The sequence below is a fragment of the Tersicoccus phoenicis genome (assembly GCF_001968835.1).
In the GTDB taxonomy this organism is placed as follows: Bacteria; Actinomycetota; Actinomycetes; order Actinomycetales; family Micrococcaceae; genus Tersicoccus; species Tersicoccus phoenicis.
This window is the reverse complement of sequence record NZ_MRDE01000046.1, coordinates 56,713-97,961: the sequence shown is the minus strand read 5'-3', so window position 1 is coordinate 97,961 and position 41,249 is coordinate 56,713. Positions and strand designations below refer to the sequence as shown.

At 70.8% G+C, this 41,249-nt stretch carries 41 protein-coding genes and 1 pseudogene (1 of these 42 running past the window's edge); 16 read left to right on the top strand and 26 right to left on the bottom strand.

Annotated features, from left to right (window positions below; genetic code table 11):
* Window positions 1-252: 252 nt before the first annotated feature.
* A complete protein-coding gene (locus BKD30_RS07545) occupies window positions 253-1,158 on the top strand; it encodes a DNA-formamidopyrimidine glycosylase family protein (RefSeq protein ID WP_076703646.1) in 906 nt (301 codons plus the stop codon).
* Between the two features lie 22 nt (window positions 1,159-1,180).
* On the opposite strand, the gene BKD30_RS07540 is transcribed toward BKD30_RS07545, so the two are convergent.
* The 8 genes and pseudogenes from BKD30_RS07540 to BKD30_RS07505 all read right to left on the bottom strand — a co-directional run bounded on the left by BKD30_RS07540 (window position 1,181) and on the right by BKD30_RS07505 (window position 7,113).
* Window positions 1,181-1,987 (bottom strand): glycerophosphodiester phosphodiesterase family protein, encoded by an 807-nt coding sequence (locus BKD30_RS07540; RefSeq protein ID WP_076703691.1) that lies wholly within the window; start codon window positions 1,985-1,987, stop codon window positions 1,181-1,183.
* 28 nt (window positions 1,988-2,015) lie between these two features.
* Window positions 2,016-2,954: an HAD family hydrolase gene (locus tag BKD30_RS07535; RefSeq protein WP_076703644.1), complete on the bottom strand. Its 939-nt coding sequence runs from the start codon at window positions 2,952-2,954 to the stop codon at window positions 2,016-2,018.
* 6 nt (window positions 2,955-2,960) lie between these two features.
* Window positions 2,961-3,497 carry a YbhB/YbcL family Raf kinase inhibitor-like protein gene (locus tag BKD30_RS07530; RefSeq protein ID WP_076703642.1) on the bottom strand — a complete coding sequence of 179 codons (537 nt, stop codon included), beginning with the start codon at window positions 3,495-3,497 and terminating at the stop codon, window positions 2,961-2,963.
* 87 nt (window positions 3,498-3,584) lie between these two features.
* Window positions 3,585-4,502, bottom strand: a complete 918-nt coding sequence (locus BKD30_RS07525) for a carbohydrate kinase family protein (RefSeq protein WP_076703640.1) — start codon at window positions 4,500-4,502, stop codon at window positions 3,585-3,587.
* 190 nt (window positions 4,503-4,692) lie between these two features.
* Window positions 4,693-4,927, bottom strand: a pseudogene (manB, locus tag BKD30_RS16685) (phosphomannomutase/phosphoglucomutase); the annotation flags it as partial.
* A gap of 14 nt (window positions 4,928-4,941) precedes the next feature.
* Window positions 4,942-5,670: a glutamine amidotransferase gene (locus BKD30_RS07515; RefSeq protein WP_076703638.1), complete on the bottom strand. Its 729-nt coding sequence runs from the start codon at window positions 5,668-5,670 to the stop codon at window positions 4,942-4,944.
* A 94-nt stretch (window positions 5,671-5,764) separates the two neighbouring features.
* Window positions 5,765-6,268 (bottom strand): SRPBCC family protein, encoded by a 504-nt coding sequence (locus tag BKD30_RS07510; protein WP_076703637.1) that lies wholly within the window; start codon window positions 6,266-6,268, stop codon window positions 5,765-5,767.
* Between the two features lie 101 nt (window positions 6,269-6,369).
* Window positions 6,370-7,113 (bottom strand): TetR/AcrR family transcriptional regulator, encoded by a 744-nt coding sequence (locus BKD30_RS07505; protein WP_083956121.1) that lies wholly within the window; start codon window positions 7,111-7,113, stop codon window positions 6,370-6,372.
* Window positions 7,114-7,369: 256 nt separating this feature from the next.
* Between BKD30_RS07505 and BKD30_RS07500 the strand changes: the two genes are divergently transcribed.
* From BKD30_RS07500 to BKD30_RS17140, 7 genes are all read left to right on the top strand, one after another.
* Window positions 7,370-8,194: a DUF2382 domain-containing protein gene (locus tag BKD30_RS07500; RefSeq protein ID WP_076703633.1), complete on the top strand. Its 825-nt coding sequence runs from the start codon at window positions 7,370-7,372 to the stop codon at window positions 8,192-8,194.
* Between the two features lie 334 nt (window positions 8,195-8,528).
* Window positions 8,529-9,038 carry a GAF domain-containing protein gene (locus BKD30_RS07495; protein WP_159440556.1) on the top strand — a complete coding sequence of 170 codons (510 nt, stop codon included), beginning with the start codon at window positions 8,529-8,531 and terminating at the stop codon, window positions 9,036-9,038.
* Window positions 9,035-9,190, top strand: a complete 156-nt coding sequence (locus BKD30_RS15590) for an ANTAR domain-containing protein (protein WP_159440555.1) — start codon at window positions 9,035-9,037, stop codon at window positions 9,188-9,190. Before BKD30_RS07495 ends, BKD30_RS15590 begins: the two co-directional genes overlap by 4 nt.
* A 4-nt stretch (window positions 9,191-9,194) precedes the next feature.
* Window positions 9,195-9,497 carry a hypothetical protein gene (locus tag BKD30_RS07490; protein WP_235861554.1) on the top strand — a complete coding sequence of 101 codons (303 nt, stop codon included), beginning with the start codon at window positions 9,195-9,197 and terminating at the stop codon, window positions 9,495-9,497.
* A 97-nt stretch (window positions 9,498-9,594) separates the two neighbouring features.
* On the top strand, window positions 9,595-10,155 hold the full coding sequence (locus tag BKD30_RS07485; RefSeq protein ID WP_076703631.1) for a hypothetical protein: 561 nt from the start codon (window positions 9,595-9,597) through the stop codon (window positions 10,153-10,155).
* Window positions 10,156-10,342: 187 nt separating this feature from the next.
* A complete protein-coding gene (locus tag BKD30_RS07480) occupies window positions 10,343-11,788 on the top strand; it encodes an OFA family MFS transporter (RefSeq protein WP_083956120.1) in 1,446 nt (481 codons plus the stop codon).
* 1 nt (window position 11,789) lies between these two features.
* Window positions 11,790-11,888, top strand: coding sequence for an MFS transporter small subunit (locus BKD30_RS17140; RefSeq protein ID WP_456243293.1), 99 nt, complete (start codon window positions 11,790-11,792; stop codon window positions 11,886-11,888).
* A gap of 209 nt (window positions 11,889-12,097) precedes the next feature.
* On the opposite strand, the gene fdhD is transcribed toward BKD30_RS17140, so the two are convergent.
* Complete coding sequence (gene fdhD / locus BKD30_RS07475; protein WP_076703630.1) at window positions 12,098-12,949, bottom strand: formate dehydrogenase accessory sulfurtransferase FdhD; 852 nt, start codon at window positions 12,947-12,949, stop codon at window positions 12,098-12,100.
* A 347-nt stretch (window positions 12,950-13,296) separates the two neighbouring features.
* Between fdhD and BKD30_RS07470 the strand changes: the two genes are divergently transcribed.
* Window positions 13,297-13,947, top strand: a complete 651-nt coding sequence (locus BKD30_RS07470; protein WP_143588105.1) for a copper resistance CopC family protein — start codon at window positions 13,297-13,299, stop codon at window positions 13,945-13,947.
* A gap of 36 nt (window positions 13,948-13,983) precedes the next feature.
* Here the strand turns inward: BKD30_RS07470 and BKD30_RS07465 are convergent, their stop codons facing one another.
* Genes BKD30_RS07465 through BKD30_RS07455 form a run of 3 tightly spaced genes read right to left on the bottom strand, consistent with a single transcriptional unit; the run spans window position 13,984 to window position 16,245 of the window.
* The gene (locus tag BKD30_RS07465; RefSeq protein WP_076703628.1) at window positions 13,984-14,196 is read right to left on the bottom strand and encodes a hypothetical protein; all 213 of its coding nucleotides are present in this window, start codon (window positions 14,194-14,196) and stop codon (window positions 13,984-13,986) included.
* Between the two features lie 52 nt (window positions 14,197-14,248).
* Window positions 14,249-14,959, bottom strand: a complete 711-nt coding sequence (locus BKD30_RS07460; RefSeq protein ID WP_159440554.1) for a metal-dependent transcriptional regulator — start codon at window positions 14,957-14,959, stop codon at window positions 14,249-14,251.
* A gap of 14 nt (window positions 14,960-14,973) precedes the next feature.
* Window positions 14,974-16,245, bottom strand: a complete 1,272-nt coding sequence (locus BKD30_RS07455; RefSeq protein ID WP_076703625.1) for a sodium:proton exchanger — start codon at window positions 16,243-16,245, stop codon at window positions 14,974-14,976.
* A gap of 410 nt (window positions 16,246-16,655) precedes the next feature.
* Here BKD30_RS07455 and BKD30_RS07450 point away from each other — a divergent pair, with 410 nt between their 5' ends.
* Window positions 16,656-20,141, top strand: coding sequence for a DEAD/DEAH box helicase (locus BKD30_RS07450; protein ID WP_076703623.1), 3,486 nt, complete (start codon window positions 16,656-16,658; stop codon window positions 20,139-20,141).
* 3 nt (window positions 20,142-20,144) lie between these two features.
* Here BKD30_RS07450 and BKD30_RS07445 read toward each other — a convergent pair whose 3' ends face one another.
* The 4 genes from BKD30_RS07445 to BKD30_RS07430 all read right to left on the bottom strand — a co-directional run bounded on the left by BKD30_RS07445 (window position 20,145) and on the right by BKD30_RS07430 (window position 23,898).
* Complete coding sequence (locus BKD30_RS07445) at window positions 20,145-21,140, bottom strand: glycine betaine ABC transporter substrate-binding protein (RefSeq protein ID WP_076703621.1); 996 nt, start codon at window positions 21,138-21,140, stop codon at window positions 20,145-20,147.
* 1 nt (window position 21,141) lies between these two features.
* Window positions 21,142-21,852 carry an ABC transporter permease gene (locus tag BKD30_RS07440; protein WP_076703683.1) on the bottom strand — a complete coding sequence of 237 codons (711 nt, stop codon included), beginning with the start codon at window positions 21,850-21,852 and terminating at the stop codon, window positions 21,142-21,144.
* A 113-nt stretch (window positions 21,853-21,965) separates the two neighbouring features.
* Window positions 21,966-23,264 carry an ABC transporter ATP-binding protein gene (locus tag BKD30_RS07435; protein ID WP_083956113.1) on the bottom strand — a complete coding sequence of 433 codons (1,299 nt, stop codon included), beginning with the start codon at window positions 23,262-23,264 and terminating at the stop codon, window positions 21,966-21,968.
* On the bottom strand, window positions 23,257-23,898 hold the full coding sequence (locus tag BKD30_RS07430; protein ID WP_076703619.1) for an ABC transporter permease: 642 nt from the start codon (window positions 23,896-23,898) through the stop codon (window positions 23,257-23,259). Before BKD30_RS07430 ends, BKD30_RS07435 begins: the two co-directional genes overlap by 8 nt.
* 249 nt (window positions 23,899-24,147) lie before the next feature.
* Here BKD30_RS07430 and BKD30_RS07425 point away from each other — a divergent pair, with 249 nt between their 5' ends.
* From BKD30_RS07425 to BKD30_RS07405, 5 genes are all read left to right on the top strand, one after another.
* Complete coding sequence (locus BKD30_RS07425) at window positions 24,148-24,369, top strand: hypothetical protein (RefSeq protein WP_143588104.1); 222 nt, start codon at window positions 24,148-24,150, stop codon at window positions 24,367-24,369.
* Entirely contained in the window at window positions 24,366-24,767 is a 402-nt protein-coding gene (locus BKD30_RS07420) for a type II toxin-antitoxin system VapC family toxin (protein ID WP_143588103.1), read from the top strand. The genes BKD30_RS07425 and BKD30_RS07420 overlap by 4 nt, the downstream gene beginning before the upstream one ends.
* Window positions 24,768-24,846: 79 nt before the next feature.
* Window positions 24,847-26,250 (top strand): 23S rRNA (adenine(2503)-C(2))-methyltransferase RlmN, encoded by a 1,404-nt coding sequence (gene rlmN, locus BKD30_RS07415; protein WP_083956112.1) that lies wholly within the window; start codon window positions 24,847-24,849, stop codon window positions 26,248-26,250.
* Between the two features lie 26 nt (window positions 26,251-26,276).
* The gene (locus BKD30_RS07410; RefSeq protein WP_159440553.1) at window positions 26,277-27,557 is read left to right on the top strand and encodes a glycosyltransferase 87 family protein; all 1,281 of its coding nucleotides are present in this window, start codon (window positions 26,277-26,279) and stop codon (window positions 27,555-27,557) included.
* Window positions 27,558-27,647: 90 nt separating this feature from the next.
* On the top strand, window positions 27,648-28,859 hold the full coding sequence (locus BKD30_RS07405; RefSeq protein WP_076703613.1) for a zinc-dependent alcohol dehydrogenase: 1,212 nt from the start codon (window positions 27,648-27,650) through the stop codon (window positions 28,857-28,859).
* Between the two features lie 16 nt (window positions 28,860-28,875).
* On the opposite strand, the gene BKD30_RS07400 is transcribed toward BKD30_RS07405, so the two are convergent.
* The 3 genes from BKD30_RS07400 to BKD30_RS07390 form a co-directional block, all read right to left on the bottom strand.
* On the bottom strand, window positions 28,876-29,739 hold the full coding sequence (locus tag BKD30_RS07400; protein WP_076703611.1) for an SDR family oxidoreductase: 864 nt from the start codon (window positions 29,737-29,739) through the stop codon (window positions 28,876-28,878).
* A 194-nt stretch (window positions 29,740-29,933) separates the two neighbouring features.
* A complete protein-coding gene (locus BKD30_RS07395) occupies window positions 29,934-31,328 on the bottom strand; it encodes an MFS transporter (RefSeq protein ID WP_083956110.1) in 1,395 nt (464 codons plus the stop codon).
* 55 nt (window positions 31,329-31,383) lie between these two features.
* Window positions 31,384-32,616, bottom strand: coding sequence for a M20 metallopeptidase family protein (locus tag BKD30_RS07390; RefSeq protein ID WP_408033367.1), 1,233 nt, complete (start codon window positions 32,614-32,616; stop codon window positions 31,384-31,386).
* 153 nt (window positions 32,617-32,769) lie between these two features.
* Here BKD30_RS07390 and BKD30_RS07385 point away from each other — a divergent pair, with 153 nt between their 5' ends.
* Complete coding sequence (locus BKD30_RS07385) at window positions 32,770-33,771, top strand: AsnC family protein (protein ID WP_076703609.1); 1,002 nt, start codon at window positions 32,770-32,772, stop codon at window positions 33,769-33,771.
* Window positions 33,772-33,780: 9 nt separating this feature from the next.
* On the opposite strand, the gene BKD30_RS07380 is transcribed toward BKD30_RS07385, so the two are convergent.
* The 7 genes from BKD30_RS07380 to BKD30_RS07350 all read right to left on the bottom strand — a co-directional run.
* Window positions 33,781-35,082, bottom strand: a complete 1,302-nt coding sequence (locus BKD30_RS07380) for a cation:proton antiporter (protein WP_076703608.1) — start codon at window positions 35,080-35,082, stop codon at window positions 33,781-33,783.
* A gap of 151 nt (window positions 35,083-35,233) precedes the next feature.
* The gene (locus BKD30_RS07375; protein WP_076703606.1) at window positions 35,234-35,845 is read right to left on the bottom strand and encodes an MBL fold metallo-hydrolase; all 612 of its coding nucleotides are present in this window, start codon (window positions 35,843-35,845) and stop codon (window positions 35,234-35,236) included.
* A gap of 143 nt (window positions 35,846-35,988) precedes the next feature.
* Window positions 35,989-37,233: a M20 metallopeptidase family protein gene (locus tag BKD30_RS07370; protein WP_083956109.1), complete on the bottom strand. Its 1,245-nt coding sequence runs from the start codon at window positions 37,231-37,233 to the stop codon at window positions 35,989-35,991.
* Between the two features lie 115 nt (window positions 37,234-37,348).
* On the bottom strand, window positions 37,349-38,299 hold the full coding sequence (locus BKD30_RS07365) for a ribokinase (RefSeq protein ID WP_076703604.1): 951 nt from the start codon (window positions 38,297-38,299) through the stop codon (window positions 37,349-37,351).
* Window positions 38,296-39,288: a uridine-preferring nucleoside hydrolase UriH gene (uriH, locus tag BKD30_RS07360; protein WP_076703602.1), complete on the bottom strand. Its 993-nt coding sequence runs from the start codon at window positions 39,286-39,288 to the stop codon at window positions 38,296-38,298. Before uriH ends, BKD30_RS07365 begins: the two co-directional genes overlap by 4 nt.
* A gap of 33 nt (window positions 39,289-39,321) precedes the next feature.
* A complete protein-coding gene (gene uriT, locus BKD30_RS07355) occupies window positions 39,322-40,764 on the bottom strand; it encodes a uridine transporter UriT (protein WP_076703600.1) in 1,443 nt (480 codons plus the stop codon).
* 223 nt (window positions 40,765-40,987) lie between these two features.
* Window positions 40,988-41,249 carry the end of a DUF2254 domain-containing protein gene (locus BKD30_RS07350; RefSeq protein WP_083956108.1) on the bottom strand. 1,016 nt of this gene lie beyond the right edge of the window, so the window shows 262 of its 1,278 coding nt (coding positions 1,017-1,278); the start codon falls outside the window, past its right edge; the stop codon is at window positions 40,988-40,990.

The window sequence follows — 41,249 nt, the reverse complement described above, 5'->3', positions numbered from 1 at the left end:
CCGCAGGGAGTGTGTGAGAGAGTTGCATCTACGAGATGCCCTTCTTGAATGGGTGATACGTGCCTTAGATAAGTCGTATCTTCCCAGGTCAGAAGGGCATTCTCATGCTCCCACACCGACCCCGCAACACCAATTGGTCGGTGGATCGAGGTTAAGCACCCCGTTCGGGTGAAGCCCGCTAAGTCACGGATGACCCGGTCCGACAGTACTGCCTCGCCGGCCGGCCGCGCGCGCCCCCGGTACGCTGGCGCCATGCCGGAGATGCCGCAGGTCCAGGCCCTTGTCGACTTCCTCGACGTACGGTTGGTGCACCGGGTGGCGCCCGACGGCGAGGTGCTCGACGGTGGCGCCCACGTCACCGGCGTCACGCTCGGCTCCTTCGCGGTGCTCAAGACCGCCGTCCCGCCGCTGGACGCGATCGCCGGAGCCGAGATCACCGGCGTCGCCCGCTTCGGCAAGTACGTCGACCTGGATTGCGACGGTGTGCACCTCGTCTTCCACCTCGCCCGCGCCGGGTGGCTGCGCTGGCTCGCGCATCCGCCCGCTCGTCCGCTCCGGCCCGGTGGCAAGGGACCCGTCGCGCTGCGACTCGAGGTGGACGGCGCCTCCGACGGCGGCACCGGGTTCGAGTTGACCGAGGCCGGAACCAAGAAGTCGCTCGCGGTGTACGTCGTCTCCGACCCGACGGACGTGCCCGGCCTGGCGACCCTGGGCCCCGAGGCACTGACCCTGAGCGCCGACGACTTCGCCCGCCTGCTCACCGACCACCGCGGTCAGATCAAGGGGCTGCTGCGGGACCAGTCGGTCATCGCCGGGATCGGGAACGCGTACAGCGACGAGATCCTGCACGCCGCGAAGCTCTCCCCGTTCGCCATCGCCGCGAAACTCAGCAACGAGGAGGTCGGCCGGCTCTACACCGCGATGCGCACGACGCTGGACGCGGCGATCGCGGCGTCGGCGGGGAAGCCTGCCGCGGAGCTGAAGGACTCGAAACGCTCGTCCATGGCCGTGCACGGCCGCACCGGCGAGGCCTGCCCGGTGTGCGGCGACATCGTCCAGGAGGTCTCGTTCGCCGACTCATCGCTACAGTACTGCCCGACGTGCCAGACCGGCGGCAAGCCGCTGGCGGACCGGCGGACGTCCAGGTTCCTGAAATAGGTGCAGGGCGTGGCGGCGAAGCTCAGCCGCGCGGCCAGGCGTCCCGCTCGGTGAACACCTGCGCCAGCAGGTCGGCTCGGTCACTGACGATGCCGTCCACACCGGCATCCAGCAGCCGGCGCATGTCGTCGGCGGCGTTGACCGTCCAGACGTGCACCTCCAGACCCCACCGATGGGCCAGGGCGATGGTCCGCGACGTCACCACCGGAACGGCGCGCCCGGCGAGGAGCGGCTGCCGTTCGGGTACCTGGAGGCAGTCGACCCCGTGCAGCAGGAGTCGCGCGACCGGCGCCAGCACGGGAACGGCGGCGGCGAGCACCCAGACGGCCGTCAGCACGGTGCCGGCCGAGGTGGCGACCGGTCGGCTCAGTCGGCGCAGCACGGCGCGACGTCGCCGGTCGGAGAAGGATGCGACGAGCACCCGGTCGTGGGCGCCGAGCCGCTCGATCACGGCCGCCAGCGGGGCGACACCGGCGCCGGTCTTGACGTCGATGTTCAGCCGCACGTCCGGGAACCGCTCGAGCAGTTCGGCCAGCGTGGGAATGGGATCACCGCCGACGCGCACGGCCCGCACCTGCGCCGCCGTCATGGTCGAGATCCGGCCGGTCGTACCGGTCACCCGGTCCAGGGTGTCGTCGTGGAAGACGAACAGCTCCCCGTCGGCACTGGCCTGCACGTCCGTCTCCACCCAGCCGCAACCCAGGTCGACCGCCGCCTGCACGGCGGCCAGGGAGTTCTCGTTCCCGTCCGGGGCATACCCGCGGTGGGCGAGGCCCTTGGGCCGGCCGACGCCGTCGACGACGTTGGCCAGATAGGCGCGAGACGACACCGGCCGGTGGCGCCGGGGGTGGCGCCGCTCAGGCACGCGCCGGATCCTGCGGGTCCGGCGCCGCGGTCGACGTGGGCGTGGCCGCGGTCGCGGTCGCGGTGGACGTGGTCGCCACCTCCCGGTGACCGTTCGCGGACAGCACCCGTTCGATCACCTGGGCCACGCCGTCCTCGTCGAAGGGTGGGGCGACGCTGTCGGCCGCCTCCCGCGCCTCCGGGTGTCCGCCGGCCATGGCGTAACCGTGCCCCGCCCAGCGCAGCATCTGCCGGTCGTTGGGCATGTCACCGAACGCGTACACGTCCGCCGCGTCGATGCCGTGGTGCTGCGCGTACCGGGCCAGCGTCACCGACTTGTCGATGCCGCGCGGGGCCATCTCGACCAGGGCGACGCCGGGGCTGGAGTGTGTGACGGCCACCAGGTCCCCGACGAGGTCGCGCACCTCGGCGAGAAACGCGTCCGGCGTCAGGGTGGGGTGCTTGGCCAGGAACTTGACCACCGACTCGTCGTCGGGAATCTCCTCCTCCACGTCACCCGTGACGCGGGCGCGGCGGGGCAGGACGTCGCGGATCCACTGCGGCTGCAGCTCCGTCAGCTCGATGCTCTCGATGTCGAGGAAACCGGGCTCGACGACGAACCCGGCGAGCGACTCCAGGGCGAAGCGCGCGTCCGGGAAGGACCCCTCGATCCGTTCCCGGGCGTCGTACACGTCGGCGGCGGCGATCGTGGTGCGGGAGAGCACCCGACGCTTCCCGAGGTCGTACAGGACGGCCCCGTTCGAGCAGATCACCAGCCCGTCGTGCCCCAGGTGATCGACCAGTGGATCCAACCAGCGCGGCGGCCGGCCGGTGACGAAGACGATCCCCACCCCGGCGTCGCGGGCGGCATCGAACGCGGCCACCGTGCGGGCCGAGATCTTCCCGTCGTGACCGACGATCGTGCCGTCCAGGTCGCTGGCGATCAACCGCACCGGCCGCTACTTCGCCTCGTAGGTACCGGTGATCCGGGCGCGGCCGATGCTGTGGCTGAACAGGTTGAAGCCGAGGAACGCCGGGCTGGCGTCCTCGGGGATGTCGAGCCGCTCGACGTCGACCGCGTGCACCACGATCATGTACCGGTGCGGGCCGTGCCCCGGCGGCGGGGCGGCGCCGACGAAACCGGGGTAGCCGGCGTCGTTGCGCAGCACGACGGCGCCCTCGGGCAGCTCGGGCAGCTTCCCCTCGCCGGGGCCGGCCGGCAACGACGTCGTCGAGACCGGCAGGTTGAACAGGGCCAGGTGCCAGAAGCCGCTCGCGGTGGGGGCGTCCGGGTCGAACACGGTGACGGCGAAGCTCTCCGTCTCGGACGGGAACCCGCTCCAGCTCAGTTGCGGGAAGACATCCTGGCCACCGGGCACGCCCATGGTGCCGCTGAGCTGCGGCGCGTCGAGCGGGGCGCCGTCGGTGACGTTCTCGGACGTGACGGTGAACGCGGGGACGAAGGGCAGCTCGTCGTACGGGTCGATCGAGGTCATCGTGGTCCTTCCAGCAGGAGCGGCGGGTGCTGTCTCCAACCTAACGGACACCACCGACGACGGCGCCTGCGGCCGGCGGCGAACCGGTCAGCGGGGCACCTCGTGCCGGGTCGGCGGATTGGCGCCGGCCCGGGAGACGGTGACCCCGGCCGCCGCACTGCAGAACCGCAGCATGTCGGCCAGTTCCTGAACGCCGACGCGCTGCAGCCGGTCGCGCCGGGCGGAGCCGTCCCAGCCACGGTCCACCACCACGGAGAGCAGGGCGGCCATGAAGGAGTCGCCCGCGCCGACGGTGTCGACGACGTCCACGCGGGCGGCGGGGACCGTCGTCGTCCCGGCCCGGCAGAGGCCCCAGGGGCCCTCGGCACCGCGCGTGACGACGACCACGGCGGGACCGAGCTCGAGCCACGCGGTCGCCGCCTCCTCAACGGATCGGTCCGGGTAGAGCCAGGCGAGGTCCTCGTCGGAGGCCTTGACCACGTCGGCCAGCGCGGTGAACCGCTCGGCCTGTGCCCGGGCGCGGTGCACGTCGGTGATGATGGACGGCCGGCAGTTCGGGTCGAAGCCGATGGTGGCGGCGGGCCGAGCGTGCTCGATCGCCGCCAGCACGGCGTCGGCGCCCGGCTCGAGCATCGTCGCGATGGACCCGGTGTGCACCAGCGTGGTGCCGGCCAGCAGGCGAGGCAGCTCCTCGAGCAGGCCGGGCAGTTCCCAGTGCAGGGCGAAGTCGTAGTCGGCGCTGCCGTCGGGCCGCAGCCGGGCCGCGGCGACGCTGGTGCGGCCCGTGTCTGCGGCCCGCGGGGTGAGCACGGAATTGGCCCGCAGATGACCCGCGATCATGTCGCCGTAGGGGTCCTGGCCGAAGCGCGTGACGAACTGGGTGGCGTGCCCGAGCCGGGCCAGGCCGACCGCGACGTTGAGCGGGCTGCCGCCGACGTGGGCCCGCTGCGGCTCACCCGCGCGTTGGACGACGTCGACGAGCGACTCCCCGATGACTGACAGCATGGCCCGAACCTACCGCCCCGCTCCCACCCTCGCCAGCCGGCGGTAGGAACGGTCCCAATGGCGGAACTGGGGGTCGCCGTGCCACCACGGAGACGGGCGGCTGGCTCGCCGTCCCCGGTGGGACAGGTACTACCGAAATGCGTGGAATTGCCACCGCCTCAACGGTAGGAACGGTCCCAACGGCGGACTGTAGGTTGTGGATGACGGCGGGGCGCTCCTTCCCGGCGGCCCGCGCCCGGCGATCTCGCGCTTCGCGACCGGCCCGGTGATCGCCGAGGGTAAGACCGGTGCACCCTTCTCGTCGATGACGAAACAACGGTCGGCGTCACCGTCGAACGCCAGACCAGGTCCGCGCCGTGTTCGACGACGGCGGCCTGCAGGTCGGCCAGGTTCTCCGGTTCCAGCGGATTTGCCGGGCAGAACGGGGAGGGAAGGAACGTCAGCCGTAGTGCTCGGCGAAGCGGCGGAGCACCGCGTGGGAGGCCTCGACGTCGGCCGCGGCGATCTCACGCTTGAGGTCCTCGGCCGTCTCGGGCGGGAAGTACCCCTCGTACTTGTAGACGTCGATCCGCTGCGCCAGGGCAGCCGCGTCCAGCTCGGGGTGGAACTGGGTCGCGTACAGGTTCCGCTTCAGCCGGAACATCTGCACCGGGCAGTCGGCAGAGGAGGCGAGCAGCACCGCCCCGGGCGGCAACTCCCGGACCGCTTCCTTGTGCCCGACGTACGCGTCGAACGACGACGGCAGATCCGCGCAGATCGGGTCGACGGCGGCCGCGTCGGTCAGGGTCACGCGCACGGCGCTGATCGGTTCGGCGTACGTCCGGTCCACGACGCCGCCGGCGTGCACGCCGAGCGTGCCCACGCCGTAGCAGGCGCCCAGGAACGGCAGATCGTCGGCGACGATGGTGTCCAGCAGTTGCCGCAACCGCGCCTCGACGGCCACCTGGACGGCGGACTTGGCTTCCAGCGGATCGGAGGAGTTGAACGGGCTGCCACCGAGGAGAACCCCGGCGTACCGGCCGAGCTCGACGTCGGCGTCGGGCTCGCACACCAGCCGGATCCGGTGCAGCCGCTCGGCCGGCAGTCCGGTGAAGGCGAGGAACGACGCGTACTCACCCTCCGCCGCGCCCTCGTGGTCGCGGGTGGACAGGAGGAGGAAGGGCTTCACGCTGCGATCGTAAGCCAGCGGGAAGCCACCGGATCGCCCCGGACGCAGAGCGGTCCCCGGCGGAGTGACCGGGGTCCGCGGTGCGGCGGCAGGATCAGCTCGCGGCGACGGCGCCGGCGAGCAGGCCGAGGGACTGCTCCAGCTGGTCCTTGCTCACCAGCGGGAAGGAGACCTTCTTCAGCAGCTCCTTGTCGGTGACCTTGCCCCAGTCGTACGTCAGGGTGACCTCGGTGGCGCCGGAGCCCTGGGCCTGCAGCTCCCACAGCCACTCCCATCCCGGCGGCTCGGTGCCGGCGGGGGCGGTCTTCCAGCCGACCATCTTGTTCTGCTCGTAGGCGGTGACGTGGTTGTCCGTCTGGTACTCCCCGCCCATGTGCGCACCCTCCATGTTCATGGTGAACACGTCGCCGACCCGGCTGATCCGGAAGCTGCGGTCCTCGGACCGGACGAACCCGGACCCGTCGAACTCCCGGTGCCGAGCCGGGTTGGTCAACAGGTCGAAGAGATCACCGGCGGGAGCGTCGATGACGCGGGAGACGACGATGCGGGCCTCGTGGGTGCCCGGATCGTGATCGTGTTCGCTCGTGTGGCGCGCCATGGCGTGGTCCTTTCTCGGTGCAGGATGAGGAACGTTCATGCCGTACCCGGCCAGCCTAGCCACCGGTCTGGCTGGCCCGGGCGCGTCGTTCATCCGGGCCTTCACTGAGCGAAGAGCAGGTCCAGGCGGTCGAGCAGGGCCTCGAGGGAGCGTTCGAACTCCGCCTGGCTGTGGTCCTCGGACAGCAGCGAGCGCAGGCGCGCGACGGTGGGGAACCGGGCGATGTCCAGTTCCTCGTCGCGGTTGGGAACATCGGCGTCGCCCTCGTCGAGCGGTACCTGCACCGGTGCCGTCGACTCGCCGCGGGCCGCGACCTCCAGCAGCAGCTGGCCGAGCAGGAAGCTGGTGAACACCCGGTAGATCTCGACCGCCTGTTCCTCGCGGAAGCCGTGCTGGATCAACGTGGTGAGGAACTGCTCGACGATGCGCACACTGCGCAGGGGCGGTCGCAGCCACGTGGCGGCCGGATGGCGGGTGGCGACCAGAGGGAAGATCGCCGGATGCTGCAGCGCCACGTCACGGACCGAGTGCGCCAACCACTGCAGGTACCCGTGCCAGTTCGCGGCGAGGCCCTCGTCGTCGGGCGGAGCCACCTCGATCCGCTCCACCAATGAGCCGACGACGGCTTCGAGCAGGTCTTCCCGGCCGTTGACGTACCGGTAGAGCGACATCGCCTCGACGCCCAGCCGTCCGGCGAGCGCCCGCATGGTGAGCGCCGTGATGCCCTCGTCGTCGATGAAGGCGATGGCCTCCCGGACGATCAACTCCCTGCTCAGGGGGCGGCGACCTCCCGCCGGCTCGGCTGCGGACTCGCGCTCCCGTGGCATCACGCCTCCGCTCGTCATCTGCTCGCTCTCGCACACGCTGCTTCCCGACGATAGCCCGTGCCATCCACGCATGCCAGCGAGCGGATCCGACCACCGGGGTCTTTCGTCAGCAGGCTTAGGTTTGTAGAATCGAACCACAGGAGACAGACTTACGCTGTAAACCACGGGTGATCGAGCTGTCCTTCGTGGCTCACGCCCGACCGAGGTCCGGTTCACCGGAACGGTCGGCTCGAGGACCCGGCAATAGAGCCATCAACCACAAGGAGATGAACTCATGAGCATCGACAAGAACGCCATCAATTCCCTGATCGGCGCGGACGTGCTGACCGCCGACAACAACCGGCTCGGCGACGTCGGCCAGGTGTACGTGGACGACGAGACCGGCTCGCCCGAGTGGGTGACCGTCCGCACGGGTCTGTTCGGCACCAAGGAGACCTTCGTGCCGATCCGCACCGCCGACTTCGACGAGCGAGGCCTGCGGGTGCCGTTCGAGAAGAAGGTCATCACCGACGCCCCGCGCGTCGAGGCGGACCAGGGTCACCTCTCCCCCGAGGAGGAGGACGAGCTCTACCGCTATTACGGCATCTCCGATCAGTCCGGCGCGGCCGACGGCGACTACCGCGACACCGACGCGGCTGGCGGCGGTCACCACGACACCGACGCGGGCAACGCCGACGCTCACGGCACCGTGGGTCACGACACCTCGGGGCCGACGACGGACGACGCCATGACCCGCTCCGAGGAGCGCCTGCGGGTCGGCAAGCAGTCGGTGGAGACCGGTCGTGCGCGGCTGCGCAAGCACATCGTCACCGAGCAGCAGACCGTCCAGGTGCCCGTCGAGCGCGAGGAGGTCACGATCGAGCGTGAGCCGATCACGGACGCGAACCGCGCGGCGGCCGGTGCCGGTCCCGAACTCTCCGAGGAGGAGCACGAGGTCGTCCTGCACGAGGAGCGGCCGGTGGTGGAGAAGGAGGTCGTCGCGACCGAGCGCGTCCGCTTGGGCAAGCAGAACGTCGAGGACCAGACCACCGTCACCGAGCAGGTGCGCAAGGAGGAGATCGACGCGGACACGGACGGTGACACCGGCCGCAATCGCTGACCCGACCTCAGGCTGATCACTAGCCCAGCCTGATCACTGCGGTCCGCCGCGCGTCGAAGCGCGCGGCGGACCGCCTGCCGGCACCCCGGCGTCGTCGACTGTCCAGCGACGACGCCGGGGTGTTGTCGTGTTCGATTCCCGAACCGAGCGGCGCCCACGAGGCCGACCCGTGATCCCGGCGGCAGTTCCGTACCACTTCGGCCGATTTGGTAAGGGTGCTGACGATGTGGCGTAGGCTGAGCATGATGGACGAATCGACGAGCCACAGAGGGTGGCGATGACATCCGAAACCCCACCGAACGAACTGGCGTTAGCGTTTGCGAACCTGCACGGCATGCTGCTGAGCGAGGAGGACGCGACCAGCGCGGTCGAGCACTTGGCGCGTGCCGTCCGGATGGTGATCCCGGCGGCGGTCGGCGTCGGAGTGTCACTGCTCGACGAGCAGGGCAAGCGCCTGACGCGGGCCGCGACCGACGAGGTCGTCGGGACCGCGGACGACCTGCAGTACGACCTCGGCGAGGGGCCCTGCCTGACCGCGTGGTCGACGCAGACCGTCCAGCGTCTCGACGACACGCGCGGCGACCCGCGGTGGCCGGATTGGGCCTGGGCGGCGGCCGAGTTGGGTGTCCGGTCCGCGGTCAGCGTGCCGCTGGCCTACCACGGTTCGAGTCTCGGGGCGATGAAGGTGTACGCGACCGTGCCGGCGGCCTTCACCGATCAGGACGCGGACGTGCTCGGCCTGATGGCGGAGGCCGCTGCCACCTTGCTGGGTGCGGTCAGTCGTCGGATCAGCCGGGCCGGCTCAGCGAGTCGCTCAGATCGGCGTTGGAGAGCCGCGAGGTGATCGCTCGGGCCACCGGGGCGCTGATGGTGCGGCACCGGATCGACGCCACCGCGGCCCGGGTGAGACTGCTGAAGAGCGCCCGGATGCGACGGCGACGGGTGGTGGACCTGGCGGCGAACATCGTGGATCGGCAGTATCGCCGTCGGAGTTGACCCGGTGAACCTGGACGATGACGCCGTGGGCCGCGAACAGGCCCGGCAGCTGCGGGTCACGATGGCCGCGGCAGACCTGGATCGGCCGCGCTTGTGGCTGCACTACTTCGCTCTCGGCGGGGAAGCCGGTGACTACGAGGTCGACGCGTACCTGCACCACCTGATGATGCTCTCGCCCTTGCAGCGGGACCTCCTGGCTCAGGCCGCCAACGAGATCCTGATGGACCTCGCGCCTCCCCTGGCGCCGTTCGCCGCCGACGTGGCCGAGAAGCTGCGCACGGGCCAGAGCGTCAACCACGACGAGTGACGACGGCCGGCGCGCGTTTCACGCCGGGGGTGGACCGATTATCAGTCTGCTGATTAGTCTGATCGGACACGACCCTCCTCCCCGGAAGGATCTCATCATGGCCAACGATCTGCTGACCCGTTCCCTGCACGACCTCGGTGCCGCTGCTTGGTTCGGCGGCTCCTTGATGGGTGCCGTCGGCGTCAACGGCGCCGCCGCAGCGGCCAAGGAGCCGGCCGAGCGGGCCCGGCTCTCCACCATCGGCTGGGCCAAGTGGTCCCCCGTCCAGCTGGGCGCGATGCTGGCTCACGGGGTGGGTGGCGTGGGGCTGATCCTGGGCAACAAGAGCCGGCTGGCCGGGCAGAAGGGTGCCACCGCCAACACCGTGGTCAAGGCCGGGCTGACCCTCGCCGGAGCCGGCATGAGCGTCTACTCGGGTGTGCTGGGCAAGCGCATGGGCGCCCTCACCGCCCGCGGGGCCGCGACCGGCGCCGCCGTCGAGGGTCCGACCGAACCGGGCCCCGCAGCGCCCGCCGAGTTGAAGAGCACCCAGAAGCAACTCAAGCTGTTGCAGTGGGCTCTGCCCGTCGTGGTCGGCGCCGTGATCGTGCTCGGTGCCCAGCAGGGAGAGCAGCAGCGCCCCACCAACGTCAGCCGCGGTCTGCTCCGCCGGCACTGACCGAGTCCGGCACTGACCGCATCCGGCGCCCGGCCGCGCCCGGCGTCGGCGCGGCGCATTGCGATCGAGCCGTGATGCGGGACACAATGGCGCATCGGTCCGGCCCGGCACGGAAGTGCCGGGTCGGACGCATGAGATCGCCGTCGCGCTCATCCGCGTCCGGCAGAACGGAGTCGCTTTGAGTTCCCTGGGTGTGCTCGACCGATCCCGCAGCATTGCCGGGCCGGGCTTCAACCGCTGGCTCATCCCGCCCGCGGCCCTCGCCGTGCACTTGAGCATCGGCCAGGTCTACGCGACCTCGGTGTACAAGACGGCCCTGGTGCAGCACTTCGGCACCAACCAGACCGCGATCGGCGTCATCTTCTCCGTCGCGATCGTGATGCTGGGCCTGTCCGCCGCCGTGTTCGGCACCTGGGTGGACACCAACGGACCACGCAAGGCCATGGTCGCCTCCGCGGTCTGCTGGGCCACCGGCTTCCTGGTCGGCGCGGTCGGCATCTTCACCGGTCAGCTCTGGCTGCTCTACCTCGGGTACGGCGTGATCGGCGGGATCGGCCTGGGCATCGGGTACATCTCCCCGGTGTCCACCCTGATCAAGTGGTTCCCCGACCGGCCCGGCCTCGCGACGGGGCTGGCCATCATGGGATTCGGCGGCGGCGCACTGATCGCCAGCCCCCTTTCGACGGCGTTGCTGAAACTCTACGACCCGGGTGCGGGCAGCGTTCCCAGCGGTGACGCCGTGGGCAAGCTGTTCCTCACGTTCGCCGTCGTGTACCTGGCCTACATGCTCTTCGGTGCCTTCACCATCCGAGTGCCCGCCGACGGATGGCGCCCGGCGGGCTTCGACCCCACCACCGTCAAGGCCAAGGCGCTGGTGACCGACGCCAACGTCTCGGCGAACAACGCCATCCGGACCCGGCCGTTCTGGCTGCTGTGGATCGCCCTGTTCTGCAACGTGACCGCCGGCATCGGCATCCTCGAGCAGGCCGCCCCGATGATCCAGGACTTCTTCCGGCAGTCCGACGGGCGGTCCCTGGTCTCCGCCGCCGTCGCCGGTGGCTTCGTCGGTCTGCTCTCGATCGGGAACATGGCGGGCCGGTTCGCGTGGTCCACCACCTCGGACCTGATCGGCCGCAAGCGGATCTACCTGGTGTACCTGGGCGTGGGCGCGGTGCTGTACGTGGTGCTGGCGACCCTGGGCTCCACACAGACCCTGCTGTTCGTGCTGCTCGCCTTCGTCATCATCTCCTTCTACGGTGGCGGCTTCGCCACCGCGCCGGCGTACCTGCGGGACCTGTTCGGGACGTTCCAGGTCGGGGCGATCCACGGTCGCCTACTGACCGCCTGGTCCGCTGCCGGCGTCGCCGGCCCGCTGATCGTCAACGGCGTGCTGGACGCGCGCGGCAAGCCGGGCACGCTCGACGCCGGCGCCTACCAGCCGGCGCTGTTCATCATGGTTGCGCTACTGATCGTGGGCCTGATCGCCAACCTGCTGATCCACCCGGTGGACTCCCGGTACCACGAACCACGTGCCGGACGGCACCCGCGCCGGAACGCGAACACCCACGACGGGCACTCCCGGGACGCCGGCCTCTCCACCTCCACTACCCGCACCACCACCGAGGAGGCCTGAGATGCGCGCCCGACTCGCCATCGCCTGGACCCTGGTCGCCGTCCCCTTGCTCTACGGCATCGTCACCACCCTGTCCCGGGCGGCCGACCTGTTCCGCTGAGGTCCGGGGCTTCGAGTGAACGGCGACCCGTTCCGCTGAGGCTGGGGCAGGCGCCACTGGGACAGTTCCTCCCGCTGAGGCGGTGTCCCTCCGTCCCGAACGGGAGTAACTGTCCCACTCGGCGCACGAGGGAGTCGGTGAACCAGGAGTCGGCGAACCAGCGCCGTTGGCGAGCCCGCTCCGTGGGCATCCGGCGACCGGGCAGACCGTCAGTCCGTGATCACCCGCTCGGTGCGGGTGTAGAGATTCACCGACCGGCCCCGGCTGAACCCGGCCAGCGTGATCCCCGCCTGCTCGGCGAGTTCGACGGCCAACGACGACGGCGCCGACACGGCCGCCAGTGCCGGGATCCCCGCCAGATGGGCCTTCTGCACCAGTTCGAAGGACGCCCGACCGGAGACCTGCAGCACCGTGCCCGCCAACGGCACCCGACCCTCGCGCAGCGCCCATCCGACCACCTTGTCGACGGCGTTGTGCCGGCCGACGTCCTCCCGCAGGCAGAGCAGCCGCGGCCCGTCGGAACCGACGGTGAACAGACCGGCCGCGTGCACACCGCCGGTGATGGAGAACAGGGACTGCTCGGCTCGCAACGCGTCCGGCAGCCCCAGCAGGTCGGCGACCGTGATCCGCAGACCGTCGCCGGCGACGTCGAACGCGCTCGCCTTCGTCACCGCCTCGATGGACGCGGTGCCGCAGATGCCGCACGAGGACGACGTGTACACGTGCCGTTCCGCACTCGTGTCCGGGAGGGCGACGCCGGGCGCCAGGTTCACCTCGACGATGTTGTAGCTCGCCCGCCCCTCGGCGTCGACGCCGGGACCGTAGCGCAGGCCCTCGATCTGGTCCATGGAACTGAGGACGCCCTCGGAGACGAGGAAGCCGGCGGCGAGGTCGAAGTCGTCGCCCGGGGTGCGCATGGTCACGGTGAAGGGCCGGCCGTTCAGTCGCAGTTCCAGTGGTTCCTCGCCCGCGACGGTGTCCGCGCGGGCGTCGACGTCGACCCCTCCGTCGTCGGACACCCGCACTCGGGTCACGCGCCGTCGTCGGCTCGCTCGGACCATTCCGCGCCTCCTCGTGCTGCCGACTCGTGCTGGCACCGGCCGGTGCGCGCCGGTGAACACGGCGCACTCCGTGACGGACGCCAGGTGGTGTGCTCCGGCACGTGGCGCGGCCGCCGCCCGGCGCCGGTCCAGCCTAGCTGGCGACCCGGCCGACTGTCGGACCCGACCGGTTCGGCCGACGACGACGCAGCCGCCTACAGTGAGATGAACGGTCACCGTCCCGGCCCTGTCTCAGCCGCCAGCACGGCGCTCACCTCAGCACCCGAAAGGTCTCCCTTTTGCCTACCCCCTTCCGTCACTTTCCCGCTACCCCGCAAGCCGGTGTTCGTCGACTGCGGCCCGGCGTCGTGGTCAAGTACACCTTGACCAATCGTCGATCGCGGTCGGTGGGGCTGGCCGCCGTCCTCCTGTTGGTGATGCTGGGCCTCGGCGCTCCCGCGGCACAGGCGCACGACGAGCTGGCCAGCAGCACCCCGGCTGACGGGGCCACGGTGGCGTCCGTGCCGGCGACCATCAGCCTCCGATTCAACGATGCGCCGGTGACGCTGGGGGCCCGGGTGGAGGTACTCGACTCGTCGGGTGTCGATCGGGCCGACGGCTCCGTCAGTGTCACCGGCACGACGGCCTCACAGCGGATCGCGCCGACCGCCCCGGCCGGGGCGTACACCGTGCGCTGGCGGGTCGTCTCCGCCGACTCGCACCCGATCAACGGAACGTTCACCTTCACCGTGCAGACCGCGAGCACGTCAGCGGTTCCGTCCGCGGCGTGGACGCAGGCGCCGTCGTCCGCGGCAGCACCGTCCGCGGCGGCGACGCAAGCACCGCCTGCGGCAGGATCTCAGGAAGCAGCGTCGCCGGAGGCAGCCTCGCAGGAGACCTCGAGCCCCAGCGCCGCGCCCATCGTGATCATCGTGCTCGGCGTCCTGTTGCTGGTCGGCTTCGGCATCTGGATGTTCCTCTCCGGCCGCCGGCGGCGGGGGGACGGCACACAGCAGTGATCCGACGCCCGACGACGCCGGCGCTCCTACCGACCGTCAGCGGTCCGCGCCGGGCACGACGTCGTCGCCCGGAGCGAGCTCCGCTTCGGTGTCCGTGTCCTCGGTCGTGTCCTGACGACGCGTTCCCGGCACCAGTGCATCCTCCGGCGCCTCCACCAGCGGCGCCTCCGGACCACCGGGGCGCGGCTTGTCGTGGAAGTCCTCTGCTGCCAGCTCGGTCTCGGTCAGGACCGGTTTGCGCTCCGTCATGCGTCCAGTGTGCTGCTTCGGGCCACCGGTGTCACCCGGGTTGACACCGGCGTCAGCCGCTCACGGGATCGGCCTCGACCGACCCCGGCTGGACCCGGACCGCGCTCGCCGCTGCCGTCGACACCTCGACCGGTACGACGATCCCGGAATCCGCCGCGCGCCGGTCGACGATCAGTGACGCGGCTGCGGTGTTCACCTCCGTCACGGTCAGCACGGTGTCCGGGGTGATCCCCCGATCCCGGAGGTAACGCAGGATCTGAGGCTGTCGATCGCTGATCCGTGCCACCGTGCCGCCCTGTCCCCGGGCCAGATCGACCAGACCCACGGTGGCGTCCACGGGAAGCGAACCGTCCGCGCCCGGGATCGGATCACCGTGCGGGTCACGTTCGGGGCGCCCGAGCTCGTCGTCCATGCGACTGAGGACGAGGTCGGAAACGGCGTGCTCGAGCACGTCGGCCTCGCGATGCACCTGGTCCCAACTCAGTCCCAGCCGCCGGTGCAGGTACGTCTCGATGATGCGGTGCCGGCGGAGGACGGGGATGGCCAGGGTGCGGCCTGCCTCGGTGAGTTCGATGGTGCTGTAGGGCTCGTAGGAGATGAGCCCGTCGCGCGCCAGCTTCTTCAGCGTGGAGGACACCGTCGACGGTGTGACACCGATGACGTCCGCGAGCTCGGTCGTGGTCGCCGTGCCGCCCCACTCCTGCGCCCTCCAGATGCTGGTGAGATAGTCCTCGACGATCTTCGAGGCGCGCGACCGGACCACCCGGGACATGGTACTCAATGTCCCCCGCGAGTTGCCGGAGCCGGCGCGGACGCGCCATCGGCCGTGCCCCCGGAGCCACGAGTGGGGCGCTGGAAGGGCGCTGCCAGGGTGGGCAGCACCTCCCGGCGGTGGATGACCAACGCGCCCACGGCGATCGCCAGCTGGACCGCGCTGAGCACGTAGCGACCCGTGGTGTCGGTGATGAAGAACTGCGTGGCGAAGATCGCCGCCAGAGCGACCGCCGACCAGCGGTGGAACCGCAGCGCGATGATGATCGCCACGCCCATCGCCGTCTGACTCGCGGTCAGGAGGAATTCCTCGATCTGTCGGGCGTCCAGCGGTAGGTCAGCGCCGCCGCCACCGACGAGTCGGGCGACCGGGAGAGACCCGACGAGCAGAGACCACTGGTTGATCTTGGAGGCGATCAGCGTGCCGATGGCCGCGACGCCCATCCCCCGCAGGGCGAAGAGGACCGCGACGATGAACTCCGGCGCCTCGGAAGCCAACGGAGCGAGCCACTGCACGAGGAAGTAGCTGTCGACGCCGAGCGACGTCCCGCTGGAGACGAGGGCTTCAGCGAACGGTTCCGCCGAGGCGAGGATGACGGTCGCCGAGATCACGAACAGCGAGACCACGGTGCTGCGTCGGGCGGTCCGCGGCATACCCGCGACGTACGCGGCGGTGCCGACGAACTCGGGTTCGCCGTCGTCGTGCACCTGGCCGGCACGCCACAGGTAGATCACGAACACGGCGATGAGCAGCAGTCCGAACCAGACCGGGATCAGGCCCAGGACCGGGATCACGACGGCGATCACGGCCAAGATGGCGAGGAAGCCGATGTCCAGCCGGGAGTCGGGCGGGAGGGTCAGGAACGTCGGTCGGCGCTGTCCGCGTCTCACGGCCTCCCGACCATGGACGGCCAGGGCGACGACCACCACCAGCGGCCATCCGAGGCCGAGGAGAAGCCGGTTGGATCCCGTCATGTTCGCGGCGGCGAACTGCTCGTACGACGGGTCCGAACCGGAGCGGTACGCGTAGAAGAGGTCGACCGCGTACTCGGGTAGCACCGCGATCAACGCAAGGATCGCGATGGCAAGGGCACCGGAGATGTCCTTCTGCGCGGCTTCCGCCGCCCAGGCGAGCAGGAAGGACGCGGCCACCACCGCCGCCCCGAAGACGACGAGGTCGAGCACCGGATCCGGGGCGAAGCCCGTCAGCCGGAACAGAACCGCGGGCAGGACCACGATCAGGCATCCGATGATGCGCCGGGCCAGTGGTGCAGGCATGACCTATTCCTTCGGTTGCGCCATGGCCGGGAACGCGTCCCGGCCGTGGTCGATGGCCGAAGGTCTCGCTCGCCCTGCCGAACCGGACTCCGCATGGGTCGGTCAGGGTGGCACACCGGGCCGATCGGACGAGACCGGCCACTGTGTCGACGTACCGCTTCGCTGTGCTGATGCACACGGTGGGAGCTACTCCCCTTCGCCGACCACTCTGCAGGTGCGGCGGCGGGTGTGTCCACGGACAGCGCGAAGTTCGAGTCGTCAAACACCGCCTCTCCCCTGACTGGTCAGAAATCGCGGGAATCCCCGACGCCGGGGACCGATTTCGCGCATCTATCGACCAGTCAGCGGGTGGATGGGTGGGTGGGTGGGTGGGTGGGTGGGTGGGTGGGCGGGAGTGAGAGAATGAGCGGATGCCTGCCGTGCCGTTGATCGATGCTCAGGAACTGCTGCGCGTCGTCGGCGGACCGGCCATGCACCGGGGTCAGGCGTACATGCGTGACGGCGCGGTCCTCGCTCTCGACTGGGATCCCGACGCGGGACAGTTGAGCAGCCGGGTGCAGGGTAGCGAGCCGGCTCCCTACCGGGCGTGGCTGTTCCTGACGCCCCTGCGCGACGGGCGACACCGGATCACCGGAACGTCGTGCGACTGCCCGGTCGGCGTCGCGTGCAAGCACGTCGCCGCGACCGCGCTGCAGGCGAACGCCGATCATGTCCGCGAGCGCAGCCGGGCCGAGCGGGAACGCACGCGGGCTGCGCACACCCGTGAACCGGGGTGGCGGGAGCAGTTCGAGGCGCTGCTACCGGCCGATGAGTCCGGCGATGCGGACGACGTCGACCCCACCCCCCTGGCCTTGCAGTTCGAGCTGCGCGAACTCGGCGATACGTTCTCGCGCTGGGCCGCCAGTCGCGGCATCAAGCGTCGGACGGCGAACCACAAGTTGGGCGTCCGCCCGGTCATCCGCAACGAGAAGGGCCGCTGGGTGCGCAACCAGCTGGCCTGGTCCACCATCGCCTACCAGACCCAGGGCCTGGCGTTCGACGCCGACCAGCACCGGTGGTTCTCCCAGTTCCCGGGCCTGCACCGCGCCACGGGTGTCGGCTACTTCGGGCAGAACGACTCGTGGCTCTACCTCGACGACTTCGCCAACCCGCTGCTCTGGCAGTTGCTCGAGGAGGCCCAGCGACTCGGCATCCCGATGGTCTCCGCCGCGAAGGACCTCACCGTGCGCATCGGCCGGCGCGCCCGGATCAGCCTGGACGCGCAGCGCACCGACGACGAGGACGGCGGCATCCGCGTCCTTCCCGTGCTCGACGTGGACGGGCGGGTCTCGGGGCTCAGCGGCGTCAGCGCCATCGCCGACCACGGCATCTACGCACGGCGCGAACTGTCCGACACGGACGCCACCACACGGGCGACCAGGCGGGCCAGTGTGACGGCGGAGATCGTCCTGGCGCCGCTGGAGGAGCGGCTCGGCGCCACCCAGCGGGAACTGCTCACCCAGCCGGCGGGGTTCCTTGTCCCGGCTGAGGACGCGGACGAGTTCGTCCACGACGTCTACCCCGAACTCGCGGACCGGCTCCTGGTCACCAGCACGGACGGATCCGTGCCGCTGCCCGTGCCGCAGCCGCCGACCCTCGTGGTGGAGGTCGAGTACACCGACGGGCCGGCGGTCCAGGAGCGCTGGCACTGGGAGTACGCGCACGGCGCCCGCCTCACGCGGCGTCCCCTGCGCCGTTCGCCCGGCGCTCCCGGGCACCGGGATCGCGACGCGGAGGACGCCATCCTCGCCCGCGCCGGTGCGGCGCTGTCGCGGCGGGACGCGCTGGCGGCCCCGAACGAGCGAGGGGTTCCAGACGAGCGGTTGGGCAGCGAGCCGGCGCAGGGCGGGGCGCAGCCGGATGATGCCCCAGACCGGGACGAGCTGGCGCAGCCGGACGGGGATGCGCAGCCGACCGCGGTCGCGGACCGGACGCTGCGGGACGTCGACGCCGCCGAGTTCGTCGAGCACATCCTGCCCCGGCTGGTCGACATCCCGGGCGTCGAGGTGCGTGAGCTGGGCACTCGACCGGACTTCCGCGAACTGGACGAGACGCCGCACCTGGTGGTCAGCACGGTCGACTCGACCGAGCGGGACTGGTTCGACCTGGGCCTCGTGGTCAGCATCGCGGGCCGCGAGATCCCGTTCCGGAAGATCTTCGAGGTCTTGAGCCAAGGCAAGACCAAGGTCCTGCTACCGGACAAGAGCTACTTCTCCATCGACCGACCCGAGTTCCACCGGCTGCGTGAGCTGATCGAGGACGCCCGGGAACTGCGCGAATGGGAGACCGGGCCGCGGATCAGCCGCTACCAGGCCGGCCTGTGGGAGGAGCTGGAGGAACTGGCCTGGGAGACGCAGGAGGCCAGCGGGTGGAAGAACACCGTGGCCGGTCTGCTGGACATCGAGGCGGTGCCGGTCCCCGACCTGCCCACCGGCCTGAGCGCCGACCTGCGGCCCTATCAGCGGGACGGTTTCACCTGGTTGGCCTTTCTGCACGAGCACGGCCTCGGCGGGGTCCTGGCCGACGACATGGGCCTCGGCAAGACCCTGCAGACCCTGGCGCTGTTCGCGCACGCCCGGGAGCACCCGGACGTCGGCGCGGGCACCGACGCGGAACGGCGGTCCCCGTTCCTCGTCGTCGCACCGACCTCCGTCGTGCACAACTGGGTGCACGAGGCTGCCCGGTTCACCCCGGGCCTGACCGTGCGGGCCGTGACGCAGACCGAGGGCAAGGCGACCGGATCGCTGGCCGCGGCTGCGGACGGGGCCGACGTCGTCGTCACCTCCTACGCGCTGCTGCGCCTGGACGAGCGGGCGTACCAGAAGAGGGAGTGGGCCGGCCTGATCCTCGACGAGGCGCAGTTCGTCAAGAACCGGACCGCCCGGGTGCACCAGGCCGCCCGCGACCTGAGCGCACCGTTCAAGCTCGCCATCACCGGCACCCCGATGGAGAACAACCTGATGGAGCTGTGGTCGATGTTCGCGATCACCGCGCCCGGGCTGTTCCCCACCTCCCGGGTGTTCACCGAGGACTACGTCAAGCCGATCGAGCGGGTCGCGGACACCCGCATGCTCGCCCGGCTGCGGGCCCGGGTGCGGCCACTGATGATGCGCCGCACCAAGGAGATGGTCGCCCGCGACCTGCCGGAGAAGCAGGAGCAGACCCTCGAGGTGGACCTGGCTCCGGCGCACCGGCGGATCTACGAGACCCAGCTGCAGCGGGAGCGGCAGAAGATCCTCGGCCTGCTGGAGGACCTGGACCGGCAGCGGTTCATCGTGTTCCGGTCCCTGACGCTGCTGCGGATGCTCTCGCTGGACGCCGCGCTGGTCGACGAGGACCACGAGGGGGTGCCGTCGGCCAAGCTGGACGCCCTGATGGAGAAGCTCGACGACGTGCTCGCCGAGGGACACCGCGCCCTGGTGTTCAGCCAGTTCACGTCGTTCCTGGGCCGGGCCGCCGACCGGCTCGACGACGCCGGGGTGCGCTACGCCTACCTGGACGGGACGACGACGAAGCGCGGGGAGGTCGTCGAGGACTTCAAGACCGGCGACGCCGGGGTGTTCCTGATCAGCCTCAAGGCCGGCGGGTTCGGCCTCAACCTCACCGAGGCGGACTACGTGTTCCTGCTCGACCCGTGGTGGAACCCCGCCGCGGAGGAGCAGGCCATCGACCGGACTCACCGAATCGGGCAGACCCGCAACGTCATGGTCTACCGGCTGGTCTCCGCCGACACCATCGAAGAGAAGGTGATGGCCCTGAAGGAGCAGAAGGCCGCGCTGTTCGCCTCGGTGATCGACGACGAGAATGCCTTCTCCTCGGCCGTCACCGCCGAGGACATCCGGTCCTTGCTGGCGTGACCCCTACCGGGTGACGAACCCCTCCTGCACCATCCAGTCCGCGGCGACGTCGGCCGGTTCCCGGCCCTGCACGTCGACCTGCAGGTTCAGCTCCTGCAGCGCGGCGTCGGTCAGCTTCGGAGCGATCTGGTCGAACACGTCCGCCAGCTGCGGGTACCGCTGGATCGTCTCGGACCAGTACACGGGCGAGACGTTGTACGCGGGGAAGAAGTTCTTGTCATCCTCCAGCACGGTCAGGTCCAGCGCCTTGATCCGGCCGTCGGTGGTGAACACCTCGCCGAAGTTGCAGTTCCCGTTGGCCGTCGCGCTGTACACGGCGCCGGTGTCGTAGATGCCGATCTGCCCGTCGGGGACCCCGCTGCCGCGCGGGATGCCGTAGGTCTTCAGCAGCGGGTTCATCCCGTCGGACCGGGAGTTGAACTCCGCCTCGATGCAGAAGGTCCGTTCGGACTTCGGCAGCTTCGCGATGTCGGAGATGGTCGTGACACCCAGTTCCTTGGCCTTGGCGCTGCGGATCGCGAACGCGTAGGTGTTGTTCATCGGGGCCGGCCGGCCCCAGGTCAGCCCGTTCTTGGCGTCGGCCTCCTTGACCGCCTGCCACTGCTGCTGCTGGTCGGGGATCGCCTTGTCCTTGCCCAGGTAGGTCAGCCACGCGGTGCCGGTGTACTCGTAGGTCAGGTCGGCCTGGCCGGCGAGCATCAGCTCGCGCACCGGCTGGCTGCCGGGGACGTTGGTCAGGTCGGTGACGTCGAACCCGGCCGCCTTCGCCGCGATCACGGCGACCTTGCCGAGGATGAGCTGCTCGGTGAAGTTCTTGCTGGTCACGGTCAGGGCCGCGTCCTCGGGCAGGCCGTCGATGGGCGCGATCGACCCGGGCTTGACGTCGGGCACGAACGACGTCGCCGGCTGCAGACCGCACGCGGACACGGTCAGGACGAGGGCAGCCGTGGCCGCGGTCAGCAGGGCGCGCAGTCCCCAGGGGTGTTGACGGCGTCTCATTTCACAGTCCTCTCGGGGTCGCGACGTACTCGACGACACGGCCCACCCAGTCCACCAGCAGCGCCAGCAGGGCCACCAGCACGGCACCGGCGATCAGCACGGTGGTCAGGTTCAGGTTCACGCCGGTGGTGATCAGGATGCCCAGCCCACCGCCGTTGATGAACGTGGCCAGGGCGGCGGTGCCCACGAGCAGCACCAGCGCGGTGCGGATGCCGCTGAGCATCACCGGCACCGCCAGCGGCAGCTCCACGCGGAACAGCACGGCGGCGGCGCTCATCCCCATGCCGCGCCCGGCCTCGATCAGCCGTTGGTCGACCTGCTGCAGTCCGACGACGGTGTTGCGCAGTACGGGCAGCACGGCGTAGACGACCAGGGCGACGATCGCGGCCCAGAAGCCGAAGCCGAGCCAGAACGCGAGCAGCACGATCAGCCCGATCGCCGGCGCGGCCTGTCCGACGTTGGCCACCGCGGAGACCGGGCCGGCGAGGAACCGCGTGCGGGGCCGGGTGAGCAGCACGCCGAGCGGCAGGGCGATGACGAGCACGATGACGGTCGCCACGGCGGTCAGCTGCAGGTGCTCGACGGTGTAGCCCCACAGGGCGGACGGCTTCAGCGTGGTCGCCTCGGACGGGGTCAGGGGCGCGGCCAGCAGCCAGCCGACCAGCACCGCGAACGCGACGATGATCAGAGCCGGCTGCACGAACAGGGCCACGGGCACACCGCGGCGGTTGCCGGGCCGGGACCCGGCGTCCGGGCGTGCCGCGCCCCCGGTCGGGTCGGCAGGATCGTCACCGGCGGCCTGGACGGTGGCAACCCGTTCGGCGCTCACGGCCGGCCCCCGCCGGCCGGGACCGCGTCGTCGGGCGCGTCCGGGTTCTTGGCGCCGGCCGGCACGGTGACCGGGAGCACCCCGGTGTTCATCCCGACCGGGGCCGTGTAGTCCCCGGACCTGGTGGCCTCCCGGGCGGCGGCGATGGCTTCCATCACCGAGTCGACGTCGATGACGCCGACGAAGGCGTCCCGACGGCCGGTGACCAGCGCGGCGCCCGCACTGGAGACCAGCATGGTGTCCAGAGCATCGTTGAGGGTCGATCGCGTGCTGACCACGGGCAGTTCGGGGTCGGTGTTCCCGCCGATGGTTCCGGCCTGGCCCACCTGTTTGCGGGAGAGCCACTGCAGGGGCCGGTTCCGCTCGTCGAGCACCACGACGTGGTGCCGGCCCGAGGCCTCCATCCGGGACAACACCGTCGCGGCGTCCTCGCCGGGGGTGGCCCGGTCCGTCTCGGCCAGCGGCACGTCGCCGACCCGGGTCAGGGTCAGCTGCTTGAGCCCGGCACCGGAGCCGATGAAGTTCTCCACGAACGCGTTCGCCGGCTCGGCCAGGATCCGTTCCGGGGTGTCGTACTGGACCAGGTGCGCGCCCTCGGTGAAGATGGCGATCCAGTCCCCGAGCTTGACGGCCTCGTCGAAGTCGTGGGTGACGCAGACGATGGTCTTCTGCACCTCGGCCTGGATGTTGATCAGCTCGTCCTGCAGCCGCTGCCGGGTGATCGGGTCGACCGCGCCGAAAGGCTCGTCCATCAGCAGGACGGGCGGGTCCGCGGCCAGGGCGCGGGCGACGCCGACGCGCTGCTGCTGCCCGCCGGAGAGCTCCTTCGGGTACCGGTCGCGGTAGACGCCGGGGTCCAGGGAGACCAGTTCGAGCAGTTCGTCGACGCGGGCGGCGATCCGGGACTTGTCCCAGCCGAGCATCTTCGGCACGACGGCGATGTTGGCCGCGACGGTCAGGTGCGGGAACAGGCCGCCGGCCTGGATGACGTAGCCGATGCGTCGGCGCAGCCGGTCACCGTTCATCCCGGTGACGTCCTCGCCGTCGAGCACGATGGAGCCCTCGGTGGGCTCGATCAACCGGTTGATCATCTTCAGCGTCGTCGTCTTGCCGCAGCCGGAGGGGCCGACGAGCATGACGACCTTGCCGGCGGGGATCTGCATGGTCAGCCCGTCGACGGCGGGCCCGCGCTGACCGGGGTACCGCTTGGTCACGTTCTTGAGCAGGATCTCGGCACCGGAGACGCCGTTGCCGGGCTGCTCCGGCGTGGTGAGGGTGGAGGTCGGATCAGGCACGGATTCCCCTTGAGGTGGTCAGGCGGCCGAGGCCGGCGAGCAGGAGGTCGAGCACGAAGGCCAGGACGATGACACCGACGACGCCGACGACGACCGAGGCCAGCGAGTTGGCACCGCCCAGCCGGGAGAGCCCGGAGAAGATGAATCCGCCCAGGCCCGGCCCCAGCGAATAGGCGGCGATCGCGGCGATGCCCATCACCATCTGCGCCGAGACCCGGATGCCCGTGAGAATGACGGGCCACGCCATCGGCAGCTCGACCCGGAACAGGGTGCGCATCCGGCTCATGCCGATGCCGCGGGCCGATTCGACGAGGTTGCCGTCGATGCCGGCGAGCCCGACGACGGCGTTGCGCAGGATCGGCAGGGCGGCGAAGAAGGTGACCACCACGACGGCGGGCACGACGCCGAAGCCGAGCGGGGCGATCAGCAACCCGATCAGGGCGAAGGACGGGATGGTCAGCCCCACGGCCGAGACGGCGTTCGCGGCCGCCGTCAGGGCGGAACTGCGGTAGCAGATGGCCGCCAGCACGACGGCGATGATGGTCGCCAGCACGAGGCACTGGACGACGAGGGAGAAATGCTGCCAGGAGGCGAACAGGATCTGCGGCAGCCGCTCGTTCACGTAGTCGATCACATCGATGACCTGCCTCTGAGTCGTTCGATCCGGTCCGTGCCGGACGACGGTCCAGTCACGCGGCCGGAGGCCCACCCGTGCAGGCCGTGTGCCACGCTAACAGCGTCGGCGGGGGGCGGGAGGGGCCGGAGAGGGTTCCGAGGCGGTACTGAGACCGATTCGTTACCCGTGGGTAGGAGTCTCGTTCTTCGAGAGAATCGACGCCTGGACCGCCGGACCGCATGGTGCCAAACTGGCACCATGAAGCGGATGAACCTTCGAGACGTCCCCGACGACGTGTACACGGCGTTGACCGAGGCTGCCGAAGCCAACCGGCAGTCACTGTCGGCCTTCGTCGTCGACCGGCTCACCGAGGTGGCCCAGGTCGCCCGTCTGAGTGACTATGTCGCCGCCTACACCCCACCCACCGGAAGTGGCATCCACCTGGAGGACGCCGTCGCGGCCGTGCGAGAGGTCCGCGAAGCCACATGAGTATCGCCGTGGTGGACGCGTCGATCATCACGGCGTTCTACGCCTCGGACGACCCGCGTCGCGACCTGGTGGCCGCCCGCCTCACCACGGGTGACGCCCTCTTCGCCCCTGCCCACCTCGACGCCGAGGTCGTCTCCGCCCTGCGCGGCATGTCCCGGTCCCATCCCGCCCTCCGCGCGGTTGTGCCCGCGGCGCTGCACCACCTTGCCGGCTTCCCGATCCGCCGGATGGCGCTGGCACCCCTGATGCAGCGCATGTGGGAGTTGCGCGACAACGTCACCCCGTACGATGCCGCCTACGTCGCCCTGGCCGAACGGCTCGATGCGTGCCTGGTGACCAGCGACAGCAAGCTCGCCGCCGCCACCGGCCCTCGATGCGACGTCGAGCTCATCGCGTGAGGGCCCCGATCGTCCGCGCCGGCGACGGGCATGGGACGAGATGGGCATGGGACGAGACGGGCATGGGACAATCGGGAGGATGTCGTCACAGGATCCCTCCCGCCACCACCGCACGGGCACGTCCCGCGCCCATGCCCGGCGCCCGGAGGCACCGTCGGCCGGTCCGCTGCGCGGTGTGGCCGGCACCGAAGGCACCCGGCCGGCGTCGGACGCGCCCCCGGCCGGTCCCGCCGGCACGAGACCCGGCGTCCCGCTGACCGCCACCCCTCCGGCCGAGCGCGCCCGCACCGTCCGGGAGGACCGCGCCGAGGCCGAGCGCCGGCAGGTGCGGCCGGCCGCCGAGGGCTGGGAGCAACAGACCACGGCGGAGGGCCGCCCCCTGCTGCAGTTCCGCTCCCCGCGGGTCTCGCAGCCGCCGGTGCACCTGGCCGACCTGTCCCTGGCCGAGCGGCAGGAGCGCCTCGTCGGACTGGGCCAGCCCGCGTTCCGCGCCAAGCAGCTCTCCACCCACTACTTCACGCACTGGACGACCGACCCGGAGCGGATGAGTGACCTGCCGGCGGCGGTGCGGACGCAGTTGACCGAGACGCTGATGCCGCCGCTGCTGACCGAGGTCAAGCGGCTGACCACGGACGACGGCCGCACCATCAAGTTCCTCTGGCGCCTGTTCGACGGCTCGCTCGTCGAATCCGTGCTCATGCGTTACCCCGGCCGGATCACCCTGTGCGTGAGCTCCCAGTGCGGCTGCGGCATGAACTGCCCGTTCTGCGCCACCGGGCAGGCCGGTTTGACCCGCAACATGTCCGCCGCGGAGATCCTCGACCAGGTGGTCCAGGCCAACCGGGTGATCGCCGAGGGCGGCTTGGGCGGTCAGCGGCACCCGGACGAGCGGGTCCACAACATCGTGTTCATGGGCATGGGCGAGCCGTTGGCCAACTACAAGCGGCTGATGACGGCGGTCCGTCGGATGGTTGCCCCGGCGCCGGAGGGGCTCGGCATGAGCGCCCGCGCCATCACCATCTCCACGGTGGGCCTGGTCCCGGCGATCGACAAGCTCGCCGCGGAGGACCTGCCGGTCACGTTCGCGCTCTCCCTGCACGCGCCCGACGACGAGCTGCGTGACGACCTGATCCCGGTCAACTCGCGCTGGAAGGTCGACGAGGCGATCGACGCCGCACACCGGTACTACGTGAAGACCGGCCGCCGGGTGTCGATCGAGTACGCACTGATCAAGGACATGAACGACCACGCCTGGCGGGCGGACCTGCTGGCGAAGAAGCTCAACGCCCGCGGCCGCGGCTGGGTGCACGTCAACCCCATCCCGCTCAATCCCACTCCGGGGTCGATCTGGACCTCGTCGGACCCGGACGTCACCGCTGCGTTCGTCGACCGGCTCGAGGCCGCCGGGGTGCCGACCACGCTGCGGGACACCCGCGGCAAGGAGATCGACGGCGCGTGCGGGCAGCTCGCTGCAAGCGAATGAACAGCGGCCGAGTGACACGGCAGCGCGTGAAGCCGAGTCGGCTGGGTCTCGGCCTGCACCTCGTCGCCGCCGCCGCCGTCCTGATCTGGTGGTTCACGGCGATCCGCCCGCCGGAGGGCCTGGACTACGGGGTGTACCGCACCGGTGCCGCCACCCTGTACAGGCTGCTCGGGATGGACGGCGACCTCTACTGGCCCTCGGAGGGTCTCTACGGCCCCCGCGGCATGCCCTTCACCTACCCGCCGTTCGCGGCGATGGTCCTCGGACCGACCGCCGTGCTCTCGTTCACGGACGGCCTCTATCTGATGACGGCGGTCACCATCGCGACCGCCGTCCTGGTCGCCGTCGTGATCGTCCGCTGGTGGCACCGCGAGAGCGCCGCAGCGGTCTCGCGGCCGCTCGCTCGCACGCTGGTGCCGGTGATCTGGCTGAGCGTCGTCGTCCTGATCTCTGGCCCCTGGCGGGACACCATCTTCTTCGGCCAGGTCAACGCGGCCCTGGCCCTGCTGTGCCTGGTCGACCTGCTCGGCGTCACCGGCCGGGCCCGCGGCGTGCTGATCGGTGTCGCCGCCGGTATCAAGTTGACCCCGCTGGCCTTCGGCCTCTACTTCCTGGCCCGCCGCGACCTGCGGGGCCTGGCCTGGCTCGTCGGCGGGTTCGCGGGCACGGTCGCGCTCGCGTTCGCCGCGTTCCCCGGCCCGAGCGTCCAGTTCTGGTCGGAGACCATCCGGGAGACCGGGCGGATCGGCGGGTTCGAGTACGCGGACAACGTCGCGGTGCGCGGCGCCCTAGAACAGCTCGGCTTGAGCACCTCGGTCGCCGGGATGGTGTGGCTGCCGCTGGTCGCGGGGCTGCTGGTCGCGGGCTGGACCGTGATCCGCGGCAGCGAGCGGATCCGCGCCCCGTGGCTGGGGATCGCCGCGGCCGCGCTGCTGATGCTGCTCGTCTCCCCCATCTCGTGGTCCCACCACTGGGTGTGGTGGCCGCTGATCGCGGTGGCCGGCGTCCTGCTGCACCGGCGGATCCACGCGGCCGACGCACTCGCGGGGACGGCCGCGCCGACGCGCTGGTGGGCGCGGGTGCACGCGACGGCTCTGGCGGTGTTCACCGTGTTCTTCCTGATCTCCCCGAAGGTGCTGGCCCTGTGGACCGGGTCCGACGTCGACGTCAGCACCAGCCGCCCGTCCGCCGTTCTCGCCTCCCTCGGTGTGCTCAGCGGCGTGACGCTGCTGGTGTGCTGGACGGTCGCGGTCCGTCACCGGGCCGCGTCGTCGATCGCCCCGGTCGCCACCGGTTCCTCTCGGTAGCCTTACCATCAGCATGCTGACTGTGTAGCGTGGGTGGGGATGCCGGGCCTCGATCGGTGCCCGGCGCCGGACGAGGAGAGGACGGACCCCATGAAGGCAGTGGTGTGGCACGGCGAGGGCGACATCCGCCTGGACACGGTCGAGGACCCCACGATCACCGAACCCACGGACGCCGTCGTGCAGATCACCCGCAGCGCCATCTGCGGCACCGACCTGCACTTCATCCGCGGGACGATGGCCGGCATGGTCGAGGGCACGATCCTCGGCCATGAGGCGGTCGGGGTCGTCACCGAGGTCGGCTCGGCGGTACGCCGCTTCGGTCCCGGTGACCGGGTGCTGATCTGCTCGACGATGTCCTGCGGTGCGTGCCGGAACTGCCGGCGCGGCTTGACGGCCCAGTGCGACGTCGCGAACCCGAACGGACCGCTCGCCGGCACCTCCTTCTTCGGTGGGCCGCAGGCCACCGGGCCGGTGAACGGGCTGCAGGCCGAGTACGTGCGGGTGCCGTGGGCGGTGAACACCCTGATCCCGCTGCCGGAGAACATCTCGGACGACCAGGCGATCCTGCTCTCGGACATCTTCCCGACGGCGTGGTTCGGCGCGGAACTGGCCGGTGTGCACCGGGGTGACACCGTCGCCGTGCTGGGAGCCGGCGTCGTCGGCCAGTTCGCCATCGCCTCGGCGTTCCGGCAGGGCGCCGCCCGGGTGATCGCCGTCGACGGCCTGCAGACCCGGCTGGTCACCGCGCTCAGGCAGAACGCCGAGATCATCGACTTCAACGCCGAGGATCCGGTGCAGGCGATCCTCGACACCACGCAGGGCATCGGCGTCGACGCCGTGATCGACGCGGTCGGCGTGGAGGCGCAGCGGCCGTGGGCCGGGCCCGCCAAGCAGGCGGGCGACGAGCAGGCCGACCAGTTCGACGCCGAGCGCTCCCAGGTGGCCCCGAAGACCAACGTGCAGGACCAGAACTGGGTGCCCGGCGACGCGCCGTCGCAGGCGCTGCAGTGGGCCGTGTCCGCGGTGGCCAAGGGCGGCCGGATCGGCATCATCGGTGTCTACCCGCCGGCGCTGACGTCGTTCCCGATCGGGGCGGCGATGAACAAGAACCTCATCATCAAGATGGGCAACTGCAACCACCACACGGTCACGCCGCCCCTGCTCGACGTCGTCGCCGCCGGCCTGTTCGACCCGACGAACCTGATCACCCAGCGGGAGCCCCTCACCAGCGCGATCGAGGCGTACGAGTCGTTCGACCGGCGCGAGGAAGGCTGGCTGAAGACCGAGCTGACCGTCTCCTGAGCGGTCCTGGGCGGGCTCAGGCCCCGGCGACCAGCTTCTCGCTCCGGTTCCACAGCTGCTGCGCGAGCACGACGTCGTTGGCCTGCGGGTTGACGCGGGCGGGCTTGCGCTTCGCGTAGTACTCGCCGGAGGCCCACTCGCCCTCCGGGGCGGTGGCCAGCCAGACGCCGGTGTCGGCGCCCTGCGCGGCGCTGAGCAGGAACCGGTTGAACAGCGGCCCGTAGACGAACCGGAACCAGCTGCCGGACTCGACGGAGAAATTGGTCGCCACACCGCCCGGGTGGAAGGCCGTCGCCGCGATGCCGTCGCCGTGGTGGCGCCGGTGCAGCTCTCGGGTGAAGAGGATGTTGGCCAGTTTGGCGGACCCGTACGTGTCCTGCGCCCGGTACCGGCCGTGCTCCTTGTCCAGGTCGTCGAGGCGGATCCGGCCCCAGAGGTTGGCCGCGGACGACGTCGTGATCACCCGGGCCCGGCTGGCGGTGAGCACGGGCAGCAGCCGGGTCGTCAGCAGGAACGGGGAGAGGTGGTCGACCTGGAACGTCATCTCGTACCCGTCCGTGGTGGTCTGCCGCTGTCCGAAGACGGCACCGGCGTTGTTGACCAGGATGTCGATCCGCGGGTATTCGTCGGCCAGCCGGGTGGCCAACTGCTCGACCTGGGCGAAGTCGGCGAAGTCGGCCACCAGTGACGGCGCGTCGATCTCTTGGGCCACAGCCCGGGTCTTCTCGGCGGAACGGCCGACGACCACGACGCGGTCTCCTGCGGCGGCCAGGCTCTGGGCCATGGCCGCGCCGATCCCGTCGCTCGCGCCCGTGATGACGACGGTCCGCCGCCCGCCGTCTTCACTGCTTGCCGTGCTGTTCGTGGATGACTCGCTCATGGCCGCTCCCTCGTCGTGCGTGCCGGGCCGAGCAGCCCGGATGCCGGTCCGCGGCCGGGGGCGGCCGCGCTCGGGCCAGCCTACGGGCCACGCCCTCGCACGCCGAGATAGCCGGTTTCGCCCGAAGGGGGTGCTCAAAGAGCCCCGTCTTCGGGCGAAGCGGGCTGCCTCAGCGTAGATTCCGGCGGGCGGCGTCAGGCGCCGTGCAGCACCTTGCCCCGCGTCTCGCGGACGGTGAGCAGCGTCGCGGCATTGATCAGCAGCAGGACGATCGTGTAGATGCCGAACACCGTGGAGCCCGAGCCCGGGAACCAGGTGGCGAACCCGGCCTGCAGGTAGGCGGCCGTCCCCCCGAAGGCCGCGACGCAGATGGAGTACGGGATACCGACGCCGATGGTGCGCACCGACGTCGGGAACAGCTCCGCGTAGACCGCGGGCACGATCGCGGCGGCACCGGCGATGAAGATCAGCATCGCGGACATGGCGACGCCGAGCTGCCAGGCGGTATCCCGGACGAACCAGGTGGCCGGGAAGTACAGCACGGCCGAGCCGAGCCCGCTGATGGCCAGCACCGGCCGGCGGCCGATCCGGTCCGAGAGCTTGCCCCAGAACGGCAGCGCAACGATGAAGACGATGTTGGCGGCCACCCCCGCCCACAGGGCACCGCTCGGCTCGATCTTCAGCACGTTGATGGCGTAGGCGGGGGTCGACACACCCCACACGTAGTACACGACGGTCATGCCCACCGTCAGGCCGATCACCTGCAGGGCCTGCCGCCAGTGGGCGGCGAGGTCGGCGAACAGGCGGGGTCGGGACACCGCCGGGGCGTCGCCGTCCGCGCCCACCATCGGCAGGGCGGCCGTCCTCTCCGCCTCGAACACCTCGGACTCCTCCATCCGAGCCCGCATCACGAGGGCGACCAGCCCGAGCACCGCGCCGAGGATGAAGGGGATCCGCCAGCCGAACGCGGCCATCTGCGAGGAGGGCAGGACGGTGGAGAGCACGGCGCCGAGCAGGGTGCCGAACAGGATGCCGATGGTGCCGGAGACGTAGATCAGCGACGCCCAGTAGCCGCGTCGGGAGGCGGGGGCCATCTCGGAGAGGTAGGTCTGGGCGCTGGGCAGCTCACCGCCGTGGGCCAGGCCCTGCACCAACCGGGCGACGAGCAGGATCAGCGAGGCGGCCGAGCCGATCGACTCGTAGGTCGGCGTCAGGCCGATGGCGAGCGATCCGACGGAACCGAGGCCGACACAGAGGGTCATGGCGAGCTTGCGGCCCAGACGGTCGCCGATCCAGCCGAACAAGAACCCGCCGAAGGGGCGAGCGACGAAGCCGACGGCGAAGATCGCCAGCGTGGCGAGGAAGGCGCTGGACGGGTCGGCCTTGCTGAACAACTGGGTCGAGATGAACGCGGCGAAGGTCGCGTAGATCGCCCAGTCGTACCACTCGACGGCGTTGCCTGCGCCGGTGCCGATCAGGGTCTGCACGATCCCGGCGCGCTTCGGCGGGGCCGTCGCGGTGGACGTGCCGCCACCACCGGCGGGGCCGACGCTCGGCGGGGGCGCGGCGTGGTGGGCGTTGGTGACCATGGGGTTCTCCTGGGGTGAGCGCGGTACGGATGGAAGCTGCGGGTGGGGTCGCGGGTCAGGCGAGCGCGGCGAGCCGGTCGACGGCGAGCCGGCTGTAGAGGGCGACGCCGTCAGCGAGCACGGCGTCGTCGAAGAGGGCGTACGGGGAGTGGTTGTACGCGGCGGTGGCGTGATCGGCGCTCGCGGGCACCGCCGAGAGGAACAGGAAGGACCCGGGCACCTCCGCGAGCACGCGGGAGAAGTCCTCCGACCCGGCCAGCGGGTGAGCCAGCTCCTGGTGGCGCTCGGGGCCGAAGAGCTCCTCGACGACGGAGCGGGCGAACCGGGTCTCGGCGCCGTCCGTGACGGTGAGCGGGTACTCCTCGATGTAGTCGACGGTCGCGGTCAGGCCGTGGCCGGCCGCCACCGCCTCGAGCAGCTGCGGCACGGACGACTTCAGCCGCGCCTTGGCCTCGGTCGAGAAGGACCGGATCGTCGCCTCCAGCCGGGCCGTCTCGGGGATGACGTTACGCCGGGTGCCGGCCCGCAGCACCCCGACGGTGACCACGACCGGGTCGAACACGTCGAACTGGCGGGTGACCATGGCCTGCAGGGCCATGACCATCTCGGCCGCGACGGTCACCGGGTCCTTCGCCGCGAACGGGGCCGACCCGTGGCCACCGGCGCCGTGCACGGTGACCAGCAGCGCGTCGGACGAGCTCATCGACGAGCCGGCCCGCGACATCAGCGTGCCGCCGTCGGCCATCGAGCTCATCACGTGCAGGCCGTAGGCGGCGTCGGCGCGGCGACCGGCGGCGTCGAGCACTCCCTCCTTCAGCATCACGTCGGCGCCGTCGAACCCTTCCTCCCCCGGCTGGAACATGAGGACGACGTCGCCGGCGAGCTGGTCCCGGCGGCCGGCGAGCACGCCCGCGGCCCCGGTGAGCATGGCGGTGTGCAGGTCGTGCCCGCACGCGTGCATGGCCCCGTCGACGCGGGACGCGAAGGGCATCCCGGTCTTCTCCTGGACGGGCAGGGCGTCCATGTCGCCACGCAGCAGGACGACGGGGCGGTGCGCGTCCGCACCGGTGCTGCGGGTTCCGTCCGTGCGACCCGTGCCGCGCAGGACGGCGGTGACGGACGTCGTGTCCGTGCCGGTGGTGATCTCGTAGCCGAGCCCGTCGAGCGACTGAAGCACCTTCTCCTGGGTGCGCGGCAGATCGAGCCCGATCTCCGGTTCCTGATGCAGCCGGTGGCGCAGGTCGGCGACGTCACCGGCCACCGCGCGGGCGTCGTCGAGCAGTGCCACGGTCAGGTCGGCGGACGAGGTCGGGACGGTCATGCGGGGAATCCTCCGGGCGGTCGGTGTCGCGGCTTCCCACGAGCGTGGTGTGAGCGGAGTCACCGGCTGTGAGATCGTGGAAATACTGCATCAAGACAGACACGAATCGAAGGATCCTGCATGGAATCGCCGCTGGAGGACCTGCAGCTGGTCCACGCGCTACAGATCGCACCCCGTGCGACGTGGACGCAGCTCGGTGACGTGCTCGAACGGCATCCCAGCACGCTCGCCGCTCGCTGGGATCGGATGCACGCCGAGGGCCGCGCATGGGTGACCGGCCACCTCGGCTCGGTGGGCAATCCCGGCTGCATCACGTTCGTCAGCATCGAGTGCCGGCCGGGCCACCGCGCCGAGGTGATCGACCGGCTGTGCGCCGTGCCGGAGATCGCCACCGTCGAGGAGTCCGCCCGCTCCTGGGACGTGCGGCTGACCGTCCTCACCCGCACCTGGCAATGGTTCACGCGCGAGGTGCTGCCCCTGGTGCGCGCCGATCCGGCGATCCTGCGCACCCAGGTGACCGTCGCCAGCAGGCTGTACGCGATCGGCAACAACTGGCGCCTCGACGTGCTCTCCCCGGCGCAGCAGCGGCGGGCGGCCGCGCTGGCGCCGGTGCACGTCCGGCCGCCCGGGGCCACGCCCCCGCATCTGACGGAGCTGATGGCCGTGCTCTCGCGGGACGGGCGCGCGGGCGCCACGCAGGTCGCGGCCGCCACCGGCAGCCATCCCACGACCGCGGCCCGGCACATCCGGCAGGTGATCGAGACCGGCCTGGTGGCGGTCCGGTGCGAGTTGGCGCAGGAGTTCTCCGGTTACCCGGTCGCGTGCCAGTGGTACGTGCGGGTGCCGCCGGCCCAGCTGGAGGCCGCGCTGACCTTTCTGCGCGGACACCGAACTCTGCGGCTGTGCGCGTCGACCACCGGCGACACCAACCTGACCTTTTTCCTGTGGCTGCGCAGTCCCTCCGAGATCGCCGACGTGGAGGCCGGCCTGCAGACGGCCGCGCCCGGCGCACAGGTGATCGAGTCCGACGTCGGCGTCCGCACTCACAAGCGGATGGGCTGGTACCTGCGGGCCGACTCGACGGCGACCGGTCAGGTGGTCCCCGTCCCCGGCGCGGAGTGAGGCTACGTCTCAGATCGGTGTGTTGGCGGGGTCCACGCTGCTCGAGTTCCGCCGGGCCTTCCGTCGCCTAGCACGATCGACCACGGTGATGACGGGTCCGGCAGTCGTTCCGTGCAGCAGGATGGATCCGACGATGACCAGGCCGACGATGCGCCAGAGAGTCTGCGCTTGCGTCGCGAACTCGCCCTCGGACAGGGCGTAGCTGACGTAGTAGATCGACCCCACGCCCCGGACCCCGAAAAAGGCGATCACCAATCGTTCCCATGGCCCGGTACGTCCCCGAGCGAGGCTGACCCAACCGGTCAACGGACGGATCAAGAACAGGAACATCGCCGCGACCAGGATCTCGAGCCACGTGGTACCGGCCAGCAGGCCGCGGGCGACGGCACCACCCAGCAGCACGACGACCACCACCGTGAGCAATCGCTCGAGCTGCTCGATGTAGCTGTGCAGGACGCCGTGGTAGCCGTGGGTCCGCTCTGCGGACCGGATGGTGACGGCGCACACGAAGACGGCGACGAAGCCGTAGCCCTCGACCATCTGGGCTGTCCCATAGGCAAGGAAGGTGGCAGCCAGGGCAACGAACCCCTCGGAGTGCGCTGCCATCCGAACGCTCTCGACCGAGGACCGGAAGAAGATGCGCCCCAGCAGCTTGCCGACCAGCCAACCGGTCACGCAGCCGATCGCGATGCGCCACGCGAGGTCGACGGCGAGAAAGTCAGGCAGCCACGCGTCCGGCGCAGTACCCACCACGCTCAACGCGATCGCCAGGTAGACGAACGGAAAGCTGAGACCGTCGTTGAGTCCGGCCTCGGCGGTGAGGCTGAACCGGACCTCGTCCTCTCTCTCCAGGTCCTCCTGATTCTCGGAGGGCTCCCCCACTTGCACCTCCGAGGCCAACACGGGGTCGGTCGGGGCCAGGGCGGCAGCCACGAGCAAGGCGGCGGCGACGCTCAGCCCGAGGATCAACCATCCGGCGAGCGCCAGGACCAGGATGCACACCGGCATCGCGATACCCAACAGCCGCCACGTCGTACCCCACCGTCGCCAACCGACGGGTCGGTCCAACGCCAGCCCGGCACCCATCAGAGAGATGATCACGCAGATCTCGCTCAATTGCAGGGCCACACCGTTGTTCGTCACAGGATTCGGGTCCGGCAACTCGCCGATGAGGGCGAAGGCCGCCACTCCGGCGCCGAGGAAGACCATGGGCATCGACACCGGCGCCCGGACGAGGAGCCGTGGCAGCACGGCCGCTGCTGACACCGCGACACCAGCGGCCACGAACATGAGGCTGGCAGTATCAACCATCAGAACTGCCCTCTCGACGTGATCATCCGCTCTTCGACTCGAGAGGAGATTATCAGCCTGCTGTCGACGGCGTGAGCCGGTCGGTTCAGTTCAGGCGAGGCGGTCTGTCGCCGGTCCGTCACCCTCCGCCCTCAGCGGCGAGGATCGGACGTCAGGCGGCGAGAAGCCGGTCCAGCTGATCCCACGGATCCGCGACCTCGGGACCGTGAGCGAAGATCATCCGGGCATCCCGGAACCGGAGCAGGTCGTGCAGCGTCCTTTCGGCCTGATCGACATCGGCGGTGAAGGGCCGTGGTGCGCGGTTCACCCTCCCGCCGACCGTGCCGAGACAGTCCCCGACGAAGAGGGTGTTCGCGTCCTCGTGCAGGAAGGAGAGGTGTTCGGCGGTGTGTCCGGGGGTCGCGATCGCCCGCAGCGGACCGACCACCTGCTGGTCCGCCAGCGGCTCGGCGTCCGGCACCCGTTCCTCCGGGTGGGCCAGCACGCGCGCGTGCGGTGCAACCGCCCGTACGTGATCCAGCCCGCCGACGTGGTCCGGATGGCCGTGCGTGATGACCACGTGGGAGACGTCGGACCAAGTCGCACTGATCTCGTCCAGTGTCGCGTCGAGCGCGGCGCCGTCTGCGTCCATGCCGGTGTCGACGAGGAGCAGACCGGTCGCATGGGGAACCAGATGGGCGCGGACGTCCACGGTGACCGGGTCCGGCCCGAGAGCTCCGGCCGGGATGGCGATCTCCATGACGACGGCGTGGATGGCGGTCATCGGCTCATCCTCCTCTTCGGGATACCACGGGACCAGCGGTCGACGCGTCCCACTGAGTCAGTCGGTTACGCCCGAACGCGGGGCTCTTTGAGCACGCATTTCGGGCGCAGCCGGCTAACTCACATTCGGGGTCGCGACACGCCTCAGCGGGTACCGACGGCGATCCGGTCGATGGCCAACCGGGCGTACAGCGCGGCACCGTCGGCCAGGACCGCGTCGTCGAACGTGGCCCGCGCCGAGTGGTTGTAGTCCGCGGTCTCGTGATCGACCCCCTCTGGGACAGCCGAGAGGAAGAGGAACGCGCCGGGCACCGCGGCGAGCACCCGGGAGAAGTCCTCCGACCCGGCCAGTGGGTTCGGCATCGCGCTGTAGCGCTGGTCGCCGAGCAGTTCGGTCACGACGCCGCGGGCGAAGTCGCTCTCGCCGGCGTCGTTGATGGTGACCGGGTACTCGTCGCGATAGTCGACGGTCGCGGTGAGGCCGTGGCTCTCGGCGATCCCGCGGACCAGCGGCGGCACGATCTCGGCCAGCCGGGCCCGCGCCTGGTCGGAGAAGGACCGGACGGTCGCCTCGATCCGCGCGTCGTCGGGGATGATGTTCCGCTTCGTCCCGGCGTGCAGGGAGCCGACGGTGATGACGACCGGGTCGAACACGTCGAACCGACGAGTCACCAGGGTCTGCAGCGCGGTGACGATCTCCGCGGCGACGGTCACCGGGTCCTTCGACCGGAACGGCGTCGAACCGTGGCCGCCGGCCCCGTGCACGGTCACGTCCAGGCCGGAGGAACCGCTCATCATAGCACCGGCCCGGGAGAACACCATGCCGCTCGGCGCCAGCGCGCTGGCCACGTGCATGCCGAAGGCGGCGTCGGGCCGCCGATCGGCGGCGTCGAGCACGCCCTCGCGGATCATCACGCCGGCGCCGTCGAACCCTTCCTCCCCCGGCTGGAACATCAGCACGACGTCGCCGGCGAGCCGGTCCCGACGAACGGAGAGCAGGGTCGCGGCACCGGCCAGCATGGAGGTGTGCAGGTCGTGGCCGCAGGCGTGCATCACCCCGTCGATCTCGGAGCTGAACGGCTGCCCGGTCTGCTCCTGCACCGGCAGCGCGTCCATGTCGCCGCGCAGCAGCACGGTCGGGCGCTCGCCGTCCGAACTCGCGGTGGCACCGCCGCGGAGCACCGCGGTGACGGAGGTGGTTTCGGTGCCGGTGCTGATCTCGTAGCCGAGTCCGTCCAGCCAGCCGAGCACCTTCTCCTGCGTGCGGGGCAGGTCCAGGCCGACCTCCGGCTCGCGGTGCAGCCGGTGGCGCAGGTCCGCGATGTCCGGGTGCAACGCGCGGGCATCGTCGAGCAGGGAAGCGGTCAGGTCGGCGGAGGAGGCGTTCACGGTGCCCTTTCAATTGCCGGAAGAGGTCGGTGCTCCCGACCCTACTCGCGTGCTGCGCCGCGCGTCGGAGGCCCGCGTGCTGCGCTCTCTCCGGGCACCGCCGGAGGGACCGGCCTCAGACGTCGGGCAGGGCGTCGCGGGCCCACGGGTAGGAAGGCTGAGCACCGGCGGAGCGGCAGGTGAAGGCACCGACGCGGGCGGCCACCCGGGCGGCGTCGATCAGCGCGTCCCCCCGGGCGAGCCCCATCGCCAGCGCGCCGACGAAGGCGTCACCCGCCCCGGTGGTGTCCACGGCGTCGACCGTCGGCGCCAGCACCGGGACGATCGCCCCGCGCTCGGTGACGAGGGCCCCGGCGCTGCCGAGCGTCATCACGACGGACCGCACGCCGGTGTCCCGGAGCCGCTGCACGACGTCCGCGGCCTCGAGGTCGCGGTAGCCGCGCTCCCCCGGCCCCGTGGGCGGTGGCGCGAGCTTCCCGAGCAGCAGCAGTCCCTCGTGCTCGTTGACGACGAGCGGGTCGGCGGCGCGCACGACGTCGAGATCGATCTCGTCCGGCACGGGCGCGGTGTTGAAGATCAGCCGGCCGGTACACAGCTGGGCCGCGCGTTCGATGCCGTCGACCGGGATCTCGCCCTGGATCACGACGATGGCGGCGTCCTGGATCACCTCCGCGGCGGCGCCGACCATCGCGGCGTCGACGGTCCCGTTGGCGCCGGGGACGACGACGATGCTGTTCTCACCCGCGCGGTCGACCTGGACGATGGCCAGTCCGGTGGGCTCGTCCACCGTGCTGACGGCGGTGAGGTCGACGTCGGCGTCCTTCAGCAGCGCGAGCGCCTGATCGGCGTGGGCGTCCGTGCCGACGGCGCCGACGAGCCGGACGCGGGCACCGAGCCGGGCGGCGGCGACCGCCTGGTTGGCGCCCTTGCCGCCCTGAGCAACGGACCCGCCGGTGCCGAGGACGGTCTCTCCGGGTCTCGGGTGCCGGTCGACACGGACGAACAGGTCGGCGTTGATGGATCCGACGACGGCGATCACGGCGTCGGACGGGGTGGTGGTACTCATCGGGTCGCTCCCTCGGTGGTGGTGTTCTCCGCGGTGGCTCCGCTGTGTCGCGGACGGGAGACGGCCGCGATCGCGTCGATGACCAGGTCCCAGAACCGCTCGCGGTCCAGGTCGACGGCGACCTGGGTGGTGCAGTCGGCCGGCGGCGGCACCCGGAAGTCCGCCACCGTCATGCCGACGGTCAGCTCGCCACGCAGTTCGACGTCCAGCGGCACCTTGCGGGTGGTCATCACGGCCGGGTCGATCAGGTAGGCGACGGTGCAGGGGTCGTGCACGGGTGGGTCGTCGAAGCCCTGGTTCTCGCGGTAGGCCTGCCGGAAGAACGCCATCAGGCCGAGCACCACGTCCGCGCACTCGGATCCGATCGCGCGGATCCGCTCCTCGACGTCGGCCGTGACGAGGGCCTGATGCGTCAGGTCGAGGCCCACCATGGTCAACGGCCACGCCTCGTTCATCACGATGTGGGCGGCCTCGGGGTCCACGATGATGTTGAACTCGGCCACGGCGCTCCAGTTGCCGGTGTGGTAGCCGCCGCCCATCAGCACCACTTCCTGCACCCGCTCGGCGATGCGCGGTTCCTTGCGCACCGCGAGCGCGATGTTGGTCAGGGGCCCGGTCGGCACCAGGGTGACGGTGCCCGGCTCGTGCGCCATCACCGTGTCGATGATGAAGTCGACGGCGTGCGTCTCGGCGACGGCGACCGTGGGCTCGGGCAGGTCGACGCCGTCCAGCCCGGACTCGCCGTGGATGCCGGGCGCCACCTCGAGGGCACGGACCAAGGGCCGGACACAGCCCGCGTGCAGCGGCACGTCCTCTCGCCCGCACACGGCCAGCATGCTCTGGGCGTTCCGGGTGACCTTGGCGAGGGTCTGGTTCCCGCCGATGGTGGTGATCCCCAGCAGGTCGATGGCCGGGTTGCCGAGCGCCAGGATCATGGCGACGGCGTCGTCATGCCCGGGGTCGCAGTCCAGGATGATCTTGCGGGCCATGACGGGCGTTCCTCTCACGTCGGGGGGTCGGGCTCAGTGGGCGGGTCCCGCGCCCTCGACCCGCGCGGCGACGGCGGACGGGTCCGGCCGTGGGATCAGGACGGAGACGGCGAGTGCGAGCAGGACGAGGACTCCGCCGGTCACGATACCGGCGGTGTACCCGGCCCGCGGGCCCGAACCGGTGGCGACCAGGGTGTCCACGGCGAACAGGACCGCGAAGCTGATCCCCGCGCCGAGGTTGAAGGCACCGGCGTTCAGACCCGGCAGGTAGCCGGGGTTGTCCTCGGGGCTGAGCACGATGCCCAGCCCGTTGAGCATGATGTTGGAGACACCGGCGTAGGTGACGCCGATGAACAGTGACACGAACAGCAGTAATCCCGGCGAGGGGGCCGCGGCGGTGACGACGGCGATGGCGACCCCGACGACGGTGCCGATCAGCCCGATCTGCAGCACCCGCTGGTAACCGAAGGAGCCGGCCAGCCGTCCGGCGACCGGGCCGAGTACGAGCCCGGCGAGCGCGTACGGCGTCAACGTCACCCAGGACACGACGTCCGCGCCCAGACCCGGCCCGGCGGTCGGGTCCTGCGCGAGGTTGGGGATCAGCCCGTTCATGATCGCGAACACGCCGGTCATGGTGAGCAGGGTGGTCGATAGCAGGGCCCACGTGCGGCGCTGCCGGAGGTAACGGGTGCTGACCAGCGGGTGCGGGGACCGGTCCTCGATCCGCCAGAACACGGCGAACGCGGCGGCCGCGACGAGAAGCAGGACGATGACGATCAACCAGTTCGCCGTCGCGAGGTTCCCGGCCTGGTTGAACGCGACCAGGGCGCAGCCGATGGCCACCACGAGCGGGGCGACCCCCTTCCAGTCCATCGGCGGGGTCTCGACGGCGGTCGACTCGACGGTGGCCCCGCGGACGGCGACGACCGCGATCGCGCAGATCACCGCCATCACCCAGAAAATGGACCGGAACCCGAACGTCCCGGCGAGCCAGCCGCCGGCGAGGGCGTCCACCCCGGCGATGCCGCCGTTGACGGCCGTGAGGACGCCGAGCAGGGTCGCGTAGAGCTTCTGATCCGGCACCTGCACGCGCAGCATGATGAGGCAGATCGGCACCACCGGCCCGGCAACGCCCTGGATGATCCGGCCGACGAACAGGACGCCGACGCTCGGCGCCAGCGCCGAGACGACGCAGCCGACGCCGGTGACGAGCAACATCAACGACAGCACCCGGCGTCGGCCGATCAGGTCACCCCAGCGGGGCAGGAAGAGGGAGAACAGGGCGGCCGCGGTGAAGAACGCCGTCTGGGACAGGCCGATCTCCGCCGTCGTGGTCTGCAGTTCCCGCTCCATCGTCGCCAGCGCCGGGGAGAGCATCGAGGCGTTGAGCTGGAACGCGAACACGGCCACCAGCAGGGCGACGACGAGCCCGGTGACGTTGGTACGGGTGGCGGCGGCGGTGGGCGGCTCGGACATGATGCACCTCCCGGGGTCGTCCGGTGATGTCAGCCTACGTCCGCGCACCGACAACGGCGCGTGCCGGAGCCGGATGCGGTCCGTCCGGGAGGGACCGCAGTGGCCCCAGTCTCGCCGAGTGTGCGGATGGCGGCGCCATCCGGTCTGGATGACTGCGCGAACCGCACACTCGACGTCTCCGTACCGGCGAGGGCGGTCAGCCGCGCCACCCGTGTCGGTGGGACTACTCCTCCGGGTCCGGCGGCGCCGTGAGATCCGCCGAGGAGCCGAGACCCGAGGGGTCGGGAATCAGGGCGGCTGCGCGGTCACTGTCCGTCTGCGCTGCCGTTCCGGCCTGCTCCTCGAGCAGGTCGAGCTGCTGCTGCAGGGCAGGCCGGCGTGCCGGTGGAGCGAATCCGATCAGGTCGTTCAGGGCGGACCGCAGGCGGCGCACCACCTGGGGCGAGCCGGCTCCGGTCTGGCGGACCTCGTCGAAGGTGAGCCGG

Coding starts and splice junctions, on each gene's coding strand:
- BKD30_RS07545 (WP_076703646.1), top strand. CDS start 253: ATGCCGGAGATGCCGCAGGTCCAGGCCCTTGTCGACTTCCTCGACGTA.
- BKD30_RS07530 (WP_076703642.1), bottom strand. CDS start 3,497: ATGACCTCGATCGACCCGTACGACGAGCTGCCCTTCGTCCCCGCGTTC.
- BKD30_RS07525 (WP_076703640.1), bottom strand. CDS start 4,502: ATGCTGTCAGTCATCGGGGAGTCGCTCGTCGACGTCGTCCAACGCGCG.
- BKD30_RS07510 (WP_076703637.1), bottom strand. CDS start 6,268: ATGGCGCGCCACACGAGCGAACACGATCACGATCCGGGCACCCACGAG.
- BKD30_RS07505 (WP_083956121.1), bottom strand. CDS start 7,113: ATGACGAGCGGAGGCGTGATGCCACGGGAGCGCGAGTCCGCAGCCGAG.
- BKD30_RS07500 (WP_076703633.1), top strand. CDS start 7,370: ATGAGCATCGACAAGAACGCCATCAATTCCCTGATCGGCGCGGACGTG.
- BKD30_RS07495 (WP_159440556.1), top strand. CDS start 8,529: ATGCTGCTGAGCGAGGAGGACGCGACCAGCGCGGTCGAGCACTTGGCG.
- BKD30_RS07485 (WP_076703631.1), top strand. CDS start 9,595: ATGGCCAACGATCTGCTGACCCGTTCCCTGCACGACCTCGGTGCCGCT.
- BKD30_RS17140 (WP_456243293.1), top strand. CDS start 11,790: ATGCGCGCCCGACTCGCCATCGCCTGGACCCTGGTCGCCGTCCCCTTG.
- fdhD (WP_076703630.1), bottom strand. CDS start 12,949: ATGGTCCGAGCGAGCCGACGACGGCGCGTGACCCGAGTGCGGGTGTCC.
- BKD30_RS07465 (WP_076703628.1), bottom strand. CDS start 14,196: ATGACGGAGCGCAAACCGGTCCTGACCGAGACCGAGCTGGCAGCAGAG.
- BKD30_RS07455 (WP_076703625.1), bottom strand. CDS start 16,245: ATGCCTGCACCACTGGCCCGGCGCATCATCGGATGCCTGATCGTGGTC.
- BKD30_RS07450 (WP_076703623.1), top strand. CDS start 16,656: ATGCCTGCCGTGCCGTTGATCGATGCTCAGGAACTGCTGCGCGTCGTC.
- BKD30_RS07445 (WP_076703621.1), bottom strand. CDS start 21,140: ATGAGACGCCGTCAACACCCCTGGGGACTGCGCGCCCTGCTGACCGCG.
- BKD30_RS07425 (WP_143588104.1), top strand. CDS start 24,148: ATGAACCTTCGAGACGTCCCCGACGACGTGTACACGGCGTTGACCGAG.
- BKD30_RS07420 (WP_143588103.1), top strand. CDS start 24,366: ATGAGTATCGCCGTGGTGGACGCGTCGATCATCACGGCGTTCTACGCC.
- rlmN (WP_083956112.1), top strand. CDS start 24,847: ATGTCGTCACAGGATCCCTCCCGCCACCACCGCACGGGCACGTCCCGC.
- BKD30_RS07405 (WP_076703613.1), top strand. CDS start 27,648: ATGAAGGCAGTGGTGTGGCACGGCGAGGGCGACATCCGCCTGGACACG.
- BKD30_RS07400 (WP_076703611.1), bottom strand. CDS start 29,739: ATGAGCGAGTCATCCACGAACAGCACGGCAAGCAGTGAAGACGGCGGG.
- BKD30_RS07395 (WP_083956110.1), bottom strand. CDS start 31,328: ATGGTCACCAACGCCCACCACGCCGCGCCCCCGCCGAGCGTCGGCCCC.
- BKD30_RS07385 (WP_076703609.1), top strand. CDS start 32,770: ATGGAATCGCCGCTGGAGGACCTGCAGCTGGTCCACGCGCTACAGATC.
- BKD30_RS07380 (WP_076703608.1), bottom strand. CDS start 35,082: ATGGTTGATACTGCCAGCCTCATGTTCGTGGCCGCTGGTGTCGCGGTG.
- BKD30_RS07375 (WP_076703606.1), bottom strand. CDS start 35,845: ATGACCGCCATCCACGCCGTCGTCATGGAGATCGCCATCCCGGCCGGA.
- BKD30_RS07365 (WP_076703604.1), bottom strand. CDS start 38,299: ATGAGTACCACCACCCCGTCCGACGCCGTGATCGCCGTCGTCGGATCC.
- uriH (WP_076703602.1), bottom strand. CDS start 39,288: ATGGCCCGCAAGATCATCCTGGACTGCGACCCCGGGCATGACGACGCC.
- uriT (WP_076703600.1), bottom strand. CDS start 40,764: ATGTCCGAGCCGCCCACCGCCGCCGCCACCCGTACCAACGTCACCGGG.